This window comes from Ruegeria sp. Ofav3-42 (assembly GCF_022347725.1).
Lineage (GTDB): Bacteria > Pseudomonadota > Alphaproteobacteria > Rhodobacterales > Rhodobacteraceae > Ruegeria.
On the sequence record NZ_JAKRGB010000022.1, the window covers coordinates 1 to 56,587 of the forward strand.

Genomic DNA, 56,587 nt, shown 5'->3' on the forward strand with positions numbered 1-56,587 from the left:
TGGTGTAGGTGAAGCTGTCGCTGCCCGAGAACCCGCTATTGGGGGTATAGGTAAAGGTGCCGTCGCCATTGTCGGCAACCGTGCCGTTGGCGGGTTGGGTAAAGGCGGTCAGGCTCAGCGCATCGCCGTCCGGATCGCTGTCATTGACCAGCAGATCGCTGGCCACGTTGATGGTCAGCGCCACGTCTTCATCTGTCGCCAGGGTGTCATCCGCCGCAACAGGAGGATCGTTCACCGGCGTGATGGTCCCATCCTCATCGACAATCGGGTCGCTTGCGATTTCGAAGTAATCCACCTGAGCGGTGTAGCCGGTCGCCGGACCGGTATTGCCGGCGAAGACACCAGCCTGGCTGACAGTCATCGAATGGGTAAAGCTGCCGGCGGTGGTCCAGTTCTCTCCGTCCTGGGAATAGTCCAGAACCCACAGATCGCCGGTCCGGGTCAGCCGCAGGTATGGGGCACTGCCTTCTGGGATGACCACATTGAATTTCATCGAAGTGTTGCCGTCGATGGTGATCGCCGCAAAGGCACGCAGATTAGTGCCATCGGAATAGGTGTCGAACCGCAGCCAGTTGTTCGCGTCCTGCTCAACCAGCAGGCCCTGCATCTGATAGCGCTCGGACGGCGTGGTCAGAAACCGGGCCTCGAGGGTGAAATCCTCGTTCGCCTGACTCTGCATCGCCCGCGCACTGTTGTTGGTGCCCCAGACATTATGATCGCCATCCGGTGTGACAAGCTCCAGATAAGCATCTGAACCAGTCACTCCTAGCCCCGCAGAAGTCCCCTGCGGACCCGCTATATTCCAGGCGGAACCAATTGAACCGGAAGAAAAATCGTCAGAAATGCTCAAAACACTTACCCCTTACCGAGCAGCCCCGGCTATTACTCATCACCACGCTTCAACACAAAATGCCCAGATAAAAATGAATTGAAGTTCTAAGGGATCACAAAAATACACAGGAACAAGCCCTGTGTATCATTCATTCTGCAACGGGATTTCAACGCAGCCCCCAAAGAAAAAAACACCAACCACCAAGCACAAAGAGCGGGAATCTTCGACGCATTACTCTTTGCGAAAAACATCATTATTTCTCGCGAAAATTCTATCATACTATCCAGGGAGGGTCATCAAAATTGTCGAGAAATACACCCCAAAGTGATTATTGTCATCTATATGGAAACAAAGGTGAGGGTTTGGGACATTAATCTGGAAAGTCGCAGTAATCCGGAAACTGTATTTCGGAGTTCAGAATCCACTGATTTCCATCGTGCGTTATCTTCTTAAATCGCAACGGCTTACGATGATGTGACGCGTCCGGGGGGCATTCTCTGCACAAGGGGTTTTATGACTGCTGAATACAGCAAAGCGACAAGGTGCCTGTGCCCGGATCATGGTAAAGAGAAGGCCGCGATGCCTGGCGCCAGTTCCCTCAAAACTCACCGCTTTGCGGCTGGCACGGGCAGGGACATCAAGCTGTATGCCGGGTTCGATAGCCGGAACCGTCCGCCAGCCAGTTCTTCGCCTCCATACAGGTCATCGGCTAAATCGACGCGTCCCATTGCCGTGGCTGGCATTCATCGCTGCACCAAATCTCGACCGGACTAAACCGTGGCCGGTCAAATTACGAAGACGCTGAGATATCGAAGCAGAGAATTAACATTTGCGCCGTCACGATTTAAGATCTCGCCATTAATTTCTTCAAATCCGCACGTTCGCCTTTGTTCAGGCAAAAACCAAGTAAAACCGCAACGTAAACCAATGCACCGGAAACGGAATAGGCTATCAGCATATTCCAGCTTTCCGGCTGCTTGTTTAGATCCAGAGAAATCCAGACAATACCGGCGGCTATTGCCGGAGAATAACCGGGAACCAGAACGCGACGGAACAAATCGGAAAATGATCTGTCAATAATCTTCAGGCAAAGAATCCAAAAGAATAAAATCTGGGCCAGAATGGTGATGATTGTCAGCGACAAAGTCGCTCCGATAGCGCCCAGTTCGGTAAAGCTCAGGAAAGCAACCATCAGGATCAGTCCGAAAAACTGAAAAATGAATGCGGCCGAAAAGAAAGCCTTTACCTGTTTTGTTGCTATCGCCGTCAGGGGCAGCAGGGCCATTGGCGACGTAAAGGGGTAGATTATCATAAACAGGATGATAACCATGGAGGCCTGCGAATACTCTTCACCCAGATAAAGGTGAACGAAGCTGTCTGAGTAAATCACCAGAGGTGTCGCAACCAAAAGCGTTATCCATGAAGCATATCGCCCGCCGCGAAGTACAGTTTCAGCCAGTCTTCGCTTGTCATCCAAAGCATACATCGCCGTCAGGGCCGGCTGCAGCGTTTGAGCGGCAAGGCCTACCGTACTGTCGATTTGCCGATAGAACGTCGCTCCAATGTGGTAGCAGGTCACATCTACAGCCGTGCCATAAATATTCAGCAATATGGTCGCTGCGTTCGTGTACATTATGCCGCCCAAGCGGCCAATTGTGGTCCAAAGACCAAAACTCGTCAGCTCTTTGGCCTGATGCCAGCGAAACTTACCGCGCTGAAGGCGCAGTTCCGGAACCAGAAATCTTGCGCGGACAATTAAAGTAATGGAATAAATCGTATCAGAAATTACAGTGGCTATTACCACCCAGATAACCTGAGGTCCAAAGTACAGAAGGAAAAACAGAAGAAGCCCCATACGCATTAAATCACGGGCAATGCCGAAAAGGTTTAATTCAATAAACCGCTGGCGAACATGAAAACCGGAAAGGAATGGCAAAGCCAGCATTTGCAACGTGAAACTTGCCACCAGTAAAAGCAACATTGACTGCGCAGAACTCACCATTTCAGGTGCAATGTTCAGAAATTTTTCAATATTCAGGGCAAAAGCCGCCCCACCCACCAGAAAAATGGTGCCGACGGCGACAAGCGGAGGGAAGATTGAGCTAATCAGGATGGGTATGCGCGCAAAGTCCCCCTTTGCGTATGCTTCGACCACATAGCGGCTGATGCCCCCGGTAAAAAACGAAAAGAAGAGTGGAGCGAACACCATCAGAGATGTAACGATCGGAAGGACCACAAATTCTTCTGCTGTTATGCGGTGCAGAAGATACTGATACATCCAGAGAAGGACGGTGACATTGAGGGCCTTGGCAAGGACCGAACTTGCCGAGTTGATGGCGACCAGCTTTTTCGAAATAATGATGTTCTTGTGTTCAGTCACACAGAATGCTCGATCTGGTTACTACTGCAAAGTCTGACTTCAAATCCATGTCATTTACCTGATCCACAATCTCAGCTTTGTAAAGTGCGTTTGATGAAGCGGGCACCCCTCTTGGGGCCAGGCTACACAGCGCGTGGTGACTGACCCGACCCCTTCCGTACAGGCGCATTACAGCTACACCCTTTACAAATCAAAAAGGTGATTACATGTTTTGAACACTCTGGTTTCGATTAAATCGGGGTCTCATATATTGCATGGAATATTACTGTGACCGGAATACGGCCAAATCCAAGATTGAGTATTGGTGTCCCTGTTTACAATGGCGAAAAATATTTACGGGTTGCTCTGGACAGCTTGCTTGCGCAGACATTCGAAGACTTTGAAATCATAATTTCCGATAATGCCTCGACGGACAAAACACAGGAAATTTGCGAAGAATACGCCGCCAAAGACAACAGAATTCGCTATGAGCGTCAGGCGATCAATCAGGGCGCGGCGGCCAACTACAACCGAACATTCGAACTGGCCCGGGGCGAGCTGTTCAAATGGGCAGCACATGATGATGCCTGCCTGCCGACTTTCCTTGAAAAATGTGTTGATGCCCTCGACAAAGCCGGGAAAGATACTGTTCTTGCCTACACGATCGCAACCACCATCGACGCAGATGGGGAAGCCATTATTCCTGACCCATACGCCAACGGTGACACGCTGCGGCCAAGCAGTAAATTCGCGGCCGCACGCGTCGTACACACGTTGCGATACATTAGCCTGGCGAATGCTACTTTTGGGGTGATCCGAAGTGAACATCTGAAACGGACCCGTCTCATTGGTCCTTTTGTGGCGTCCGACTACGTCCTGATGATTGAGCTTGCCATGCTGGGTCGTTTCAGCAGGCTGGATGAAAGGCTATTGCTGCGACGCAAACATTCCGGGGGGTCGAGGCATGAGTCCAATCCGACTCTGGCTGATGTCGAAAAATGGTTCCGCGGAAGTAGCGGCGGCAAAACCGTTCTTTCGCCACGGCTTAAACTTTTGCTGGAATATTATCGTTCCGTCTTTGTCGCGGATGTTTCCACAATCACCAAGCTGGCCTGCGCCAGCGTCATCATCCCGGCAATGACCGAAAGGAAACTTCGGGTAGCGACAGGAAAATGGCGGCGTCAAATAATGCGGCCTGCATCGCCAACATGATTTTATTGTTCCAAAGCAGCCAGAAACGCCTCTACATCTCTCAGCTTGTCCGCATTCCGCTTTAACCATTCGAGGTCACGATCCCACCATCGTGAAGCGAGCAGAGCATCAATAGTTGGCTCATCGAACCGGTATCTCAGCACCCGGGCCGGGACACCCGCCACGACTGCATATGGCGGAACATCGCGCGTAACAACCGAACCGGCCCCGATAATCGCGCCATGTCCGATGTTCACGCCTCCCTTCACAATAACGCCGTGCCCGATCCACACATCATGTCCAAGCGTTGTTTTGGTGATGTCCTGATGGGCGTCCTCGGTCACCAGATCGTAGCCAATATGAGGCAGGGAGCGGTAGAAATACGGATGTGTCGAGACAAAATGATCAGGGTGATCAGCCAGACCTATTGTTGAAAAAGGTCCAATTGAGCAAAAGCGCCCGATATCCGTCAGGCTGACCCGGCACCCAACCTCGACATAACTAAAGGCCCCGAAACTGGAGCCGGAAACATATGCCGGACCACCAAGTCGGCAGCCGGTCTCGAACGTGTTGTTGTCAGCAATCCAATAATCGAATTCCGGACCTAATGAGCGCAGGCCATGCCGCTTTCTGAGGCGCTGGCGCAACAGAGCACGCCGGACACCGTGAGGCATTAAGTTTTCGAATACGCGGGCCAGTCGGCTACTCATCGGCCAGCCAACTTACGGATTCCAGCCACCAGAGCGGTATGTACAGTACCGGATTTTTTCTCTGAGCTTCGGTATGCAGCTTCTGCAAGCTTCAACCCCTTTCTGATTGCGGGTCCACTGATCGCAAGCGAACCTTCATACCAATGTTGCCACCCCAGGTTCGGGAATTTTCCCGCAATCATTTCATTGCAAATTGACCGCATCGTGTAACGATGCACCAGGGATTTGGACGTTCCGCCAGAAGCCTGTGCACCCTCAAATGGGAAGCTGCCCCAGGCCGCCGCCTCATTCCGGTCCGGCTGTGTCCAGAGTTCCGTGATCAGGTCGCATGTCACGTCCCGCACATCCGCGTATGGGTCAACCAGGTCACAATCCAGCACCAGATGCTCGGCAAACGCAGACAAGGTTGTGTTGTAAAGGTTCAGCCCCCAGTCAATCATAGGCTTGTTGATGCGGCCGGCGAGGTCGGGCACCACAGTATCACCTTCGCGATGGTAGCTGGTTACAGTACCGTGGTCGGCGGCGCAGAACATCTGGACGCAGGTTCCAAACCCCCGGGATCGCCTGATGCCCTGGTTTCGGCGATGATCATAAAGGTAACATTCCGTATCGGCGACCCAATCGGGCTCGTGATCCGGTACAGGCAGGCCTGCGTCTTTCGGATTATCCAGCCCAATCAGAAAAATACGTGGCGCCCGGCCACCGGCATTTTTAACCAGGGAATGTATGGCGCGAACCTGGCTGCCCACCCCGCCGAAATCGACTATCCCCTGAGAAACATCGTCCAGAAGGCCTTCCTGTCTGAAGTAGTCGGCTACAATTTCGCGCCGTCTGGATGCATGCTCCAAAATCAACCCGGATAAAGGCCCATCCGTCAGCTGGGCGTGAAAGGATTCTGAGATCTGCAAGGCTGGGTGCGTTGCATCCACACCTTCGGGCACATCCAGAAACTGCACGACGTCATCCCACTGAAGGTCAAATCCGGCCAGGAATTTAGCTATAGATAAGCTTGGGACATCCCGGAAAATCCAGCCCGTTTCCTCCTCGTCGGCACTGAACGTCGCCGCCAGATTGGTGGATTTCCGGCTGACATACAAATAGCTGATTTCAATTGGCAGCTGTAACCGTGATACCAGCGTGCGGGCCAGTTCTGCTAATATCTGGCCGTCTCTAGCAAGAAACACGAGGCGTTCCAGCGACAGTTCCTGGGCTCTTTTCAGGATCCAGAGCACGTATCCCAGCAGGGTCGGGGCAGCAACACCAGCCGCTACATCGCGGATTGCGGCCTCTCTGTCATCTGTGGCCGTCGTTGCCAAACGGGTCATCCGGCTTGCGCCGGCCAAAGAAGATGCAAAGCCTGCGGTGGTCGTGGCGGCATCGGCGAGTATTTTCTCATACTTGTTCAAACGCCCACTGACGCACCAGCGCGCACCAATCCCCTTTCGCAGCGGAACGGCGACATCAGAGTGGGGGTGATCGCCCATATGCAGAATTTGGCCCGGTGAAGCGTTGTCAGACGTCAGACGATCAAAAAGCCGGCCGGACGCTTTTGCCTCAGCGTGTTCGGATGACACCAGACAACGGCTGTCGGAAAACCAGAGCCCGGCTGAATTTAGTCTTTCTTCAATAAAGGTGGCAGGAAAGTACGTGTCCGATGTGTACACCACAGGAAGTCCCTGTTCCTGACAACGCACAAGCAATCGCCGGGCCGCGGGGACGGCGCGCAACATCTCGGCTTCCAGCGAAAGTTCGGCCTCTGCCAATTGCGGCACCAGTTGTTCATCCAGATGAAGCCGACGTGCGACTTCGACATAAAAATCCCCGAGCCCGGCCTTGGAATCCAAACCGCCTTCGCGCCGCCATACGGCCTGCTCGGCGTTCGCACGAACCTGCGCGAACAGCTCAGGAGAACAGTTGATCATTCCTTTGGTCGCCAGGCGGCGACCCAGCCAGATGAACAAATCATGTGGGCGACCGCACGCCCGGGTCAAAACTGTATCGAAAACATCTAGCGAAAGTAGCGAGGGCGCCTTGGGCCGAGACGCGCCAATATCACCAAGATCATCAAGTGATCCCATAAGGTACGGTCTTGCGCTGCGGCGTGCTTTGGATGTGTCCACTCTTTATGTCCTAATACTAATAAAATGAATTCTTACCGTAGTCTGGCTTTATTGCACAAATCTAATGAAGACTGCAGTGCCGCTTTCCCCGGCAGAGTTATTCTATGGTCCCCGTGATGGGTATGCCAAGATCAGTATGGCGGTTTGGTCCGGCGACACGGACACGAATTTCCACGTCCTGAGTCTGTGTCCGGATGCCTCGGTGCGCTTACGGCTTTGCGACGGGCAAAGCCCTTGTGTTCGGGCTTCCGGGGCATGGCATTCCTGCGAGTTGGCGTGATGGCGCCGGTAAGAAATTCACAGCCGGAGCCTGCGCCGGTGTATGTGGGGCGACCGGGAAGGATGCAGCCAGTCCCGGCCCGCCACCCATATACATATAGGGAACGATTCGGCTGTCGGCTTGCCAGTCGGATTGTTTTATAAATTGGCATCTATTTCTGGATAACGACGTTATTTGACGCTTATTTGGAAACATGATTCCGGCCATGCTTATCCGCTGATAACCCTGACATCCGACGGATTTGTGGCGCGACCACACCCACACCGAAAAGCCGCCCGGAAACCAGATCGGGAAACCGGATGCCTTAGGGAAGACACGCCTGACACTCTGCGGATGGATCCTGAACGGCAGGTCGGCGCGATGCTTCTATCTTGACGGAGCTTTGGTGGCCTAGATACTGGGCACAATTTGCAAACTCGGGATTTATTAAAGTGACCAGGTATATTGCCAGATCGAAAACCCGCCTTTTTCGTATGCCCGGGAACGTTCAGGCATGGGGAGGAGGGTAGTGAAGACTATCCTGCATATCACCGCCGACTATCCCGATCTGTATAATGAGAGAAAAACCCTGGCGATCAGAAATCTTCTGCAGAACACCAGTGGCTTTCGCCATCTCGTTTACTCGATCAACCGCACCTCCGGTCTTGGCGGCGTGCAACTGATTGGTCGCCAGAACGATGTCACTACAATTTGTTATAAGGCGCCGCCCCTGGGTGTATTTCTGGAGACATTTTTGTCCGGGGTGGCGGATTGGATCGTCAATGATCTTCAAGACGCGAATGAAAAGGTTCATCTGGTGCATGCGCACAAGCTTTCGATTGAAGGTCTGGTGGCGCAACGCGTCTCAAAAACATTGGGACAACTTCCTTACATCTGCACCATTCGCGGGAACACGGATCAAAAATACCTCCGCCTGAAACTGGAAAAGCGCGCAGCGTATCGACAACTGGTCGGGGGGGCCGAGCTGTTGCTTCCTGTGACGCCTTGGATCGAACGCTATGTGGACCAGACCCTTGGAACGGACCGGGCACCCAAGCAGCTTTTGCCTACCATCAGCCAGCGTACCGAATTGCTTTCGCCACAACCGGGGAACGGTCGGCTGGTTACCGTGTTTCACCTGGCCGGGTGGCGGCTCAAAGGTATCCCCAATCTCCTCTCCGCGATATCGGGACTGAGAGCTGCCGGAACTCTGGTGCAGCTCGATATCATCGGTGGGGGTGACGAGCATCATAGCCAGGCCATTCAGAAGCAGATCGAAAAACACGATCTGGACGATCAGGTGCGGCTGATTGGTGCCGTGCCACACACTGAAATTCAGGCGCGGCTGAACGAGTATTCGGGGTTTGTGCTGCCCACATTGCGCGAAACTTTCGGCATGGTTTACATCGAAGCGCTGACGGCGGGATTGCCAATTATCTACTCCGAAAAGCGGGGCGTCGACGGGTTCTTTGACGATATGAACCTCGGGGTTCGTTGCGACCCCAAATCAGTTCAGAGCATTGAAGCGGCTCTGCTGCGGCTGACCGGGAATGAACCGCATATGAAAGCCGAACTGGCAAGATTCCAGGCCGAAGGCTTCTTTCGCCGTTTCAATGCCAGAAACGTTTCTGAATCATATGCGGCAGCGCTGCAGAGGATTCTTGATAGAGATCGGGTTACAGGTTCAGGTGAGGTACGCTGATACGCACGGATGCCGGTATGACAGACAATAACGAAAAATCCGTGCGTGGTATGAATGATATGGCAGGTGAGGGTATGAGTGAATCGGTGAAGGTTTCGATCCTGGTCGTCAGTTTCAACACCAGGGATGAAACACTGGAGGCGCTTCGTTCGGTCGTGAAAGAGGCCCGGGACGTCCCGTATGAGTTAATCGTGGTCGATAATGCGTCCAAAGACGGCTCGGCTGCCGCGATCCGCGCCGAATTCCCGGATATAAGACTGATCGCTTCCGAGCAGAATCTCGGTTTTGGAAAAGCAAACAATCTGGCGGCAACTGAGGCAAAAGGTGATTTCCTGCTGCTTCTGAACCCCGACACGGTCACATTGCGCGGGGCCGTTGACCGGCTGGTCGATTTTGCAATGGCATATCCCGATAACGGGATTTGGGGCGGGCGTCAGTACTACCCCGACCTCAGCCTGAACGCGACATCGTGCTGGCGCCAGATGACAATCTGGGGACAGCTTATGTGGGCCCTGGGTCTGCTGAAGATGTTTCCCGACAACGGGCTGTTCAATTATGACGGCTACGGTGGATGGGACAGGTCCGACATTCGCGAGGTTGAAACGGTTTCCGGCAGCTTTCTGTTGATCCGCAGGGACCTGTGGGAAAAGCTGGATGGCTTTGACACGACTTTTATCATGTATGGCGAAGACGCGGATCTTTGTTGCCGTGCCCGTCAGGCGGGGGCCAGACCCATTGTGACCCCGAACGCCGAAATCATTCACTATGGGGGGCGATCCGAAAAGGTCCGCGCTGACAAGATGGAGCGCCTTTTACGCGCGAAAGTCGCCTTTTCCGACACTCATTCGAATTCGTTCCATGCCTTTGTTTTCCGGCTGGTTTTCAGGACTCTGGTCATCGTGCGGCTTCTGGGGTTCAGCCTCAGGAAAGCCATCCGGCGGGATCAGAGGTCCGCGGATTCTTTCAATGCCTGGCGCGATGTCTGGGCACGGCGTCGTACTTGGCTACAGGGATATTGATCAAATGCGGGATTTTGCGGCTAACACTTCATCCAAGCCCATCAGGCTTTGCCTTTTTGGTGCCTCTCCGGATACGGCAAACCTTGGTGTTTCAGCCCTGTTTCTTTCGGTGATGCACGGGATTGCAACCCGCCATCCAAACGCTCAGGTGACGGTTTTCGATTATGGGGCCGGACCGCGTTCCGCGACCCTTCATTTTGACGGAAAGCCGTTCAGTTTCACCCGCATTGGCGCCAATCTGTCACGCCGCTATTACCGTCGGGACAGCCTGTTCAACATGCGCATGAGCGCGGCACTTGGCGGGTTGGGAAATCCGGGCGTACAGGCAATCGCGCAGGCCGACGCCGTTCTCGATATCAGCGGCGGCGACAGTTTCGCGGATATCTACGGCCAAAAAAGATTCGACGCCATAACGCAGACCAAACAACTCGCCCTGCACCAGAACACGCCGCTGATCCTTCTGCCTCAGACCTACGGCCCGTTCAGCGCGCGCCCGGCGCGGCGCATCGCCAGTGACATCGTACGCACATGTGGCATGGCCTGGGCGCGTGACGAGCGGAGCTTTGAAACGCTGAAGGACCTGCTGGGTTCCGATTTCGATCCCGCGCGGCATGATACCGGGGTCGACGTTGCCTTTGCCCTGCCACGCAGTAGACCCGAAACCATGCCAGACAGGCTGGTGGAGTGGATGAAGCCGGAAAGACCGCGCCCGCTTATCGGCATCAATGTCAGCGGCCTGATCCACAACCGGGGGGAGGAAGGCTCCCGGCAGTTCGGCTTCATAAGCGACTATCGCGATATCATTCACCAGACCCTGTCCCGGTATCTTGCGCAGACCGAGGCGAATATTGTGCTGATCCCGCATGTCCTGGCCGCAAAGAACAACCACGATACCGATCCCGAGGCCTGCTGGAATGCCGCCCGGGCGCTGAACAACGAGGAACGGCTGTTTGTTCTGGATGAGCGTTACGATGCCATGGAGATGAAATGGGTAATCTCTCAGCTTGATTTCTTCTGTGGCACCCGCATGCATTCGACAATCGCAGGGCTGTCATCCGGAGTGCCGACAGCCGCTATCGCATACAGCAAGAAGACTTTGGGTGTCTTTGAAACCTGTGGGCAGGGTCAGCATGTGGTCGACCCGCGCAGTGAAACGCTTGAGCAATGCGTCGACGGTCTCTGGGAGGCATGGGAGCACAGGGCCAGTGCCGCAAAGACCCTGGCCGAGCATCTTCCGGACGTCAAAAACCGGGCGAAGGGCCAGATGGATCGGATTTTCGGCTATATCGAAAACGTGAAAAACACGTCCCGCTAGCGTACCGTGGCGGCCGGTGATCCTTAGCGGCTCCAGTCGCCTTCGGCATGCATGGAGCGAGGCGTGAAGGCCATCTGCAACATTCTGCGCGCACGATAGAGCCTGATCCTGACCAGGCACACCAAAGCCAGCACCCGTTCCCGGGCTCCCTGCACGCGGTTGGACAACAGTACCGTTCCGAATTCGCCCACTGGCGAGCCAGCAACGGCGATGGCCCGGGCCAGCCAGCGCAGCCTGCCGAAAGGTTTCGTGTAATAGTCCGAATAATCATGGGTGATGTGCCTGTCCCATTTTCGGGTCAGTTCCACAAAGGATTTGTGAGCGGGGTGGTGGACCACCATGTCTGCGGCATAGACCGTAGTATAACCAAGTGATTTTGCACGCAGGCCCCATTCCCGATCTTCCGCAACCCCCAGCCCGACGAAGGGGCCAACCTTTTCGAAAACCTCCGCGCGCATGGCAAGATTGCCGGTGCCCGAATACCCTTCTGCAATGTATTTCTGGTTGCGATACCCATACAGCCGCTCGTACGGCTCCAGAAAGGTGGGGTGCCCGGGGGTGGCGTATTGTACCTGGACATCGCCGCCGATTACCTGTGTGCCGGGCTTCCGGAACGCCGTCTCGATCACCAAAAGCCAGTCCTCACTGGCATGGCAATCTGCGTCGATGAACGCCAGAATGTCACCACGCGCCTGCTCTGCGCCAAGGTTGCGACCGGGTCCGGGGCCGGGTGTCCCCTGAAACAAAAGCCGGACTCCGGGATGGCCGCTGCAGATATCCTGCGGGCTTTGCGCCGACCCGTTGTCCACGACAAGGAATTCCACATCCGAACCATGGTTCTTTTGCCGATGGAGCGCATCCAGACAGGTGCGCAGGTGTTCGGGCTGATTGTAATGCGGAATGATGACGGAAATCAGCATCGGGAGGCCCCGGAAAGAAATTGATGAAAACGTATTCTGCACCGGACAATCCAGAAAGGTATGAAGTGATCTGCCCCGGCCCTAAGATACATCGGTAATTTGCCGTTTCCCCGCGAATAAGAAATCAGAATCTCAGTTTGTCCGTGGTAAAGTGAAATGGCTTATACAGAAAGAGTCCAGTCAGAGAGCCTGCGGAATAGCTGCAATGGGGGCGGCAGGACCTGATCTGTTGGGTGTTGCGGATGCGGCGACAACGATTCGACCACCCCAGCTGTTCTAAAAATAGATACAGTTCCTGACAATGAATCATCTTTGATGTCCATTTTAAAACAACCGTTCTTGTCAGAAAGTCTGGAAAACGGTGGGTCGAACCCTGAAATTGATCAAAGAGCTGAGCGGTTAATGTGACGGCCGTCGCAAGAGATTCATCCCAAGGGGTAGGCGGGGAGAATTGTGGCCGTTACAATCGTGATATGATTGAATCGTATTGTGAGTTCGGCTGCGTCGTTTGATAGCCGCTTCCGGGCTTGCGTTGTTGTGTCGAGTGTTGATGTTTTTTGAAAGTAGTCGTTCGCATGAGCTCCAATGATCTCTATGTCGGGCATTTCGGGCTGACCGAGCGGCCGTTCACGCTGCTGCCGGATCCGGGTTTTTTATTCTGGTCGAAAGTTCACAAGCGCGCCTTCATGGTGCTGGAATTCGGCATCCTGTCGCGGGCGCCGATCACCCTGATCACCGGCGAGATCGGGTCGGGTAAGACAACCCTGATTCAAAAGCTGCTGAGCCAGATGGATGAGGATATCACCACCGGCCTGATCTCGAATGCGCATCGCGGGCGTGGCGAAATGTTGCAATGGGTTCTGAATGCGCTGGATGTCCCGGTCAATCCGCGGGTGCCTTATGTGCAACTTTTCCAGACGTTGCTGGATTTCCTGGTTGCGGAATACGCCGCCGGTCGACGGGTGGCGCTGATTTTCGACGAGGCACAGAACCTGTCGCGCGAAGGCCTCGAAGAACTGCGAATGCTGACCAATATCAATTCCAACAAGGACGAACTGGTGCAGCTGATCCTGGTTGGACAGCCCGAGTTGCGGGACATGGTTCTGGCTTCGAACATGCGCCAGCTGGCCCAGAGGGTGGCAGCCAGCTTCCACCTGCCCGGCATGGATCAAAAAACAGTCACCGCCTATATCGCGCACCGTTTGCAGGTCGCTGGCGGCACCGGTGAGGAATTCACCCCCGGGGCCTGTGCCATGGTATACGGGGCGACCGCAGGCATTCCGCGCCTGGTCAATCAGCTTTGCGAATTTGCCATGCTATATGCCTGGAGCGACGATAGCATGACCGTGTCAGAGAGAATCGTGCAAAACGTGCTGGACGATGACGTGTTCTTCGGAGCGCTGTCCACGCCGGCTGATGAAGGGAAAAAAAAACTTCAGGTTCTGACACTAAAACAGGAAGAGCGCGTCCTGCCAAAGGAAAAGGCGGGGTGACAGTGCTGGATTACAATCGGGCTCAGTTCGACGGAAAACAGGATAGCTGAACGTGGATTTACGGTTTTACTGGTCGATCTTTTCGCGGCGGCTGCCGTATTTCATGCTTGTCGCAACCGTGATCAGCGCGGTGTCGATCATCATCGCGTTCTCTCTGCCGCCAGCCTATGTGTCAGAGATGAAACTGATCGTCGAAGCGCCCCGGATTCCCGACGATCTGGCCGCATCAACGGTGCGCACCCCGGCGCAGCAGCAGCTGGAGCTTCTTGAACAAAGGCTGCTGACCCGTGCCAATCTGATCGATATCGCCAACCGGCAGAGGGTATTCCCGGATATCTCGGAAATGTCACCGGACAGGATCGTCTCGGCGATGCGGGCCCGCACAACGGTGCGCGAAAGCAGCCACCGGGCTCCGGTGCCGCTGATGCAAATCAGCTTCGAGGCACGATCCGGCGCGGTCGCGGCGGGGGTGCTCAATGAGTATCTGAACCTGATCCAGCAGGAAGACGTCCGGTCCCGCACCGCGCGCGCGGCGCAGACACTGGAGTTTTTCGAGCAGGAAGTGGCGCGCCTGAGCGAAGAACTTGCCAAACGCAATGCCCGCCTGCTTGCCTTTAAGACCGAAAACTCCGATGCGCTGCCCGAAAGCCTTGACTACAAGCTCAGCCAGCAAACGCTTCTGCAAGAGCGCCAGGCGATGCTCGAACGCGAAATCGCGGGCCTTGAGGATCAGCGCCAGAACCTGATCCTGATCTTCGAGTCCACCGGACGGGTGAACGGCTACGATGGGGCGCAGCAGTCTCCGGAAAGCCGGGAACTTGAAGATCTCCGTCGCCAGCTCAGCGAGGCACTGATCGTCTATTCCGAACAGAACCCGCGCGTAAAGGTGCTCAAGGCACGCATCGCCGAGATGGAAAAGACGGTTCAGCCCCGTGCGGAAGACGAGGGGGACACCACGGGCAACGCCCTGCTTGACGTACAACTGGCCGAGATCGCAACCCGTATCGACGTGCTCAGGGGGCAGCAGTCCGCGACCCAGGCGCGGCTGGAAAAAGTGACTGACACGATCAACCGGACGCCTGCCACATCAATCCGGATCGAGGAACTGACCCAGGCCCGGGACAACCTGCAACAACAGTACAATCTGGCCGTTGACCGGCTGTCCCGGGCCAGTACCGGCGAACGGATCGAGGTGACGGCGCAGGGACAGCGCGTGTCCGTAATCGAACCACCGGTTGTGCCGAACCGGCCATCCAAGCCCAACCGGGCCGTGATCGCCGCCGGTGGCTGCTTTATGGGGATTCTCGCCGGGCTTGGTCTGGTTGTGCTGCTGGAACTGCTGAACCGATCTGTCCGGCGGCCGGAAGACCTGATCGCGCGCCTGGATATCACGCCTCTGGCGACCATTCCCTACATCCCGACACCGGGGGAAATCTGGCGGCGGCGGGGGTTCAAGCTGATGCGGATCACGATCATATTCATTACCGTGTCGGCAGGAGTATATGCGATACATACCTATTATCAGCCGCTGGATCTGGTGGCCGAGAGGGTTATGGAAAAAATCGGAACGCGTTGGTGATCCACCGCGTGAACAGCTTTGATCGGGAAGGGTAACGGTCGATGGAAAAACTGCAGGTTGCCATAGAAAAGGCGCGGTCGCAGCGGCAGAAAGCCGGTGAATCCCGTCCTGCCGCCGCACCGGTGGCAAAACCTGTCAAACCGACAGACGAAAGCCTGCGCACGTGCTGGAAAGATCTGGCCCCGATCGAAGTACCCGAGTCCGTCATCACCCAGAACCGGCTTGTTGCCAGCGCCGACGGTCCTGCTGCGGCCCCGTTTGACATGCTGCGCACCCGTATTCTGCAACAAGCCAAAAGCCGGGACTGGAAGCGGGTCGCGCTGGTTTCACCGCACAGCGCCTGCGGCAAGAGCACCACGGCGGCCAATCTCGCATTCAGCTTCGGGCGCCAGTCCGACCTGCGCACGATTGTTCTGGACCTCGACCTGCGCCGCAGTGGATTGCGCAGAATTCTCGGCCAGCACTGCCAGCACACAATGGCCGATGTGCTACGAGGAGAAGTGCCGTTTTCCAAGCATGCTCAGCGGCTTGGCGACAACGTGGCGCTGGGGTTTAATGGCAGCACCGTCCGGAGTGCCGCCGAGGTCCTGCAAAGCGGGAAAGCCAGCGAGGTTCTGAATTCGATACAAGCCGGGTTCGAACCGGATCTCATGCTGTTCGACATGCCCCCGCTGATGGAGGTCGATGACAATTTCGGTTTTCTCGGAAATGTGGATTGCGCCCTGTTGCTGATCGAAGCCGAACGCACCACCGTCGACCAGATAGATGTAGCCGAGCGCCAGCTGTCGGAACTGACGAATGTGATGGGTGTCGTTTTGAACAAAGCCCATTATACAGAGGGCGCGTATGGATATGGATATGGGTATGGGTATTAAGCCCACATCCCGCTGAATTTCTGTTGGCGCTGCGCCCCCGGCTCAAGATAAACGGTTTCATCGCCTCTTCTCTCGGCCGGGAAACCATAGGGCGCTTACGGGTGACGGCAGAATAGTACGGCAATGTAATCCGCCGCAGATTAAGAGCTACAGAGTCACGCTCTGATCTTCCAAAATCTTGCCCCACGTAAAAATTTCGTACTGCCTATACTGAACCCCATCCCGGTATAGGCAGGGTCGTATCATAAGGAGTGACGGCTTTGATTTTTCCACCTGTATTCGCCGGTAAGGAGAATGTGGGCCATCCCAGTGGCGAGATATGCGCGAAAAGATGATCTGGACAGTCCAGACCGGCGTGCTTTCGCGCGGTGATCGCTTCTCCGAGATTTTCAGTTTTCCAGTAGATGATGATGGCTGCAAGGAGATTTAGCCCAGCCATTCGATAGTGCTGGCCCTTGGCAAGGCTACGCCGACTTCAACAGCGGGTTTGACCGCCACTTGGGCCCGCCACAGCGAACCTGCGATTTCAAATTGCGAACAGGCTAGCGGCGTTTTGCTGGAGATCGGATTTCCGCCCGCCAGGTCCTGCGCCAGCGCTTGTGCGTCATCGTCACCCAGCGGATCCTCAAGCGGGCGCATGGCAGGTTCGCCGCTGCGCTCGACCCAGATCCGTCCATCAGGGTTCAGGACGATTTCAGACAGGTGCGGACCGGAGAGCAATTGCTCTCCGAACACTCGTTTCAACGTGCTTTCAAGATGGCGGCTCACCGGCTGATGCCCCGATCTCCCTTGGCGCGATCCGCGCGTTCCCGGCGCAAGCGCTCCTGCACCTCCAGGTCCCGGTCAACCTGACGATCAATGTTCTTCACATCCCAGGCCTTCCGGGTGACATTGACCCGCTCCATCTCGTCCGTCTCGGTATTCCTGCGCGCGCGGGTGACTTCTTCCTTGCCCGTTTCGACAAAGGTGACCATGTCGCCGATCGAGATGTTGTTCCGCGCCATCTGGTCTTGCAGAGCTGTGCCCCAAATCCGGTACAGCGCGTCTTTGCCGTCGACCGTCATATCCACATAGAACGATATGCTGCTCGGATCGTCGGGACGCACCAGGCTTTCTTTCGCGTCGATGATGACACCGGTGACGCCTGAGATCGCGCCGACCGTGACAGATCTGACTAAGCAGGGGCATGGCGAACCTGCCGCGAAGTCTACGCCAAGGCTCTGCCAGAGGTGGTCTGCCACGTCCATTTTCGATCACGCTATCATCGGCCCTGTCCCTCTCACGTCTATGCAGACGCCAACCGTTCCATAGCGCTTATGAGAGGCATTGCCCTGACCCCTCCCTGCCCCGGAACCTCCCTGTCGTCTGCATAGACAAGGATACGTTCTGAGACGTCCAGTTCTTCAGTCGCGATGTGAAACCCTCGCGTTATTTTCGCTGATGTCGTTCGCTTGATCTCAATGGCCCATAGGGCGCCACGAGGAAGCCTCAACATCAAATCCACCTCAGCCCCTGCAGAAGAACGATAGAAGCTTGCTTCTGTTCCGCGTGGCGCCGCAGCGATCAGGTTTTCAATACAGAATCCTTCCCAACTGCCGCCGACAACCGGATGCCCCAGCAGGTCTTCCTGTGTTTCGATCCCAAGAAGCGCATGGGCTAGACCAGAATCGCGAATATAAACTTTGGGAGACTTGACCAGACGTTTCCCGGCATTGGAATGCCAGGGCGGTAGGCGACGCACCAGCATCAGGTCAACCAGCAAGTCAAGATAACGCGCAACGCTCTGGCCGGAGACACCCAGGTTTCCAGCGAGTTTTGCCGCGTTGAGTAACCCGCCTTGCTCATGGGCGAGCATTGTCCAGAACCGGCGCAATGTCTCCGCCGGAATGCGCAACCCGAAAGCCGGAACATCGCGTTCCAGATAGGTGCGGATGAAATCCTCACGCCATGCCAGGCTGGTTCGGTCGTTTTTCGCCAGGAAGCTGTCTGGAAACCCACCCCGCAACCAGAGTGCGGAGAGCGCATCCGCTCCGGTTTCCGACAAGGTGAAAGGCGTCAGCTCGTGGTAACTGACCCGTCCCGCCAGGGATTCTGCGCTTTGGTGCAGAAGCGTGTTCGAGGCCGACCCGAGCAGCAGGAATTGCCCAGTTCGATGCCCTTGCTTTCGCCGTCGGTCAATTTGACCGCGTAAGGCCTTGAACAGGCCTGGCATAAGTTGAACCTCATCGATCACCACCAGGCGTCCAACTTGTTCGTCGAGATAAAGGTCGGGCTCTTCGAGCACCTGGCGATCGGCAGATCTCTCCATATCAAGATAGACAGCGTCACGGCTTTCAGCGATATCCTGTGCGAGTGTTGTCTTCCCAACTTGCCGCGGCCCAAGCAGGACTACGCCCGCCTGGTTCTCCAGAGAATCTTCAACTGATTTTCTGTCACTGCGTTCGATCATAACTTGCATTTATTCCATTCAATGGAAGATTTACAAGGATAAGCTTCGAGGGGAGTTTCTCTTTCAGCTTTCAAATCGGCGCAATCATCCATCGTCTGCATCCCTTGCCCAAACTAGTAATCCAATGGTGTGCAGCCCATTACTCGTGCCTTTTTGTGCCACATCATGGATTGCTCGTTTTGCCGGCCAACATAGCTATGGGTGCGATGTCACCCCTGTCAATCTTGGCTGCCAGTGAAATCAGATATGCTTTGTGGGACCGTATCGTCTCCGCCCGTTGGGTAATGTATCCTAGGATCATGAAACGTAAGGCTGGGCCATGAGTGGTCTTCATAGCGTACCAGGTCTCGCCAAGTTGTAGTTGGCCTGCAATGGAGTCCATAATTCGATCACAATGCGCCTGATCTTTCGCAAAGCGTAGTTCCGAGCACAACCTGGGAAAACTGCGCTCCATTTGATCTGGGGAAACTTGAATCTGAGAAAGCTTTTCTTTCTTAACTTCCGGATTCAAAGAGTCCTCTTTGTGCCCCTCAAATTCAATGTCACTGTCCCTCAGATTTTCTGTATCTGCCTGTGCTATCTCAGAGATTTCCGCCAACAGTCCGCTAAGTACGTTTGCATCCGGTTTACGACGCAAAGCATTGCGTACGGTGAGCATCAAATCTGAGATCGCAGTGTCGTCTGCCAAGAGCTCCCTGAGGCGCGCCAGAGCTGCAGAAACCTTGTCGCGGAGAACAGTAAACTCGAGAACTTGATCAGCATGTCTCTGAGCTTCCTGGATGAACTCAGCATGCCTTTCAGACAACGGTAGTAAGGACAACCCAGTTGCGGTGACCACCCTACCCTGTCGATTCCGGCGTGCCCAACGTTTACCATTCGCGCTCATAACGCGTCGAATAAGCCCTAGCTCAACCAGCGCTGAGATGTGGCGCTCAACAGTTTGAACGCTGACATGAGTTCGTTTGGCGATCGCTGCGTTGGAAGCGAAGCAAATGTGGTGATCATCCTGGTCTACAGAAATCTGATCTCCGTTCATGAAGGAAATCATCGCCCTCAGGACATTGAGAGATGTAGATTTTAACCCAAGAGGCTCTCTGGCCTCTTCAACGGCCCGAAGAAGTCTCCATTTTTTTGGCGTACTAGACCCCTTCCCTGCCGGTTCCGACAAGGTTGCTCCGTTTGGAGCTAATGCAGTTAGTGTTTTCATGAGATTTTGTCAGCAGACAAAGAAAACCTGTTCACCCAGAGGCGTTTTTTGTTGTCTCGTGATTCGCGGGCTGTTAGGGTTTAGGTGTCTAATCTATAACCACTAGTTGGTTGTTAGCCCTCGGAGCCTTAGGTTTCGGGGGTTTCTTTTTGTCTTCCTCCTCTTTGCTCGTTGCCTCATGCAGAGTTAACAGTTGTTAACTCGCTTACTCCTCGGCGATTTCTTTGAAACGCTCGTAGGATTCCTGAACAATTTGACCAAGGTTTTCCTCTAGCCAACGTGTATAAGCCCTATTGTCCCCTGCTCTTTTGATCGTCATGTTCACCGCAGAATTGCTGGTCTTGATGACAACGTCTGGTGCTGGTCGGATTTCTGGTGCTTCTTTCCTGGGGGTCAAGCTACCGAGAAGCCTGTTCAACCGATCGTCCGAATTCGCTGCATTGAGCGTCTCCAAGAGCTTTTTGGCCTTGTCTGCTGTTATCGTCTTTTTTCGCAACGCATCGGCGAGCGCTGTCCATTTAGGGCGCCCGGATTTTGGTGCCGGGCCAATCATATCCCCGAGATCATCGGGAATATCGTTTGTGACCCGCTCTAATTGCGACAGCGTGTTCTTGGAAATTGCAAGCGCAGTTATCGCCTCCGATCGGTCATATCCCTGGTCAAGAATTTCACGCGCGAACCGAGCTCTTTCATAGTAGCTGAGATCAACACGGGAGGAGTTCTCCAGGCCTTTTGCCTGAAGTGCTTCCTTGTCATCAAGCGCTCGTACTAACGCGCGGACAGGTTGCTCCAGATGCTGACAGGCCAGGATACGACGGCGCCCGTAAATGACCTCGAAGTGACCATCAACTTCCTCTGAAGGTCGCAGTAGGACCGGAACTTGCTGGCCGCCTGCATCCTTGATGCTTTCAGCCAGTTCAAGAACAGCTGAGTCGACGTTCGGCGCGCCTTCTGAGTTAACAGGTGTTAACTCAACGCCAAGCCTGTCCTTCGGACCCCAGGGTAAAATGAGCGAGGTATCGATGTCCTGAATACCGCCGGCCCCAACACGGACCGACGCTATGGTGCCACGAGGAAGCGCGGCGTTAGCACGTTCCGTCTTTGCAGGTGGAATTGGCGGATTTCCAGCTGCAGCTGCAATTGCGGCTGCCATGCTGGTTTTGTTTTGTTTAAGTGCCATTTCAGCGGCCCCACGCTGTTTGAATCATATTTGAAACTTCATGTCCGACAGCATCCATGCTTGAACGGGCGCGGTCATAGGTAGAACGCGTCATTTCCGAACGGACAACTTCGTACATCGTCATTTTCAGCATCGCGGCATCGGCAATTGCGGTGCTTCGTAGTGCTGTCGCACCAATTACACGATCCTGAAACAGCGCCCGCATCAGGCTTACAATTTGCTGAGACGGTGTATCTGAAGGATCGTCCCGGGTAATGAGGAATCGGAAGTTGTCGTGGACAATCGGAATCCCCGAGTTTTCAAACTCTTCCAGATACGCCGATGTCATTTCAAGAAATTGCTGCGTGGAAGCAACGTCCAACATGCTCGGGGTCAGCGGCACGATCACGGACGTTGCTGCGAACAATCCGGCCAGCGTTAAGAAGCCTAGAGATGGTGGGCTATCGATAATGATGACATCGTAGTCTGCTTCAACTGACTCGATCGCGTTAGCAAGTCGATTATAGAACGGAACGCCCTTTCGGGCGTATACAGCAGTTTCTGTTTCAAACTCTGACAGGATCAATTGGGCGGGAGAGAGATCCAGACCGGGGAAGTAAGTGGCTCGAATGCAATCAGACATCGGCACTGGATCTTCGTAGCGCAAAGCGTCGTAGATTGAGTTGCCCTCAAACTCGATCTCGGGCTGAATGCCACAAAATCCGGTCAAGCTGCCTTGTGGGTCAAGGTCGATCGCCAGAACACGGTACCCTTGAAGCGCAAGGTAGTGACACAGGTGAATCGCCGAGGTGGACTTTGCGCTGCCACCTTTGAAGTTCATAAGTTGAATAACTTGAAGCCGGTCGCCTTCGCGGCGGCCGGGCAGGTACTTGCCCGGCTTTCTGGAACTGCCTTCAAGGATTCGGCGCATCGCGTTGATCTCGGCTCCGGAGTAAAAACGCCGGCCGTTTTTGTTAACTTCCGGCTCTGGCAGAGAACCCTCGGCATGGCCTTTTCGAAGGAACTGTCCGGTTGTCCCAAACAGCTCGGCGACCTCTGTCGCGCTGACGAGGCGGAGCGTCTTTGACAACCCAGGAGAGTACGCCTGAGTTAAGTGAGTCGTCAGTGCAACTTGTAGACGATCGGAGATTTCACGTGTAACGTGAGACTGCGTCGCCCCAGCAATGGGTGTGGTCTGTAGCATAGTTGCAGTTTTCCTGCTCATTTTTGTATGGTTGCGCAACTTTCGTACATTTAGGCACTCGCATTTCGTTTCATGTCAAGAGAAAAATCAATAACTTGTGGATCGCTACGAGGCCTGCACAAGCGTTCTGAAGTTAACAGCTGTTAACTCACACCAACAATTGGCGCTTCAGTAGTGCCTGATGGTTGCATGGGACTGGTATTAATTCGGTCTGAGAGCTCGCATTTTAGCAGTTGCCTGACCTCAGCCACTTTGTCTTTTTGGAACCGCGCGACGCCCTGTCTTAAATACTGCAATACACTCACTTCTTACTCAGGTTGCAGATGATTAAACCAATTGAGCGTTATGCCTCACGCCGCTTTCAGACTAAAGGGGTGGATTGTTTTGGCAAGTGTCGACAGATAAGTCGACGAGCTAAGGCAGTACGGGTTCGTATTAGTGTCAGGTTCTCTGTACCAGCAAATTGCTGTTGTAGTGGCTTCTTTTCCAATGCTGGTCTTCGGTGAAAATTACACTGGGAACCAACAAATGATGATGTTGCGAATGAATTGGGTCGATGTTGTTTTCACCCCAACAGGTCTGCCGCCGGGTTTTCGGCGATATCGACGTCGTCGTAGTATTTCTGCGCTTGCGCAAGAGAGCGGTGCAGCGACAGGCGCATGGCGGCCTGGATCGGGGCGCCATCGAGGGCGGCCTGGGTCAGAAAGCCCGAGCGCAGCCCGTGCGGCGAGGCGAAGCCTTCGGGCAGCCCGGCCAGTTTCAGGCGGTGTTTGACGATCTGGTAGATCGCGTCCGGGCTGAGGCGGCGTTTCAAAACCCGGTCGGCCTTGGAGATCGGCCGGAACAGCGAGCCATCGCGGATTTCCCCAACCTCGATCCAATGCACCAGCGCCTGCGCCGCGCGGCCCTTCAGCACCAGCCGGGGCGTCTCGCCCTTGCTCGTAGTCTTGGTCTCCAGCAGCGAGAGCCAGACCAGCCCCTCCTTTTCGAACTCTTTCAGGCTGACATCTTCGCGCCCCAGCCCGGTGATCTCCGACCGCCTGCGTCCACCGCTGGCCCAACCCAGCATCAGCAGCGCCCGGTCGCGGCAATCCCGGCGCGATCCCCGGCAGGTGGCCAGCAGCTGTTCCAGCACATCGCGGGTGATCGGGTGTTGCGACTTTGGGGCCGGGGGGCGTGCGGCGGCGCGGCGGGCTTTCGACCGAGCCTGTTTGACTTGCGGTGTGCCAAACGGGTTGTTGAGGTTCTTCATCCGGTGGAAGGCCAGCCAGGAGGCGATGCGCCGGTCCAGCGTCGACGGGGCAGGGCAGGTGAGGCTGCAGCGCCGCCCTTGCGCGATCAGCATCTCCGCCGTCTGACGCGCGATGTCCTCCTCGGGCGCGTCGTCTAGATCGCGGGCGTGATCGAGAATGAAGGCCAGCGCAATGGCCTCGGATTCCGGCCAGTCCAGCGCCTTGCCAAACCGGGCCGTTTTCCACGCCGTGACATAGAGCAAATCCCTCTCATAAGCCCGCAGCGTGTTGGCGGGTGTGCCGCGGATATAGAGGTCGGTCAGCGCCTCCTGATCCGCCTGGGACAGGGCCGGGGAGGGGGCGGGAAGGTACGGGGCAGGGGACTTCATAAGGGGTATTCTGCGCCGATTTCCCGGCAAAATCAATTATACATGATAAGCGATACTTATCGGGTATAATAGCGATTTTACCGATCCCGCATATAATGTGCAAAAACTGGTAATAATAAGAGCTCCAGGCCCAAATCGCTTGTAATCAATGCCAAAACCGAAATGCGCACGGACGGTCTCATCCCCGCATCAGGGGACTGTTTGTCCATCCGGTCACAAGCGCTTCGATCATGCGCGGGGTGAGCGAACCTGGTCTGGATGTTCCGGTGTGCACCCTCATCCTCCGGCCCGCTTGCGCACCCAGCCGAGGAAAGCCGCGTCCGGCTTTCTCAACCGCGGCGCCCCTGAACGCGCCCAGACGCCACGCCAATTCGCCTCAAGCGCATAGACATCGGCCCCCGGCATCAAACGCCGTGCCTCTTCCAGTGTCTCCGGGGTCAGAACCGGAGGAGGGCGGTCCGGTTCGATCAGGCCGCTGCGCGGGGTGAACCGGATCAGATCCCCAGGCTCTTCCCGAATTTCGTAATCGGGCAAATGATCGGCTTCGATCATGTCACGCAACATCTTGCGGAACACCCGGCGCGGCGATGCGGAACCGGACTTCTTGAGCAGGGTCTCAACCGACACCGTCCAGCCGGGCTGACGCCCGCAGTGCTTGCGCGCCAGTTCATAGATGCGTCGCTCCAGCGGCTTACGCAGCCGGAAATAATCACGGGAAAGCGTGAGCACGCTCTTGGACAGCACCGCGCGGTAAAGCCAGTCGGACAGAGTCACCGCAACGCTGATCATGCGTCCCCCGCGTGTCTTGCGCACAATCTCCCAGCTTTCGATCAGACCAAACCCGGTGGTGGTCTCTTCTTCGCCGGTGACGATATTGGTGGTAATCCGGGTGCCCGCAAGCCGTTCAAAGGCTTCGCGCAACCGCCGGTAGGCATCACCGCTGGTTTCCCGGTTGGTCGCCGCCAGCAGATCATGCGCCTTGAGCTGCAATGTGCGGCTGACCTGTCTGCCCGCATTGATTGCCGCCATCAGCTGGCTGATGCAAAAGATCAGGATGTCCTTGTCATGGATCGTCGCCAACCCTTTTACCGACGGCGTCACCGTGATCTGCACCCCGTTATGTTCATAATTCAGGATGCGGCGGTCCGGGCGGGTCGCCAGCGAAAACAGCGGATGCTCCATACTGGCAAGGTCGTCCTTTGGGATCGCATCAAAAACGTCGCAGACGAAAAAATCGCCCTGCTGTCTGCGGTCCGGAAGAAGCCCCCCCGACGTATCTGTAATTGACCTGCCCATGTCCTTGTCTTCCTGTCGCCCTCTTTTTCGGGGCCTTGCTGACAACTTATACCTGACTCGTTTTTTCGTGGTTTCAGTGACACCCACCCTAGAGTTATCCACAGCCCTGCACAACGGGGGTTCAGAGTCACCCAAGCGGGGTTTCAGACTCGTTTCATCGTGGTTTCAGAGTCGGTCAGGTCCAGGAAAGCAGCAGCAACTCTTTTTAATAAAAGAAAAAATTTTAAATGGTGGCTTCCTATAACAATAAATAACACGAATCTAACAGATCAAAAAATCCGCAGGACTTCAGAAATTGCGCCATTTCCGCATCATGACCCCCTCATTTTGCTAAGAAAAATTGAATTTGTAATCATATTTATTCCATGTATCGCCTTTTTGGGTATCATGGGAAAAACACAGCACATCGAGCGGTTTTCATCATGGCAAAGGTCGGCACTCCTCTTCCTCCTTATTTCAACATAGATCCCGATGCGGCGCTGACGGATCTGGACTTACCCACAGGATCGCAGGGTTTTGCGGATATTGCCGAGGCCTGCACTCGCGGTCGCGCAGATCTGGCCAGCCGGGGTCTGAATGAAACCGGAAACAAGTCACTGCGCCTGTTTTCCACCTGGGAGATCACCCGCTATCTGATCCCTGTAGCCCAGGCTCATTTTCGCCGCGTGTTGAAACAAAATCCCGATCTGCCGCAAGGTCAGTCCGAGACGGAAGGCGGTGCTAAATGGTTCACCCTGGACGAGGTACTCCGGCTGCGCGCCTTTTTCGGAGCTCAGGGGTCGAAAGCAAAAAACTACCTGCCCTACCGTCCTGCCGGACAGCCTGCCAAGATGGTAGCTGTGGCCAATTTCAAAGGTGGCGTTGGCAAGACTTCAACGGCAGCGCATCTGGCGATGTCTGCTGCTCTTGATGGCTACAAAGTGCTGGTGATCGATCTCGACAGTCAGGGGTCGATGACGTCGATCTTTGGCGGTCAGGTTGAGGATGAATGGCAAACCGCCTTTCCCCTGCTGGCACGTCACTACGGAGAATATCTGCGGATCGAGAACCAGCGCCGCCTGGATCGGGGCGACCCACCGCAACCGCTGGACGATGCGTTGGGTGCAGCCATGGAAATGACCGCGCGGAATGTCATACAGAGCACCCACTGGTCAAACATCGACCTGATTGGGGCACAGTTGAACCTGTACTGGGCCGAGTTTCAGATCCCTGTCTGGCGGATGCAGGCACGGGGCTGGAAGCTGTGGGATGCGCTGACCGATCGGCTTGAGGCTGACGGCGTGCTAAATGACTATGATCTGGTCTTCATCGACACGCCGCCCGCACTTGGATACCTGACTATCAACGGGCTGGCGGCCTCTGACATCCTGCTGGTGCCGCTTGGCGCTTCGTTTCTGGAGTTTGACTCGACGGGCCGGTTCTTTGACATGCTGCATTCCACCTTCGCCAGTATCGAAGAGGGTGAAAATGTCGCTGCCCGCGCCCTGGGGCGACCCGAAATGGCATTCGAATGGGATGCTGTGCGCGCGGTGATCACCCGTTACGACGGGGTGCAGCAGGGCGAGTTGGCAGCATTGATGCAGGCTTATCTGGGCAAGACGCTGTCACCGCACCGGCAGGATTTCACCGCGCTGATCGATCAGGCAGGCGAACAGGTGAATGGTATCTATGAAGCCGACTACCGCGATTTCAACCGTGAAGCCTATGCCCGTGGTCGAGAAACCTTTGATGCCACCTATGCAGCTTTCAAGCGGTTGTTGCTGGGTGTGTGGCGGCGCGACGAGTTGGCCGCACAACGGGCAGCGGAATAGCGTCCGATGGTGCGAACCTGCCGCGACGTATTCGAGGAGAAGCAGAGATGGCAAAACGCAAGCGACTGCCCCCGGCCGCGTTGCAGGAACTTTTGGCAATGCGACACGGTCGAAACGCTCCAAGATCGGCTCCTTTATTGCGTTGGTTGAAGAATTCGATGCGGTGCTGTGGTTTCCCTCAGCCATCAGCGAAAAGCTGGGTCTGGCGCTGATCCGTGAAATGGGACGGGATCCGAGATTTGCAGAGGCGCTGAAGGAACAACTGAGTAAAGCTCCCCGTGACAGCGCCAAAGCCGAGATGCAGATTCTGTCCCTGGCACTGGAGGGACGTATCGAACCGGTCGGCGATGCGATCTCGGACCGTCTTGCCCAGGCTCTTCAGGACTGGCTGCGGTCTTTGTAAAGGCCCGCACAAACCGATTTCCGGAGAGTTCCACGCATTCTGAGGGGTAACGAAACGTTTCGCGTGCGAAACACCTGTCACATCGGAATGTGCAGCGCTGTCAGGCCTTGGTCACCAGGTCCATCGGCAGGCCGCGCGATGAAATGGCGTTGCGGGTGTCGACGATCGGAAGTCCCAGGCGGATCAGTTCTTCATAGTCGATCGCATCGTGATCCGTCGAAATCAGCACGGCATCATAGTCACCGGGCCTGATATCGCCAAGTTGAACAGACTCGCGATCCAGCAGGTGCGGAAATTCCCGCATACGGGGGATGCTGTCGATATGGGGATCGAGAAAGTCGACCTCTGCCCCATTTTTTAACAACATGTCCATCAGAACCACTGAAGGGCTTTCCCGCATGTCCGGAACGTTCTTCTTGTAGCTGATGCCGACCAACAGAACCCGTGATTTTGACAGGCCCTTCCCACACTGGCGATCCAGGGCTTCGCGCAGTTTCGCCACAACGTAGTGTGGCATGTTCACGTTGATTTCGCCCGCCAGTTCGATGAACCGCGTGGCATGCCCGTATTCACGGGCCTTCCATGTCAGATAAAACGGGTCGATCGGGATGCAGTGGCCGCCAAGGCCGGGGCCCGGATAGAAGGGCATGAAGCCGAACGGCTTGGTGGCCGCCCCGTCGATCACCTCCCAGACATCGATCCCCATTGCGTCGTAGATCATCTTCAGCTCGTTCACGAGCGCGATGTTGACAGCCCGGAAAATGTTCTCGGTGATTTTGACCGCCTCGGCTGTGCCAGCCGAAGAAACAGGGACCACCTTGTCGACGACCTTACTGTAGAAAGTCACCGCCAGGGTCCGGGCCATGTCGGAGTCGCCGCCCACGATCTTCGGGATGGAATGCGTGCGATATGTCTTGTTACCGGGATCTTCACGCTCGGGGCTGAAGGCAACCCAGAAATCCTTGTTGGGTTCCAGCCCGCCCAAGGCCAAAATCGGCGTCAGAATATCTTTTGTCGTCCCTGGAAATGTCGTTGATTCAAGAACAATCAGCGTTCCATCCCGCATATTTTCCGCAATGATCTTGCCGGTTTCTTTGACGAAGGACAAATCCGGTTCACGGTGGCGGGTAAGAGGGGTCGGCACGCAAATGACGATCACATCACAATCGGACAATTTCGAAAAGTCCGTTGTCCACGAAACGGCGCTGTCATCTACGGCTTCCTGCAGCATCTCGTGCGTTACCGCGGCAACATAGCTATTGCCCGCATCCAGAGCGCGGATCTTGTTTTGGTCAATGTCGAAACCGGTTACTGCAAAGCCTCGCAAAGCCGCCGTTACGGCCAGAGGCAGGCCAACATACCCGAGGCCGACGACGCCAATCCTGGCGGTCTGGTTGTTCAGGGCTGCCAAAAGTCTGGCGTCAGTCGCGTTTTCCATATCCATCTTAAATACCGTCCCAATCAATCGCCTTGGCTTTTTCTGCCTCCGGCGTGGATGAAATCTTTAACTACATCAATGAGCTGCACATCAGCAAAGGCAGGAACTTCTTCCCCGCCTGATACATCTCCTTTAGAAACTCGATCCAGCAACTCCGTCAACTCTGTTTCTTCCTGTGCAGCAAACACCCCGGCCCGGCTACCGAAGCGCTTTACGGTGGCGAACTGATGGTCATTGCGGGTTTCCCGCAGATGCCCACGCCGCGGCAGAAGAACGATTGGCTTCTTCATACTTTGCGCCATGATGATGGACCCCATACCGGCATGAGAGATGACGAATTCGGCCATTCGGAAGCGTTCGCTGTAATCGTCTGGTTCCAGAGTGGAGACGGCCTCGAAGTTGCGAGGATTGTATTGTGCGTTCTTCGTGATCTGCCCAAAGACGCGGGTTCCGACGCCACGGGCACCGCACCAGTCGTCAACGCAGCGTACCAGCCTGTCAAAAGGCTCATGGGTTCCAACCGTCAGAAAAATCAAATGACCGATCCTTCATAGCGTGGGCCTTCCGAGGTTGCCAAATGCTCCCACTGTGTCAGCCAGAGATCACAATGCTTTCCGGCCTTCTGTCCGGCAAGGGACAGTTCCTCAGCATTGGCAATGCTGTCGATCCATACGGTACGAGCCCCCATCATGGATGCGAGCCGTAATGCAAAATAACCCGGAGCCGCGCCCGTCGTCACGACCACATCCGGGCGGACCCTGATGAGAATTGCTGCGACCTGAAAGAGTGAGCGGATCAGCCTCAGCTTTTGCCACCGGTTGGCCTCAATCATGACCCGGTAACCGGGTTTCGGCTGGCCCCTTTCAGCTGCCAGAGCTTCTACTCTGGCCCTGAAGCCGGGCTCTGTCGTAACATATGTCACATTACATCCGTCCCATGCGGGCATCAGCCGGCAAAGCTGCACCCAATGCCCACCACCTGATGCAACCGCCAGAACTCGGGGGGGGCTTTTACTCATGGGTGATCTCCGGGGAACAGGTCTTTTAATCGCATCAAACAAATCCGCAGGTTTTGGCATATTCTATTAACTGCATTGTCAGGTTTATGACAAAGTCGGCACGGGGCCTACCATTTTCCGAATCCGGGGAGGAGATGGTGAGCCGGATTACGTCCGGGGCGGCGACTGTCGCAGCAGCCGAGTGTGGCGTGAAACCTGTGCCTGGCGGCACATCGGGCACCATCGCACTTTTCTGAGTGATAGCGCAGGGGCATTGGAACTCAGGGGTGGGCAATCCCGGACAGAACCCGGATTTGGTTCCCGGATGAAAACAGCGCGCCCAAAGAATCTCTGACATTGCCGTTCAAAATAAGGCATTTTGTGGGCGCTGCCGGTTTCGAACGGCCGGACACCCCGGAATTGTCTTTGAAATGTTATGGGAATCAGCTAAAAACTTGCCTGTATTTGAGCAGAGTCCCAATAATAATCTGGGCAAAAATGTGACGGACCTCACAGTCTGTGTTGTTAGGTTCATGTAATGAGGGTGGGCAGGCCGCAGTTTTCGTGGCGTTGTTTTGTGCCGGAGTAAAATTAATTATGACGAGTTACGTTAAAAGTGTGAGTGCAGTTGATACAGTCGCACCGGTTCAGTCTCAATGGGAACCGGTATCTGTATACTCCCGGGGGGGAAAACGCGCATTTGACATTCTCTTTGTCCTGCTAACCGCACCGATCTCGCTTTGCCTGATCGCAATCATGGCCCTTCTGGTCATGCGGGACGGTGGCAGTCCGTTTTATACTCAGGAACGGATAGGACGAGAGGGCAGAACCTTTCGTCTGTTCAAGATCCGCACCATGGTGACGGATGCCGACGAACGGCTGGCGGCCTATCTGGCCAAAAACCCCAGCGCCCGCGCGGAATGGGAAAGCGATCAGAAACTCAAGAATGATCCGCGCATCACGCGGATTGGCTGGTGGTTGCGCCGCACGTCGCTGGATGAGCTGCCTCAGCTTCTGAATGTTCTGTTGGGCGGTATGTCCATCGTCGGGCCGCGCCCGATGATGACCGAGCAGAGAAAGCTCTATCCGGGCACTGCTTATTACGCGTTGCGTCCGGGCATTACCGGCCCCTGGCAGGTTTCCGACCGCAATCAGACCAGCTTTGCCGCCCGCGCAGACTATGACGCGCAATATCTGGCGGAGCTTTCGCCGGGGACGGATTTGGCCATACTTGCCCGCACCATGTGGGTCGTTCTGCGCTGCACGGGCTGCTAAGCGCGGCAGGTTTTTCTTGAACAGATTGCGGACACATCGCATTTTTAAATACGCAACCTGCTATGACGGTTAAGATGCTTCAAAAAGCTTTCAGGGGCGTTGCCTTGGGTGCCGCCCTTATTCTTCTGGTCGCATGCGACTCTGCCGAGGAACGGGCCGAGAAGCATTTTCAGGCCGCTCTGGAATATCTGGAAAATGGTGATTTCGCCCGGGCGACCATCGAATTCCGCAATGTTTTCAAGCTGAACGGCAAACACAAAGAAGCCCGGTTGGCCTATGCCAAAATGCGCCGCGATGCCGGTAACGTGTCCGAGGCATACGGACAATATCTGCGTCTGGTAGAACAATATCCGGATAACCTCGAGGGCCGCCGCGCGCTGGCGCAGATGGCGGCGTTGTCCGGGGACTGGGAAGAGGCCGAACGCCATGTTGTGGTGGCCGCCGAACAGGCCCCCGAGGATCCGGTGGTGCGGGCGGTTCTGGCCAGCCTTGCCTACCGCGATGGGCTGGAGGCAGAGGATGAAGCCGCCATGGGGCAGGCCGTCGAACAGGCGAACGCCCTGATTGTCGAAGCGCCCGAACTGGTGATCCCGCATTTCATCGTGGTGAATGACTGGGGCCGTCAGCAACGCTGGCCCGAGGCGCTTGAGGCGCTGGCAGCCGCGCTTTCAGTTTCGCCTGAGACGCGGCGCTTTCACGATATCAGACTCGCAGTTTTGGGCCGGCTTGGTCGGGAAGACGAAATCGGAGCGGCGCTGGAAGAGATGGTGGAACGTTTTCCCGACGATTCCGGGATTCAGAGCAATCTAATCGCCTGGTACATGGCACGCAATGATCTGGAGGCGACCGAAGCCTTTCTGCGTCGCCGCATCGACCCGGATGAGGACGATCCGCAAAACCGGATGGCACTGCTGCAGTTTCTTGCAGGCACCGGCGGACCGGACGCCGCCATCGCCGAGATTGACAGAATGCTGGCCGGAGAACTGGCGCACCGGCCTCTGTTTCAGGCGTTGCGCGCCGGACAGCGTTTTGAAGCCGGTGCAACCGATGCTGCCATCGCCGAACTTCAGGCCGCTATTGCGGCCTCAGAGCCTTCTGCCGATCTAAACGATGCCAGAGTGGTGCTGGCGCATATGCTGCTGGCAACCAATAACGAAACCGGCGCGCGCGCGCTTGTCGATGAGGTGCTGGATGCGGATACCGGCCATGTGGGCGCGGTCAAGCTCAGGGCGGGCTGGCTGATCGGGGATGACCGCACCGGTGATGCGATCGTCCTGTTGCGCGCGGCGCTTGGAGACAGCCCCCGGGACGCCGAACTGATGACACTGCTCGCGAATGCCCATCAGCGGGAGGGCAATCGCGATCTGATGGCAGAAATGCTGTCTCTGGCTGTCGAAGCGTCAGGAAGCGCACCGGAGGAATCTTTACGCTATGCCGAATATCTGCTGCGAGAAGGCAACGGAAATCTGGCTGCGGGGGTTCTGACTGACGCGCTTGGCCGCCAGCCCGGCAATGTGCAACTGCTGACGCGCCTGGGGCAGATTCATATACTTGAGCGGGACTGGAGAAGCGCACAGAAATCTATCGACCGGTTGCAGGCGCAGGGGGATGACACCTCTGCCCAGGTCCAGGCGCTGACCGCCGGCCTGCTTGCGGCGCAGGGCTATGAAGAAACCCTGATGACTTACCTCGAAGACCTGTCGGGGGAGGGGGGCAATGTCGGTGACATGGCCGAGATCGGAATTGTGCGCGCCCATGTGCGCAATAACGATCTGGAGGCGGCGCGGGCTTATCTCGACCAGGCGCTGGAAGCCTCGCCCGGGGATGTCGTGCTGCGGTTTCTTCAGGCCTCGGTCCTTGCGGGGATGGGGAAACAGGATCAGGCCGTCGCTGTCTATGAGGCGCTGCTTGAAGAACGGCCGGAGAGCGAGCGCACCTGGATCGCGCTTTATGTTTTGCTGTCCGGAACCGAGACCGCACAGGCGGCCGAAGTCCTGGATCAGGCTCTTTCCGCTTTGCCGGACAGTGCCAACCTGAAATGGATACAGGCTGGCGCGCTTGAAGCGCGGGGCGATCTCGAGGGCGCAATTGATGTTTATGAGGCCCTGTACAAAGCCGATAGCCGTTCGGTTGTCGTTGCCAACAATCTTGCCAGTTTGCTGGTTGCAGCCCGGGATGACGCGGAAAGCCTTGATCGGGCCTATCGCATTGCCCGCCGCCTGCGGAACAGTCAGGTGCCGCATTTCAGCGATACCTATGGCTGGATAGCCTATCGGAGAGGGGATTACGACGCGGCGTTGAAACACCTGGAGTTCGCAGCCCGGCAACTGCCCGGGGAACCCACGGTGCTGTATCATCTGGGGGTCACCTATGCCGCGCTCAACCGCAATACAGAGGCGCGCGCCACATTGGAAAAGGCCACTGAACTGGAACTGCCTGAAGATCTGGCGCAACAAATACAGGCTGCAATCGCCGGCCTGTCCAACCCAGCCGAAAATGGTAACTGATTCTGATTGCGGCACAATTTCACCACAGCATGAACGCATCGCTCCACAGGTGGCTTACATGGACTCATCTTCCACGCTAGGCTCAACAAGAAATTCAATTTTTCGAGGGCTTAAAAGATGCTAAGAACATTAATCGGTCTTCTCGGCCTGATCCTTTCGGTGACCGTTGTTCAGGCGCAGAGCGGGTATCGGGTCTCGCCCGGTGACACGCTTCAGGTTGAAGTTCTGGAAGACCCGAGCCTCAACAGAAGAGTGCTGGTTCTACCCGATGGTACATTCAGCTTTCCATTTGCTGGAACGATTCAGGCGGGCGGTCGGACGGTGGGCTCGATCCGCGATGCGCTGACCTCGGGGCTTTCGCCACAATTTGCGGCCGAGCCCAATGTCTATGTTGCTGTTGCCGCGACCGCATTGCCCGAGCTTGTGGGAACAGAAGTCGATCCTGATACGGATGCCATCTATGTCATGGGTGAGGTTAACGCGCCCGGATTACTTGACGCAAAGCCGGGTACGACGCTGCTGCAGGCTTTGGCGCAGGCGGGCGGTCTGACCAGATTTGCCGCTGGTAAACGCATCGAATTGCGTCGGCGTGAGCAGGTTCTTTACTATGACTACCTCCGTACCGGGAAAAAACCCAGCGTTGGCGGCAGCACTGTTCTGGTTCCCGGGGACGTCATCGTTGTCCCGCAACGGCGCCTGTTCGAATAAATCCGGTATGCAAACTGGCGCAGGGGTTTTCTTCTGCGCGTTTTACGACGGCAGGGCCGGATCGCCTGGCAGCCCCTGCCGTTTTTCTGAATCGTATGATCCCGGTCGAAAGGCCTAAAATGGCAGTCGTTTCCTCAGAGCCCTGGGAACTCGTGCTGTTACGAACGCCAGTGTTTTCGCGGGGTGTATACGCAGCGCTTTGCGTATGAGCCTTTTGGCCGCCCGTTTCCGCCCCAGCGTCATGAGGGCCTGTGCAAGGTATAACAGGATACGGGTATGGGCGTCCGGATATGCGGCAAGCACATGCTGGTTTTTCTTCAGAACCCGGATTGTGCCAATTGCCTGCCTACGGGTGTTGCGGGAAATACTGTCTGTGGAGATAAAGCTCAGAACGACCGGATCGAGAGCCTCGTAAACTTTCGTGTGCTGCACCAGGCGAACCGTGAAGTCCCAATCCTCATTTGCCCGCGCACAAGGATCGAACCATTCTATTTCCGGAAAGCAATCACGCCGGAAGACTGCATTTTGCAGGCTGATGCGGTTGCCGAAAAAAAATCTCCGAACCTGATCATCATCCAATTTGATCTGCCGGTCTGGGGGCGGAGCGCAGGTGACCTTGCCGGGGCCATAATTGTGAAATTCGTCGCGCCCGTACAGAATCTTTGATCCGGTTACAACACCCACGTCATCGGGCAGGGACTCCAGCTTTTCTATCTGCCGGGACAGTTTGTCAGGCAGCCACATGTCGTCACTGTCCTGAAAGGCGATAAAACGGCCCTGCGCCAATTTGAGACCAGTGTTGCGCGCTTTGGCGGGTCCTCCATTGACCTCGTGCCGGACATAGCGCACCCGGTCATCTTCGAGCGCTTCGACAACCGGGAGCAGAGCGATCTCGGATGCATCGTCGATCACGATCAGTTCCAGATCCCGGTAGCTTTGCGACAGGACGCTCTCACAGGCCACTTTCAGACTGTCGGGGCGGCCGTATGAGGGAAGAATGACGGAAACGGAAACGGTCATGATCTGTTTTCTGGAAAAAATGACATAGTGAACTCTGAAAATACCGTGCTGTCAGCGCCGTAACAGCCAGTTCTCTTCTAGCATCCCGCCCTGTTTGAAGGAACATTTACCTCCTGTATCGCATCGGTTCCCTGGAAATGCTGCGGTCATTGTGGCTTTGGCGTTACGTCTGGCAAGACTGGCGCGTGCGAAAGCGCTTCTTGAATGATTTCCGGACACAACAGCGGTAGTGAGTAGATAAGAAAAGCAGGCGGAAAATCGAAATGAAGGCAAGCAGCAGAGTAATTGGCTTCTTCGCGGCAGCTTTTACAGTTCATGCGGCCCCGCGTTTGGCCACACCGCAAGAGGCCGAGGTCACCGGGCTGACGCAGAGCTTTGGGATTTCCTCGTCAGTGCGGGTGAATGACAATTTCGGACTGGACGAACCATCGCTGGGAACCACCACACTGTGGGACAACACCGTCACTTACGACCTGTTGAAAGAAACCCCTCTGGACCGGTTGTCGTTGGGGCTAAGCGGTATTTTTCGATTTTCTGATGTCCCTCAACAATCCAGTGAATTTGAATTCGATTCTCCTTCGGCAGAGTTCAGCTATGGCCGTTTCGGGGCCAATAGCCTGCTTGATCTGAATCTGGGTTACCGCGAGATTGACCTGAATTTTGAAGACCCGCTGCGCCGCATCGACGAAGATTTCGATGGTACTGATGATGAGCTTATTCTGGACGACGGGACTCGTAAAACGGCCAGTGCGGGATTGCAGTTCGAAACCGGGGTAAGTGATCCATTCGGTGTCGGCCTGTCTTCAAATTATTTACACGTTGATTACGACGACACCACTGACCCCTCTCTTTTTGAACGTGAGACATTATCCAATGAGATATTCGGGCGTTTCAGATTTTCGTCGGTGCTGGAAGGCCGGTTGAGCCTGGCGCGGACAGATTATCAGGCGGAAGATGTCGAAGGGACAGATCGCACCAGCAAATTCACGAACTTCTCACTGACCTATGACATCGACCCGGTGACCCTGCTTGAAGCCACGATCGGTTATACTGATATCGATGAAACTCAGGAGATCGGGGAGGATACTAGAGAACGCGGAGTGGTCGGAAACCTGGGGTTGGTTCGCGAGATGCCCAATGGAAGCGCCGGGTTTGAGCTGGGCTCGGACCTGAGCATCAACGGGCGTCGCGACACCATTCTGTTCGAGCGCGCCCTTGAATTGCCGCTGGGTGGGTTAGAGGCAGGTTTGGGACTTACGCGCGGCCCGCTGGGTGAGACCAATCCGATTGGAAACGTGCTGTATACTCACGAACGTCCGCGTACCAGGCTGACAGTCGGATTTGATCGCAGCTACCGGACCAATGATCGCAGCGAAGAAACCCGCCGTACCCGCGCGTTCCTAGGATATGAGGTCACGATCAATCCGATTTCATTCATGACCTTCAATCTCGATTACGCCAGCGTATCGTCGATTGGTGACGGCACTGCAGAAGACAACAAGGTCGGGACGTTCCGCACCGCATATGTGCGCGACCTGACAGCAGATTGGGATTTTTCGGTCGGCTACGAGTACATAAACTACGAATCCGAAACCGATCCGCGTACACATTCCAACGAGGTATTCTTTACGCTTTCGCGCAGCTTCACGACCCGTTGATTAACTGAAGGTGCTGAATTCCTGTTAGCGTAACTTTATGATACGCTCCGAAAAGTCCGAAGCGTTCCCGTTTCCCAGTGCCCTTTTGTTAGTTTGAGAACGGTAAGATTTTATGGCTGATACACGCGCCTTTTCTGCGATTTTTCGCGATTTTCCGACCATAAACCCTGCGGGGCTGGCGTGGTTTTTACTTCTTTTGGCCGGATCTGTTCCGATATTCTGGATCGGCCTTGTGTCGCTGGGGCAGGCCTGGACGACGCCGGAATACAGCCATGGTCCTCTGATCCCGGTCATCTCGTTATACCTTTTTCTGCGCGAGATGCGCGGAATGCCACCGCCCGACCCGAATGTGACTGACCGCTGGCCCGGAATTATTGTCGTCTGTCTGGCATTGATGCTGGCGGTTTTCGGGAACCTGACCCGTATTCCTGATATCGTCACCTATGCGATGATCGTTTGGGTGGGCGGCGTGGTTCTGGCCATCTTTGGCTGGAAACGAGGCCGGTATCATCAGTTGCCGGTCATACATCTGGTGTTCATGCTGCCTCTGCCGCAATTCCTGTATTGGAAGCTGACGATATTTCTGCAGTGGGTCTCTTCGGCGATTGGTGTCTGGCTGGTCGATCTGGCGGGAGTGACCGTCTTTCTTGAAGGCAATGTGATTGATCTGGGCGTTTATAAGCTACAGGTGGCCGAAGCCTGTTCCGGGCTGCGCTACCTGTTCCCGATCCTCAGCTTTTCCTATCTCTTCGCTCTGCTCTATCGCGGACCGATCTGGCACAAACTGGTGCTGCTGCTGGCTGCCGTGCCCCTGACAATACTGATGAACTCGGTGCGGATCGGAGTTATCGGCATTCTTGTGGACAGCTACGGGATCGAGGCGGCTGAAGGGTTTCTGCACTTCTTTGAGGGCTGGGTGATCTTTCTTTGCTGCATCGCGATCCTGTTCGCCATGGCTGTCGCGCTGCAGCGTCTGGGACCGGATCCGAAACCACTTTCTGAAGCTATCGACCTTGATACACATGGGTTTGGCCGGATTGCGGTGCAGGTTCTGGCGATCCGCCCTTCCTTTGCCATGGCCTCGGCGGCATTGCTGACGTTGGTCGTATCGGCCGCCTGGGCCTTGCAGCCTGAGCCTGACGCCAGGCCGATCGACCGCGACCCGTTCTCTCTGTATCCGCGTCAGCTGGGCGACTGGTCCGGGTCATCCGCGCAGCTGGACCCCAATGTGGAGCGCGTGCTGGGGGCCACCGACTATCTCAACGCGACCTATGCCCGACCCGGAGGGGCCGGCTATATCAATATGTTTGTGGCCTTCTATGACAAACAAACCGAAGGCTCGGGCATCCATTCCCCCGAAGTGTGTCTGCCAGTGGGGGGGTGGGAAATCTTCAGTCTGAACCCCTATGAGGTCACACCCGGCGTGGCGGAATACGGGACCTTCACGGTGAACCGCGCGGTGATCCAGAAAGGTCTTTCCCAGCAATTGGTCTATTACTGGTTCGAACAGCGCGGCAAACGTCAGACCAATGACTTCCAGGCCAAGATGGGGGTTGTGATTGATAGTGTCACGATGGGCCGCACGGATGGCGCGCTGGTGCGTTACGCCACACCGATCGCTCCGGACGAGACCGAGGCCGATGCGGATGCTCGGTTGATCGAATTCATGGGCCACAGCATGGGCAGGCTGCCGCGCTTTGTCCCGATTTAAGGCATATTTCGGCGTATAGCCATTGTATGGCATCTGTTGATTGTCCCTAAATCGGGGGCAATGGGGTCGGTAAAGTTGTAATCCGAACAAAGAAGAATCGCTGGATTTCAGGAAAGCCAAAAGGGCAGGCAGGCTTTCTTTTTGGTTGAATCCGGTAAGTTTCATGCGTCTTAGAGGGCGACATTCGGCGCGTATCTATGCCGAAACAAACGAATTTTGTCAAAATATTGGCAAAATCATCAAAAACCTTCCAAGGCACTGAAAAAAAAGGTATATTATATATTGAAGACCTTTTTAGACCTGTGTGGCTGTATTCCAGCCGTTAACAATTGTTCTGGTGTGTGAGACGTTCGAGATGAAACTTAGGAAACTTATAGCAGTTGCAGCTGTTGCCACCTTTACTCTGAGTAGTGCGGCATCTGCCTTGACTGTTAAAATGAAAGGACCGGCCGCGGGCTCCTATGAATATCTGGGGGTCCATGCGGATGGGGTCGCCACTTATCGCAGCGTCGGTGCCGGCGCGTTTGCCCTTAAAGACAGAACGCCTGCGCCAAACAATGTGTTTGGGAACTTCGTTGCGTTTTGTCTGGACCTGGCGGCTGATGCTCCCAGTGGACGGAACAATTACTACAGTGTGACCAGTATCCCGTTTACAAATCTCAACCTGATTGCAAGCGGTGCGATCCATCGGATTCAGTCTCTGTTTGATGCCGTGTATACCGCCGGGCTTGCTACAGACGATACAAAAACGTCGGCAGCATTTCAGGTCGCACTTTGGAACGCCGTTTATGACAACGACAACAGTGTCAATAGCGGCTCCTTCGTCGCATGGGGCAACTCCGGGGTACTAAATCTGGCAAACCAGTATCTGGCGGCTGCAAGCGCATATGTCGGCGACAAGAAATGGAACCTCAGCTATCTGGAGAACGAGAATTATTATCGTCGCCAGAATTTGGTTACGGCGTCGCCGGTTCCAATTCCTGCAGCGGGCCTAATGCTGTTGGGGGCATTGGGGGGGCTGACTCTTCTGCGCCGCCGTCGCAGGGTCGCCGCCTGATATCAGCGGTTTACGAGCGAAAAAGAAAAGGGCTGCCTGTCTGCGGCCCTTTTTTTATTTGTCGGCGCGGATATGACCGGGCCGCGCTTTTGGTCATAAATCCGCTCAGCGACACGTGGTAACGCTTTTTTAATAGACGCCTGTCAGATAAATTCTACTTTAAGGTGTGTAGATTCGATCTGAAGCTAAGGAGTGTTGTCATGGGAGTTCTCGTGCTAGCCGTTATGACGGGTAGTATCGCTGCTTTTGTGGCATTGGTGACCGGGTATGGATGGTTGGCCGCGTGGGCCATTTTTGTCCTTGCCGGTCTGGCCAGTATTCCACTTATTGTCTTGCCCATTCTGGGGCTGTGTGCCTTGCGCAAGCGCTGGATGCGGCGCGATCAGGAAAAAATCTATAGCTGATTGATGAGGCCGCTTCCGGCCCGGGCTGTGCCCGCTTTATCGCAAAACGACCCGTCGCAGAGTGCCCAGAAAATTACGCGCTGTCAGCCACAGCCCTGCATCCCATGTGTTTCGCAGCAAATGAAATCCATCATATCTGGGTGCCGGCTTTCCGGCCAGTTTCAGTGCAAGCAATCTGGGTAGGGTAAAGCGCCGCTTTCCCTTTTGCCCTGGTTGCATTGCCAGAATACCCTCTGCATCAAATGGCTCGGCCTCAATCGCGCCGCCAGCCATGGCGTCCCGCACAATTTGCTCTCCGTTCTCTGTCCGGCTGACGATCAGCGACAAACCTTCGCGCTCTTCAAACAGGGGATAGCCATCCTCATCTGTTTCCCACGCGTCGGCGCAGACGATATCGGCAAAACCGCCGGTGCCATCCGGGCAGATACGACAGCGAAACTGAACATGTCCCGAAAGAATACCGCCCCAGCTGTCGGCGTAACTCATCTTCCGGACGGATCCGTCCGCCATCGTTGCCTTGGCAAATCCCGGCCATCCGTCTCCGCGGTAGCGGAACGCCACGACCTGATCGGGATCGCCGCCCATCTTTTCGACGACCTTCCTGGCGCCGTTGATGCTCGGCACTCCGGCGCAAAAAAATGACAACATCATCGGAAACCGTTCCCGCACACGCGGATCAATTCGCGCCAGTGACCGTAGCGCTGCGACATCACAGGGTTTTCCGACAAATGCGGTGCGGGCATCCCCTGCCAGCCAGCGTTCCAGCCCGTCCAGGGGCGCCGAGGGCGCATACCGGGAACCGGCTGCATGGAAAACCTGCTCGGCATTGATGCTTGTTACCGTGCGGTTACCAAATGGCAGGTCGGGGGCCGCTCCGGTCTGTAGTACATGATCGACCGTTCCGGTTTCCAGAAGGTGGGCGAGGATGGCCGACAGCGCACCGCCCGACGATCCGTTCCGGCGTAACTCCGGATCGGTGGCATATCCCGTCCGCAAACCGGTCATTGGCCCCCAGAGAGGGTGATCCCGTCGCCCGTCAGGGTCCTGCGCCAATCCAAGCCCCGGACAGATTGCGGCAACTTTGTCCTCAGCTTCTTCTGTTAATCCGGCTTTTTGCACCGGTCTCAGAAACCCGTCCTGCGAGTATTCCATGTCGATACTGTCCGGGGCCACTGCCGCGCACCCGCCGCATCCGGCGCACAGCTGGCCGCGCGCAATCTTTTGCAATGTCGGAGAAGGTTGAAGCATTATACCTATGGTTCCGCTATTGCAGCGGGCAGGGCGCAGCATGCGCGCCATTCCGTCCCGGCGTTCTTTTCCAATTCACCCGCATCCCACTCGTCTCCAAAACAAACTCACCTGAAAAGAACTACCCAAGGTGCAAAAAAAATCGGGATCAGACTGGCACCACTATCCCTTTCGATAAAGTCCTTTTCCCGGAAGTTCCCGGCAATTCCATGACTTTTTCGTAAATATCACCAAAAAAACACATACCTTCCAGATAGGTGTATGCACGCACCCGATTGGTATACTATCCATGCGTTGACGAGGAAATATGTGAACGATGACGCTAGCAACGAGCAGTTCCTTCTCTAAATCGGCAGAGCCTGCCGATGCTGCCCGCGTGCATCGTATGCCCTGGCTGCTTCGCCTGTTCATTCTGTCTCTGGTGGTCCCGTTCTTCTTTCAGCTTGGCCCGATTCAGATGAGTGCCTCGCGTTTCCTGCTTACGCTTTGGGTCGTGCCGGGTCTGATCTTGTGGATGCAGGGCAAGGCGGGTCGTGTCCGAGTCGCCGATCTGGCCTTGCTGGGGCTGTGCCTGTGGACGGCGATAAGCTACTTTGCCCTGCATGGACCTTCGCTTGCGATCGAACCGTCCGGCATCTACTTCATCGAAACCATGGGCGCGTATTTCATGGCGCGCTGCTTCATCCGGAATGCGGATGATTTTTATGCGGTCGTCCGGATGATTTTCTGGATCATAATGTTGCTGATGCCGTTTGCCCTTTATGAAACGCTGACGACGCATAACATTCTGCTGGAACTGGCAAACAAGATCACGTTCTCGGGCTGGAATGTGTGGAAAGAACCGCGTTGGGGCCTGGACCGGGTGCAGAGCGTTTTTCAGCACCCGATCCACTTTGGGATATTCTGCGGTGGGCTGATCGCGCTGACCTATTATGTTCTGGGCTACGGAAAATCTTTCGTGCGGCGCTGGGTTCAGACCATTCTGGTTACCGGAACAGCATTTCTGGCCCTGTCTTCCGGCCCTCTGACTGCGGTTGTCGCACAGCTTGCACTGATCGTCTGGGATCGGGTGCTGCGCAAGGTTCGGCAGCGCTGGATCATCCTCAGCAGCAGTGTTCTGTCAATGGTCGTTGCGATCGAGATCGCGGCCAACCGGTCGACGCCAGAAATTTTCATTTCGCTTTTCGCCTTCAATACGTCAACCGCCTACTCCCGCATCCTGATCTGGCACTTCGGCACCATTTCTGTCCAAATGCATCCGCTTTTTGGTGTTGGCTTGGGAGAATGGTTCCGACCTGAGTGGAAGAGCAGCAGTCTGGACATGTTCTGGCTGCACCCCGCTGTCACCAGCGGTCTGCCTGCCGCCATTTTCATGCAACTGGCGTTTTTTGGGCTTTTTCTTCCAATTGTTTTCAAGTCCGGACTGAGTGACCGGTCTTCCCGCTTCAGGACCGGGTATCTGGTCTGCATGATGGGTTTTTTCCTGGGGGGCTGGACCGTCCATTACTGGAAGGTCGTTTATATCTTCTTCATTTTCCTGTTGGGCGCCGGTGCCTGGATTCTCGACGATGACAACCGGGATGAACAGAAGGTGGCGAACCCGGAAGGAAGCAAATCCGGTCGCAGAGGCCGGAATTACAGGCGTACCGGCGCAGTACCGCGATACACCCGCTATGACGCTAAGCATTCGCGCAGGACGGACGCGTGATGGTTCGTTCCCTCATAGCGTTGCTTCTGGCGGGTGGCCTCTGTTCCCCGATCATCCCGCCCGCACCCGCTTTTGCTGATGGCGGCAAACTCCTGAAGGCGTTGGGTGAAGCCCGAGGAGGAGACACGATCCGGTTGCCTGCTGGTGATTACGGGGATGTCGTGTTGTCGAACCTCGATTTTTCGGAACCCGTGCAGATCAGGTCAGCCGATCCCGAACGCGCAGCGCGCTTCCGGTCTCTGCGTATCGACAATGTGCGCGGATTGAAGATTGACGGCATCACGGTTGCCCATCCAGGGAACGGGGCGGCGGCATCCAAGATCGTCTCGATTGAAAACAGCCGTCAGGTGGCCCTTCTGAATTCCGAAGTCCACGGTCTGGAAGACAAGGACTACTTCGGTCATTACGGAATTCACGCTGACGGCAACACCGATATCAGAATCAGCGGCAACTATGTCCATGATGTCAAAAACGGCTTTGTCATCTATCCCAACCAGGGGATCGAGATTTCCGGGAACTACGTCGATTACATCGGAAGCGACGGGTTCAAGTTCATCGGGATTACTGACTTCCTGATCGAGAACAACACACAGGGTGGCCACGTTTACCCGCTTGCCGGCGCTGGCTGGCATCTGGACTTCATGCAGTTTCAGGGTGCGGGATCATCGGATGGGATTGTTCGCGGCAACGTGTTCCTTGCCAAAACCGATGCTGCTGTGCAGGGCATCTTCATGAAAGGTGCGGCTTTCAACGATATCCTGATCGAGCAGAACATCATTGCCACCGGCATGTTCAACGGGATTGTGGTAAATGGTGACCCGGGCACTTCGGGGATGAATGTCCGCGACAACACCCTGATCAATATTCCGGACATCGTCCACAAGGCGACGATCGTCCGTGTTGGGGAAGGATCGGTTGTTTCGGTCACCGGCAACTTAATGGGCCATGAAAAGGGCCAGCTTATAGACGGAAACTTGTTGTTGCAGGTCAAACACCGTGGTCAGCCCTATCATTACAATACGGTTTTCGCGAAGGGGCTGCCCCGTCTTGGTATGGTGATCGGTGACTTAATACCAGTCAAAGGCGGCCCCGCCGAGGGGTTTGGAGCCTACGCGCGCCTAAGGGAACTATTGAGCCCGTAAGTGCTCTGAAGCCGAAATCCCGGCCAGTTGTGAACAGAATTTTTCGCAGCGAATCCCCAGCTGAGAGAAGGGGGAGGGCAATGAAGGTATCAGGATTTGCAGGCGCGCAGACAGCGGTCTGCTTCATCGCGTGGGCTATTGTTTCAGGTCGTTATATATTTATTCTGAAGAAAACAAACTGCAATAGAATCAATCGCATAAGTGATTAATGAATTGCAGAGGAATTGACCTGAATCCAACCCGAAAATGGGTGCAATCCTGTTGTCAGAGTTGGTTTGAAAGGGCCGTTTACCAGGGATTGGAGGGTTTTCAATCAGGCGTAGCGGCAATGAATTGAGTTTCTCGTCAGATTTATTCTTGGGTCTTTCCTAAAAATTTTTACTCGAGGATGGCAATTTTTTGCCAACTGGCACCTTACCTAGGGTAAGCTTTCGATATTTAGTGCGTAACTTCATGGAAAATAATAATATTTTGTATTTTGTATTTCTTCTAAAAAAGGCCTTTGCGGCCGCCTCAGCCTAAATCATACAGGATATTCAAAAGCGTCATGCGGGAATAATGCCGACATTATTTGTGCCGCTTGATAGCGAAAGTTCTACAAAGTAGTAGATTATTCGACGTCAATAAATAACCACAAAAATAACACACTCACGAGGCCGGTTAATCTCGAAAAGACCACATAAATAACACACTTGCAGGTCAGCGTGACCGACAAGTCAAGTGTGAGTATCTGCATTTTGGCGTCTGAACATAGCGTCAAATGCCTGTCCTGTGCCGTGGGACTAAAGGGATGATCCGCGGCGCGCTGATTAAAGAGTTTCCAACCGCAACCACTCACGGCGGCATCATTGTTTGCCGCATGAAGCCAAAATGAGGCACTATCATAATGGCAACCATCAACGTATCAAACGCGTCACAGCTTTTGTCGGCCCTTTCTTCTGCTCAGGGCGGAGACACGATCGTTCTTGCATCCGGAAACTATGGTTCCGTTGATCTCAAGAACCTCAGCTACAACAGCATGGTCACTGTCAAATCGGCAAACCCGGATAAACCGGCGTTTTTCTCGAACCTTGACGTCGACAACGTCAGCCACTTGCGGATTGACAGCATCGAGGTCGGAGACAGCGGGAATGGCAGTCAGGCATCCAGGGTTGTTTCGATCACGAACAGTGACAACGTGGAATTTCTGAATTCCGAAGTCCATGGCCTGGAAGACAATGATTACTTCGGCCACTACGGGATTTATGCCAACGGCAACACCGACATCAAGATCAGCGGCAACTATGTCCATGATGTCAAAAACGGCCTTGTCATCTATCCCAACCAGGGGATCGAGATTTCCGACAACTACGTCGATTATATCGGAAGCGACGCGTTCAAGTTCATCGGGATTACCGACTTCCTGATCGAGAACAACACAGGCGGTGGCCACGTTTACCCGCTTGAGGGTGCTGGCTGGCACCTGGACTTCATGCAGTTCCAGGGTACCGGATCGTCGGACGGGGTTGTTCGTGGCAACGTGTTTCTTGCCCAAACCGATGCGGCTGCAGGGTCGCAAGGGATTTTTATGAAGGGCGGAACCTTCAACAACATCCTGATCGAACAGAACATCATCGCCACTGGCATGTTTAACGGCATCAAGGTGGACAGCACCGGTGGATCGTCTGGTATCGTCATGCGTGACAATACTCTGGTCAACATTCCCGACACCATTCACAAGGCGACAACCGTCATCGGTGCGAATTCCAGTTCGGGGAACTTAGTCACTTCGTACACCCAGGCAGTTGGGTCGGATTTTCAGGCTGATACGGACAATTACAGCCAGATTTTTCAAGGCGACATCCGTCTTGGTCTGACGCTGGAGGACCTGCGCCCCGTCGACGGCGGCGCTGCTGAACAATTTGGTGCAACTGAACGGCTTGCAGAACTGCTTGACGGCACCTCCTATGTCCCCGAGCCAGCTCCGGTTGAACCTGAACCGGTAGACCCGGCACCGGTAGACCCGGTAGACCCGGCGCCGGAAGAACCTGCACCGGTTGATCCCGAGCCGACCGTTCCGGATACCGGCGGAAACGTGCCCGACAAGCTTGAGGGCACCGCCTTCAGCATGCTGGGCACGCAGGAATTCAGCGGCTCCAAGAGCGATGTGGTCGAGATTGCCCACACCAACGATCTGGCGCTGGATACCGGGACTATCTCGCTCAGCTTCAATGCCGATACTGTTTCGGGCCGGTATGGTCTGCTGACCAAGGACGCCAGCTATTATGCGGGCGGTGGCAATCACCTAGCTGTCTATATCGACAAGGGCTCGCTGGTCGTGCGCTTCCAGGACGGCTCCGGCGACGAAATCGTTCGTATCCCCGGGATTAATGCGAACCAGGACTACGACCTGCAACTCACTTTCGGTGACAACGAGGTCGGAGTTTGGCTGAATGGCCAGCAGGTACATACTGCTGAATTCTCGATGACCCTGGCTGACAACGTCGAACATCTGCAGATTGGCGGGCTTGGCTGGGGCAGCGCCTCGGGCAGTGCGGGCTTTAGCAATGCGTTTGATGGCACAATTTCCGACGTTGTAATCGTCGAAGGGAAATGGTCGCCTGAGCAAATGCAGGAACTCATCTACGGTTCTCAGCCGCTTCCTGAGGCCCCGGTTACTGAACCGGAAGCGCCTGTTACCGAGCCGGAAACACCCGTGACCGAGCCGGAAGCACCTGTTACCGAGCCAGAAGCACCTTCGGACGGCACAGCCAAAACTGTCTTCGAAGAAGGCGAGGCTGAGTTCAACGGCAAGACAGGAAGCATCATCAACCATGACCACGATCAGGCGCTGGAACTGGAGGAAGGCTCAATCGCCTTCACCTTCAACGCAGATGATCTGAACGGTCGCCAGGGCTTGCTGTCCAAGGATGCCAAGAACTACGACGGTGGGGATCACCTGTCTGTTATGCTGGAGGGTGACGACCTGGTTCTGCGCTTCCAGGATGCCGAGACAAAAAGCGATGCGTATATGCGGGTCGAAGGCATCAAGGCCAATCAGGACTATGATGTTCAGGTTTGGTTCGATGGTGAAGAGATCGGTCTGTCGCTGAATGGCGAACTGGTGGAAACGCAGGAATTTGATTTTGACCTGACCGCGAACCAGCAGACTCTGCAGATTGGTGGTCTGGGTTGGAGCAGTTCCAACGGTGGCGACTCTGTCAGAAATGCCTTCAATGGCACGGTGTCCGATGTTCAGATCGTGGACGAAGCGCTACATGTCGAAACCTTCGATCTGCTAGCCTGATACCGCACACATACGTGCTTTAAAACATACAAGCCGCCAGAGGTTTTCTGGCGGCTTGTTTTGGTCAGGCGGGCAGACAATTTCCGGAATTCGCCCCGGACATCTCAGGCTGCCCCAAATAGGGTCGTGTTCCGGAATTTTCGGGGCATACTGGTTGTTCTGTGTCTTTTTATCCCAGCCGCAGCTTTCGGGCATAGAAAGCTTCGGCCAGCGCGTCCGGCGCATTGCATTCCAGACCACGCAGCCGCATCAGGCCGCGAAAAGTCAGGTCATCAAACCAGTGCTTGCCCGCCTGCGATGCGAAACACTCCATCAGCAATGCGATCTTGGCGTCGGTATCTGCGGTAGAGGCGGGGACGAAGACGTTGGGTGCGCCCATGCCGCCATCCCATTTCGGGATCTCGTATTCCAGGATCAAATGATCGCGAAACGTGTTCCAGGTCAGTTCCGACAGGATGCGATGATCCTGATGCAGATCCTGCTTGTACTGGGTCAGGATCAGGTCGGGATCGTGGGCTTTCAGCGTTTCCAGAAACGCCTTCACCTCGGCCCACTGATGCGGAAAATGGCCGTCGCGAAAATCCTTCAGAATGATCTCGGATGAACCCGCGCCGTCCAGAAAGCGTTCGGCGCTGGTCCGGGCCTCTTCGCCGCGAACACCTGAGGCGGCACAGACCACCCAGACAATATGAGCGCCCGGATTGTCACGGATAAGCCGTAAGACGGTCGCGCCGGCACCGATTTCGATATCGTCGCTATGGGCGCCGAGGCACAGCACCGTGCCGAGTTTCCCAAGACCTAATCCACGCATTGTCTCAGTCGTCCTTCCAGACCTGCCAAGGCGTATTCCCAGCGGCTACACGATCATCCAGCGCCTGCTTTTCCTTGAACGTGTCCATGCAGGTCCAGAAGCTTTCATGCTGATGCGCATAAAGCCGCTTTTTCTGAACCAGACGTTCGAACCCCTCGATCACCAGTTCCTCGCCTTCATGCAGATTGTCGAAAATCTCAGGTCGCAGGGCAAAATAACCGCCGTTCATCCACATGCCTGAATCTTTGATATCCGAGATCTGCGCCACTCGGCTGTCCCCACCGAAAGACACCAGGTGGAAGGAATAAGGAGGCTTTACACAGCAGAAGCCTGCGACCGCATCAGTGGCGGAAAAGCCCTGGATCATCGCATCGAGATCAAGATCGGTCAGCGTATCGGCATAGTTGGCCAGAAACATCTCCTCGCCTTCCAGATGTTCGCGCACACGCAGAAGACGGCCGCCGATATTGGTGTTCTGACCGGTGTCGACAAAGGTAATGCGCCAGTCCTGAATGTCGCTTTGCAGCACGTCGATCTTGGCACCGCCATTTTCGAAGACGAAGTCGTTATTCACCCGCTCGTCATAGTCCAGGAAGAACTGTTTGATCGTTTCGCCTTTGTAGCCAAGGCAGATGATGAAATCCTTGTGCCCGTAAGACGCATAATACTTCATGATGTGCCACAGGATCGGACGCCCGCCCACCGGCACCAGCGGTTTGGGGATCTGATCGGAATAATCCCGCAGCCGGGTTCCCTGACCCCCACAGAACAAAACGACTTTCATGGCTGATCCTTTTCCTTTTGTTCAGGCCCGCGCCCGAGCTTCCTGTGGTGCCAGCACCGTGGCTTCGGGGACAAAAACCACCAGTTCTGCACCCCATTCGGCGGTATAGGCCAGCTGTTCAGCGATCTCGTCACGGAAGTTCCAGGGCAGGATGACAATCACATCTGGTTTTGTCTCGGCGATCCGATCCGGGTGGTGAATTGGAATCCGGGAACCGGGCAGATAGCGGCCCTGTTTGTAAGGATTGCGATCCACCGTATAGCTGATGAGATCGGTCTTGATCCCGCAATAGTTCAGGAAAGTGTTGCCTTTGCCGGGCGCACCATAGGCGGCGATCTGTTTCCCCGCGCGCGCCGCAGCGATCAGGTATTCCAGCGCCTTGCGTTTGGTCTCACGAACCTGTTCGTCGAAAGAGGCATAGGTCTCCATCCGGTCCAGCCCTGCGGCCAGTTCCCGGTTGCGGAAAGCCACCAGACGATCCGTCACCGGTTTGGTGTCGTCTTCCTCGTGGCGACCGATGATGCGCAGTGACCCGCCATGGGTGGATACCTCTTCGATATCGAACAGCCGGATGCCGTGATGGGCAAAGACCCGCTCTGCCGCAATCAGCGAGAAATAGCAGTAATGCTCGTGATAGACCTGATCGAACTGGTTGCCTTCCATGGTGGCCAGAAGATGCGGGAATTCGATCGTCATCACCGCACCGGGCTTCATCATGATCTTCAGTCCGGCCACGAAATCGTTCAGATCGGGTACCTGCGCCAATACGTTCTTGCCCAGGATCAGATCCGCCTGCCGCCCCTGCGCAACCAGCTTTTGGGCCGTCTCGGCGCCAAAGAACGCGACCTCGGTCGGAACGCCCTTGTCGATGGCGACCTGAGCCACGTTTTCCGCAGGTTCCACCCCATAGCAGGGGATGTCGAGCGCTACGAAATGCTGCAGCAGATAGCCGTCATTGCTGGCCACCTCGACCACCTGACTGTCAGAGCCCAGTTCGAAGCGATCCTTCATGTCGTGACAATAGCGGCGCGCATGTTCCACCCAGCTGTCCGCATAGGATGAGAAATAGGCGTATTCGGTAAAGATTTCCTCGGCCGGGACGAACTCGTCCAGCTGGGCCAGATGGCATTCGTGGCAGACGAAGGCATGAAGCGGATAGAAAGGCTCCATCTTTGAATAGTTCTCTTCGGCGACATAGCTTTCGCACAATGGCGACATGCCGAGATCGACCAGCGTATGTCTGAGGTCTGTGCCGCAAAACCGACAGGGGAAGGATCCGGTAGGAGCTGACATGCGGGGCCTTTCTTGTTGCTTCAATGCGTTTCGTATCAGGAATTGATCAATTCAGGCGTAAGCCCAAGCTCTGCCAATTGTGCCGCTATCTCGTTACGGTAAATAGGATTCATCAACACGACAACATCGGGTGGATCTTCCGTCAGTGCCTGTGGCGAAATGATCTGCTGGCCGGTTCCGGCCAGATGTTTGCCCTGTTTGTGTGGGTTGATGTCGACCACGCGGGTGATTGTGTCGCGATCCCCCAGCATATTGAGGAAGCCAACCGCCTTGGCGCCGGCCCCCCAGGCGACGGCCCGGCAGCCCTCGGCGCGCCATTGTGTTAGCCGGTCACGCCAGTCGGACATCTTGGTGTTCTGCGTTTCACCAAATGCCGCAACATCTGCCGCCAGCTGTCCGAGATTGCCGGTGTCGTTGCCCGGGTTGCCGGTATCTGTTCCCGCAACCCGTGCTTCGATTGTCAGAAATTGCTTTTCAAAGGTCTCTTCCACGCGCAGCACATCAAAGCCGCAGGCCGCAAAGGACCGGGTCAGGGATTCGACACTAAAATAGGAACAATGCTCATAAATCACGTCCCAGACCGAGCCTTGCCGGATGATCAGATCAGTATCCGGCACTTCGAAATAAATCACTGTACGGTCCGGATCGGTAATTGAGCGCCGGATCATTCGCAGGAAATCATTCGGGGACGGGATGTGTTCATAGACAAAGCGCGAAGCCAGAAGATCGGCCTGCAGGCGGGCATGTTCTTCGCCATAATAGTCATTCGACCAGGTGATGCGGTCAGCGGCCGATGTGCTGACCCGCTCACCCTCGTAGGACGGGTCGAAGCCGTACCCGGTATTACCCCCGGCCTCGCAGAGCATGGCCAGAAAGTCGCCTTTGCCACAGCCGATATCGACCACCGTGCGCTGATGCAGCCCATAGGTGTCTACCAGACGATCGACCAGTTTTTGCGAATAGTTCTGGAAGGTTGGCGAGAAATGCAGCGAGTTGTCATATTGCTGATCGTATTCAATCCGGTCCGGATCGAAGGACACATTCCAGATAAATCCGCAATCGGGGCAGAAGGCCAGATCGATATCTCCCCGACGGCAAGCGCGGGCGCTGTCCGCATCCGGCCACAGCACGCCGATCAGCACGGGCTGGTCGGTCAACGAAAAGAACAGCGTGGCATGGGTCCCACCACAAACCGGACAGGCAGGCACAGAAGGTGTGGCGGTCATTGCGTTGGCTCCATTTCCGGGGTGGTATCAGTTGTCAGGATTTCAGGGGACAGTTGCATGCTGGCGATCTGCGCAGCGATTTCGTCGCGATAGATACTGTTCATCACGATCACGATGTCCGGGCGCAGGATCGTCAGAGTCTCGGGTGCCGCGATGGGGGCGGCGCAGCCGGGCATGTAATGCCCCTGCCGTGACGGGTTGATATCGACGACGCACGAGACGATCCCCGGATCGCCGATGGTGGTCAGAAAGCCCACTGCCTTCGAGCCGGAGCCCCAAAGTGCCACACGCTTTCCCGCGTCGTGCCAGGCGGCAAAACGCTGCCGCCATCCGTCGATGCGCGACCGCGCGGTATCGCGGAACTCTGCAACCAGTTTTGTGGTCTCAGCCAGATCGTCGGCCAGTTCAGGCAGCGGTGACGGGCGATCCGATACTGCCGCTTCGATGATCAGGTATTGCTCACCATAAACCCGGCGCAGGTCGAGCACTTCGAACCCCGCCAGCCGGAAGGCCCGCGCCAGAGATCCGGCGGTGAAATAGCTGGCATGCTCGTAATAGATGTCCCAGAACGCACCTTCGATCAGGATACGCCGCAGATCCGGCACCTCAATACCATAGCGCAGACGGGTGCCATCCCCGGCGGCCTGCCGCATCAGGGCCAGAAATCCGGCCACGTCGCCAATATGTTCCAGCGTGTGCCGACAGATCAGGAAATCCGCGTCTACCGGCACGTGGGATTTGGTGAAGTTCTCGGCGTGAAAGGTCAGCCCGTCCGGTTCCGAACTGCGGCCCGGTACGTAGGCCGGGTCATAGCCGGTGCCGCTGCAATCGCCTTGGGCGCAGATCAGGCGCAGGAAATCACCCTTGCCGCATCCAACCTCGATCAGATGCCCGCCGCCAAGGCTGAACCGCTCGATCCAGCCCTGGGCCAGATCCGAGACAAACGCATTGAACGTGGGCGAACCGCCCTGTGCGTCCTCGTACCCGGTGCCGTAATCGACCCGTGCCAGATCAAACCGCGCGTTGAAGGCCAGCCCGCAATTGGGGCACCAGCACAGCGCCATGTCTCCGGTCGGAAACCCAAGCGCAGTGGCACGGTCCGGCAAAAGCAACGTGCTTTGAACCGGAATGCCTGCCAGATCATAGAGAGACAGCACATTCCCGGACTGGCCGCAGGACGGGCAGGCTGTGCCCGGCGCTTCACCAACCGTGGTGATATCCGCAGGTGTCACAGATCACCCCGCAGCAGCGCGGCGTTCTGTCCAGAATAGCTCCCCATCAAGCGCGCCGCTCTCCATATGGTCCTGAAGTGTCTTCAGGCGAATGAAGCGCGAGCCCTCGAAGTCTGCTAGCTCCAGCCCGTTATCCACATAGGCCTTGTGCAGTTCTTCGATGCCCATCGGGACCGTCCATTGCGGGTCATAACCCGGCAGCCCGGTTTCGATCTTCGAGAAATCCACCCGGTAGCAGCGTTTGTCGGGCCCGCCGCCCGGCTCGTAAGCGATGCGGCTGCCCGGAACCAGCTGCTCGACATGCTCTGCCACGGTGCGCACCTGATAGTTCTCGCTGGACCGGCCAACATTCCAGGCGGTGTTGTGGATCAGGTCCCGCGGGGCTTCCAGCGTGGCAAGGAAGGCCCGGCTGATATCTTCGATATGAACCAATGGCCGCCAGGGTGTGCCGTCGCTTTTGATCAGAACCTCGCCCTGCAGGAATGCGTATCCGACCAGGCTGTTAACCATCAGATCCGCCCGCAGCTTGGGGGAGGCACCATAGGCCGTGGCATTGCGCAGGAAGACGGGCGAGAAACTGTCATCCGCCAGATCGGACAGGATCGCCTCGCTGCGGACCTTGGATTCACCGTAAGGGGTAACCGGATTGAACTCGGCGCTTTCGTCCAGCACATCCTCGGGACTGGCAGCCCCGTAAATCGAGCAGGACGACGAGAAGGCGAACCGCCCCACGCCTGCGGCTTTGGCCGCACGGCCAAGGGTCAGCGTTGCATCCGCGTTGATGTCATAGGTGCATTGCGGATTGAGGTTACCCATCGGGTCGTTCGACAAACCGGCAAGATGGATCACCGCATCGAAACCTTCCATGTCGGCAGGTCCCACATCGCGGATATCCTTGCGGATCACGGCGTCCGCCTCAGGCATTCCGGACATGTCGCAATGTTCGAAATAGTAACTGTCGAGCCCGGTCACATGATGCCCGCGTTCCTGCAGAAAGGGGATCAAAACCCCGCCGATGTATCCGTTATGCCCGGTAACCAGAATGCGCAACTCGCCAACCTCCTAAAATAACCCCTGACCCAAACCACAACACATTCCCGGTGCCGTCGAACTCAGCGGCTTTCATCAAAATACATTCACCCCGGCAAAGGTCATCGCTTTGTGATTTTCCGGGTTTCCGGAGTGTAACTGAAAGCAACAGCGAGGGCGAAATCTAATCAAAATCGTACAATCTGAATACAAGGGCGCAACCAGAATTCAACCTTTTAATTAAAAGCATTCAAACCGTGATCTCCACGCTTCAGGCGACCAGATCACCCTGGAAGAGGAAGTCGTCACTGGTCAACAACAGCCCGTAGACGTCTTTGATAACACCTATTAATTCGTTTTCGTCACCACCGGACCCCAAGAGCCAGATTGCAGTCCCCTCAGGCAAACCAGCTGCGTCTTCCGTCAGCACGTAATCCGCCGAAATCCCGGCCAGTTGGATTTGATCTGTTCCGGAAACAAAGTCCCAGGCATAGCCGAAATCGTTGACACCATCGGTGCTGCCGTCGCCGTCATCGTAGTAGTTTCCACTCAGATCACCGAAGACAAAGATATCCGCGCCTTCATTGCCGACCAGCACATCGCGCTCCCCTAAACCGGGCAGCGCCGCATTGGTATCCACAGCTGCCAGGAGGTCCGCGCCATCTGTTCCCTGGATGATATCGTCACCCTTGATTTCGGCAAAGTCGAGATCATGGAAAGTGACATCCCAATGGTGTGCGATCAGCGCGAAAGAGCCATTCAGAGGATCCGTCATCACATCGGTTCCTTCCAGCAGCCACTCTACAGGTTCGCTGCTGCCTTCCTCCCAAATCTTGAAGCGATAAATCCTGTTGATCAGGTCGGTCTGCTCCACCCGGATTGTGACGTTGTATGTTGCGCCTTCGGTGAAGGTGAAAGGCGCTGTGTCGAGCAGGAAATTCCAGTTTGGATGTTCATGGAGTTCAAACCGGCTGTCATTCATATCATAGAAAGGCGCAACAATCGGGTTGTAGCCGGAAAGTGGCTGCCACCCCGAAATAGGATCATCTGTATGGCCGCCCCAGAGCATTCCGAATCCAAGGCCCGCGCCATCTCTGGGGGTGCCGTCGTTGATGTCATTGACCGTCAGAGACAGATTGACCTCGTAGTTGTCCCAGGACTGATCTCCGAAAGTCAGAATACGGTCGTAACCGGGTTCTGCGGTTCGAACGCCATCCGGGGTAATCGTCCATTCCCCGTCGACCACCTGAGCTACGTCCTGAATGTTCGTGACACCTGACCAGTCGACCACGTAGTCAGGGGCCCAGTTCGTGCCGTCCTCATATCTGATCGTGACATCCTGGGTGTGGACGTCCCCGTTTGAATATGTTGCCGTTATGGTCACAACGTCATCAGCGGCGGATCCGTCCAGCGCAGCAAAGTCGAGGTCGATATTGAAATCCCCGTCTTCTTCAAGTCGACGGGTATCGGGCCCGATGGAAAGGGTTTGTTCCGGGCCGCCATTCAGCGAATAGGTCAGAGAAACCAAATCCGTGGTATGAGCATTGCCCAGGATGTTTACCCATTGCTGCGACGCGCCCGGTGAACCAAAGGTCTGTACATCCCCGTACCAGACATCAATCGGATCGCGCACTTCAAGGCTTACGGTTGCGGTGTCGGTGAGTTGCCCGTCGGTGATGGTATAGGTGAAGCTGTCGCTGCCTTCATACCCGGTATTGGGGGTATAGGTCAGGGTGCCATCGCCATTGTCGGCAATCGTGCCGTTGGCGGGCTGGGTGAAACTGTCCAGGCTCAGCGGGTCACTATTAGGATCGTTGTCATTGACCAGCAGATCGCTGGCGACATTGATACTCAGCACTGCATCGGGCAGGGCCGCCAGCGCGTCGTCGCTTGCCTCAGGCGGCTGCGGCAGCGTTACGAATCCTGCATCCTCATCGACAATCGGGTCGCTTGCGAATTCGAAGTAATCCACCTGCGCGGTGTAGCCTGCGCTGGTCTGGGTGCTGCCGGCCAGCGGTCCGACCGCAGTGACGGTCAGCGCATGGGTAAAGCTGCCCGCAGTGGTCCAGGTCACGCCGTCGGTGGAATAGCGGAAGGTCCAGGTGTCTCCGGACCGGGTCAGATCGAGGAATTCGGCATTGCCGCCAGGGATGGAGACATTGAACCTCGGGCTGCTGCTGCCATTGACGGTGACGGCGGCAAAGGCCCGCAGGGTGTTGCCATCGGAATAGGTGTCGAACCGCAGCCAGTTGTCTGCGTCCTGTTCAACCAGGAAGCCCTGCAACTGATAGCGCTCGGACGGCGTGGTCAGGAACCGGGCCTCGACCTGGAAGTCGTCATCGGCCACATCCTGCAGCACCCGCGCGCCCCGGTTCTCGCCGTAGACATCAAAATTGCCCGCTGGCGTGGACAGGGTCAGAAAGGCGTCGCCGGCCGTGGTGCCCAGACCCGAAGCGGTGCCCGCAGGCCCGGCAAAGGTCCAGGCCGGGTCGAGCGTCCCACCCGAGAAGTCGTCGGAGCTGGAGGTGC

At 55.8% G+C, this 56,587-nt stretch carries 45 protein-coding genes and 1 pseudogene; 19 read left to right on the forward strand and 27 right to left on the reverse strand.

The genetic code is table 11. The features are described from left to right. The 3 genes from MHN28_RS22270 to MHN28_RS22280 all read right to left on the reverse strand — a co-directional run. Positions 1 to 850, reverse strand: an 850-nt coding sequence (locus MHN28_RS22270) for an Ig-like domain-containing protein (protein ID WP_239344958.1), incomplete at its 3' end; no start/stop codon positions are given. 587 nt (positions 851 to 1,437) lie between these two features. Beyond that, on the reverse strand, positions 1,438 to 1,575 hold the full coding sequence (locus MHN28_RS22275) for a hypothetical protein (RefSeq protein WP_239344959.1): 138 nt from the start codon (positions 1,573 to 1,575) through the stop codon (positions 1,438 to 1,440). 101 nt (positions 1,576 to 1,676) lie between these two features. Next, positions 1,677 to 3,212: an oligosaccharide flippase family protein gene (locus MHN28_RS22280; RefSeq protein ID WP_239344961.1), complete on the reverse strand. Its 1,536-nt coding sequence runs from the start codon at positions 3,210 to 3,212 to the stop codon at positions 1,677 to 1,679. A gap of 267 nt (positions 3,213 to 3,479) precedes the next feature. On the opposite strand from MHN28_RS22280, the gene MHN28_RS22285 reads away from it, so the two are divergent. Continuing rightward, the gene (locus MHN28_RS22285) at positions 3,480 to 4,403 is read left to right on the forward strand and encodes a glycosyltransferase family 2 protein (RefSeq protein WP_239344963.1); all 924 of its coding nucleotides are present in this window, start codon (positions 3,480 to 3,482) and stop codon (positions 4,401 to 4,403) included. A gap of 2 nt (positions 4,404 to 4,405) precedes the next feature. On the opposite strand, the gene MHN28_RS24885 is transcribed toward MHN28_RS22285, so the two are convergent. Further along, on the reverse strand, positions 4,406 to 5,056 hold the full coding sequence (locus tag MHN28_RS24885; RefSeq protein WP_255733571.1) for a CatB-related O-acetyltransferase: 651 nt from the start codon (positions 5,054 to 5,056) through the stop codon (positions 4,406 to 4,408). Between the two features lie 32 nt (positions 5,057 to 5,088). After that, positions 5,089 to 7,212, reverse strand: a complete 2,124-nt coding sequence (locus MHN28_RS22295; RefSeq protein WP_239344965.1) for a hypothetical protein — start codon at positions 7,210 to 7,212, stop codon at positions 5,089 to 5,091. Between the two features lie 788 nt (positions 7,213 to 8,000). Here MHN28_RS22295 and MHN28_RS22300 point away from each other — a divergent pair. Genes MHN28_RS22300 through MHN28_RS22310 form a run of 3 tightly spaced genes read left to right on the forward strand, consistent with a single transcriptional unit; the run spans position 8,001 to position 11,507 of the window. Then, positions 8,001 to 9,173, forward strand: coding sequence for a glycosyltransferase (locus tag MHN28_RS22300; protein ID WP_239344967.1), 1,173 nt, complete (start codon positions 8,001 to 8,003; stop codon positions 9,171 to 9,173). 17 nt (positions 9,174 to 9,190) lie between these two features. Next, positions 9,191 to 10,192 carry a glycosyltransferase family 2 protein gene (locus MHN28_RS22305; RefSeq protein ID WP_239344969.1) on the forward strand — a complete coding sequence of 334 codons (1,002 nt, stop codon included), beginning with the start codon at positions 9,191 to 9,193 and terminating at the stop codon, positions 10,190 to 10,192. A 4-nt stretch (positions 10,193 to 10,196) separates the two neighbouring features. Continuing rightward, positions 10,197 to 11,507, forward strand: coding sequence for a polysaccharide pyruvyl transferase family protein (locus tag MHN28_RS22310; protein WP_239344970.1), 1,311 nt, complete (start codon positions 10,197 to 10,199; stop codon positions 11,505 to 11,507). A 23-nt stretch (positions 11,508 to 11,530) separates the two neighbouring features. On the opposite strand, the gene MHN28_RS22315 is transcribed toward MHN28_RS22310, so the two are convergent. Continuing rightward, positions 11,531 to 12,427: a glycosyltransferase family 2 protein gene (locus MHN28_RS22315; RefSeq protein ID WP_239344972.1), complete on the reverse strand. Its 897-nt coding sequence runs from the start codon at positions 12,425 to 12,427 to the stop codon at positions 11,531 to 11,533. Positions 12,428 to 13,002: 575 nt separating this feature from the next. On the opposite strand from MHN28_RS22315, the gene MHN28_RS22320 reads away from it, so the two are divergent. From MHN28_RS22320 to MHN28_RS22330, 3 genes are read left to right on the forward strand one after another with little or no spacing between them, the layout of a single operon-like run. Further along, entirely contained in the window at positions 13,003 to 13,920 is a 918-nt protein-coding gene (locus tag MHN28_RS22320; RefSeq protein WP_239344974.1) for an ExeA family protein, read from the forward strand. A gap of 52 nt (positions 13,921 to 13,972) precedes the next feature. After that, the gene (locus tag MHN28_RS22325) at positions 13,973 to 15,499 is read left to right on the forward strand and encodes a lipopolysaccharide biosynthesis (protein WP_239344976.1); all 1,527 of its coding nucleotides are present in this window, start codon (positions 13,973 to 13,975) and stop codon (positions 15,497 to 15,499) included. Between the two features lie 41 nt (positions 15,500 to 15,540). After that, positions 15,541 to 16,374 carry a CpsD/CapB family tyrosine-protein kinase gene (locus tag MHN28_RS22330; RefSeq protein ID WP_239344978.1) on the forward strand — a complete coding sequence of 278 codons (834 nt, stop codon included), beginning with the start codon at positions 15,541 to 15,543 and terminating at the stop codon, positions 16,372 to 16,374. 242 nt (positions 16,375 to 16,616) lie between these two features. Here the strand turns inward: MHN28_RS22330 and MHN28_RS22335 are convergent. From MHN28_RS22335 to MHN28_RS22375, 9 genes and pseudogenes are all read right to left on the reverse strand, one after another. Continuing rightward, positions 16,617 to 16,846, reverse strand: a pseudogene (locus MHN28_RS22335) (Tn3 family transposase); the annotation flags it as partial. After that, positions 16,801 to 17,142, reverse strand: a complete 342-nt coding sequence (locus MHN28_RS22340) for a hypothetical protein (RefSeq protein WP_239344979.1) — start codon at positions 17,140 to 17,142, stop codon at positions 16,801 to 16,803. The pseudogene MHN28_RS22335 and the gene MHN28_RS22340, both read right to left, overlap by 46 nt. Next, positions 17,139 to 17,621, reverse strand: coding sequence for a hypothetical protein (locus MHN28_RS22345; protein WP_239344981.1), 483 nt, complete (start codon positions 17,619 to 17,621; stop codon positions 17,139 to 17,141). The genes MHN28_RS22340 and MHN28_RS22345 overlap by 4 nt, the downstream gene beginning before the upstream one ends. Before the next feature lie 38 nt (positions 17,622 to 17,659). Further along, positions 17,660 to 18,832, reverse strand: a complete 1,173-nt coding sequence (locus tag MHN28_RS22350) for an ATP-binding protein (protein ID WP_239344983.1) — start codon at positions 18,830 to 18,832, stop codon at positions 17,660 to 17,662. A gap of 154 nt (positions 18,833 to 18,986) precedes the next feature. Beyond that, positions 18,987 to 20,030 (reverse strand): helix-turn-helix domain-containing protein, encoded by a 1,044-nt coding sequence (locus MHN28_RS22355; RefSeq protein ID WP_239344984.1) that lies wholly within the window; start codon positions 20,028 to 20,030, stop codon positions 18,987 to 18,989. Positions 20,031 to 20,235: 205 nt separating this feature from the next. Further along, positions 20,236 to 21,210, reverse strand: a complete 975-nt coding sequence (gene repB, locus MHN28_RS22360) for a plasmid partitioning protein RepB (RefSeq protein ID WP_239344986.1) — start codon at positions 21,208 to 21,210, stop codon at positions 20,236 to 20,238. 1 nt (position 21,211) lies between these two features. Next, entirely contained in the window at positions 21,212 to 22,393 is a 1,182-nt protein-coding gene (repA, locus tag MHN28_RS22365; protein WP_239344988.1) for a plasmid partitioning protein RepA, read from the reverse strand. 565 nt (positions 22,394 to 22,958) lie between these two features. Continuing rightward, positions 22,959 to 24,014, reverse strand: coding sequence for a tyrosine-type recombinase/integrase (locus MHN28_RS22370; RefSeq protein WP_239344990.1), 1,056 nt, complete (start codon positions 24,012 to 24,014; stop codon positions 22,959 to 22,961). A gap of 276 nt (positions 24,015 to 24,290) precedes the next feature. Beyond that, positions 24,291 to 25,310: a replication initiator protein A gene (locus MHN28_RS22375; RefSeq protein WP_239344992.1), complete on the reverse strand. Its 1,020-nt coding sequence runs from the start codon at positions 25,308 to 25,310 to the stop codon at positions 24,291 to 24,293. 422 nt (positions 25,311 to 25,732) lie between these two features. Between MHN28_RS22375 and MHN28_RS22380 the strand changes: the two genes are divergently transcribed. Beyond that, on the forward strand, positions 25,733 to 27,121 hold the full coding sequence (locus MHN28_RS22380; RefSeq protein WP_239344994.1) for an AAA family ATPase: 1,389 nt from the start codon (positions 25,733 to 25,735) through the stop codon (positions 27,119 to 27,121). A 163-nt stretch (positions 27,122 to 27,284) separates the two neighbouring features. Continuing rightward, positions 27,285 to 27,524: a hypothetical protein gene (locus MHN28_RS22385; protein ID WP_239344996.1), complete on the forward strand. Its 240-nt coding sequence runs from the start codon at positions 27,285 to 27,287 to the stop codon at positions 27,522 to 27,524. Positions 27,525 to 27,624: 100 nt separating this feature from the next. Here the strand turns inward: MHN28_RS22385 and MHN28_RS22390 are convergent, their stop codons facing one another. The 3 genes from MHN28_RS22390 to MHN28_RS22400 are packed head-to-tail and all read right to left on the reverse strand — an operon-like array spanning position 27,625 to position 29,980. Continuing rightward, positions 27,625 to 28,968, reverse strand: coding sequence for a nucleotide sugar dehydrogenase (locus tag MHN28_RS22390; RefSeq protein WP_239344997.1), 1,344 nt, complete (start codon positions 28,966 to 28,968; stop codon positions 27,625 to 27,627). A 17-nt stretch (positions 28,969 to 28,985) separates the two neighbouring features. After that, complete coding sequence (locus MHN28_RS22395; RefSeq protein ID WP_239344999.1) at positions 28,986 to 29,498, reverse strand: glycosyltransferase; 513 nt, start codon at positions 29,496 to 29,498, stop codon at positions 28,986 to 28,988. Then, positions 29,495 to 29,980, reverse strand: coding sequence for a UDP-N-acetylglucosamine--LPS N-acetylglucosamine transferase (locus MHN28_RS22400; protein WP_239345001.1), 486 nt, complete (start codon positions 29,978 to 29,980; stop codon positions 29,495 to 29,497). Before MHN28_RS22400 ends, MHN28_RS22395 begins: the two co-directional genes overlap by 4 nt. 576 nt (positions 29,981 to 30,556) lie before the next feature. Here MHN28_RS22400 and MHN28_RS22405 point away from each other — a divergent pair. The 3 genes from MHN28_RS22405 (at position 30,557) to MHN28_RS22415 (ending at position 34,449) form a co-directional block, all read left to right on the forward strand. Beyond that, on the forward strand, positions 30,557 to 31,234 hold the full coding sequence (locus MHN28_RS22405) for a sugar transferase (RefSeq protein WP_239345003.1): 678 nt from the start codon (positions 30,557 to 30,559) through the stop codon (positions 31,232 to 31,234). A 74-nt stretch (positions 31,235 to 31,308) separates the two neighbouring features. Next, the gene (locus MHN28_RS22410; protein ID WP_239345005.1) at positions 31,309 to 33,741 is read left to right on the forward strand and encodes a tetratricopeptide repeat protein; all 2,433 of its coding nucleotides are present in this window, start codon (positions 31,309 to 31,311) and stop codon (positions 33,739 to 33,741) included. A 117-nt stretch (positions 33,742 to 33,858) separates the two neighbouring features. Then, positions 33,859 to 34,449 (forward strand): polysaccharide biosynthesis/export family protein, encoded by a 591-nt coding sequence (locus MHN28_RS22415; RefSeq protein ID WP_239345007.1) that lies wholly within the window; start codon positions 33,859 to 33,861, stop codon positions 34,447 to 34,449. A gap of 114 nt (positions 34,450 to 34,563) precedes the next feature. On the opposite strand, the gene MHN28_RS22420 is transcribed toward MHN28_RS22415, so the two are convergent. After that, positions 34,564 to 35,469 carry a glycosyltransferase family 2 protein gene (locus tag MHN28_RS22420; protein ID WP_239345008.1) on the reverse strand — a complete coding sequence of 302 codons (906 nt, stop codon included), beginning with the start codon at positions 35,467 to 35,469 and terminating at the stop codon, positions 34,564 to 34,566. 263 nt (positions 35,470 to 35,732) lie between these two features. Between MHN28_RS22420 and MHN28_RS22425 the strand changes: the two genes are divergently transcribed. The 4 genes from MHN28_RS22425 to MHN28_RS22440 all read left to right on the forward strand — a co-directional run bounded on the left by MHN28_RS22425 (position 35,733) and on the right by MHN28_RS22440 (position 40,299). Next, entirely contained in the window at positions 35,733 to 37,127 is a 1,395-nt protein-coding gene (locus tag MHN28_RS22425; RefSeq protein ID WP_239345010.1) for a hypothetical protein, read from the forward strand. Between the two features lie 112 nt (positions 37,128 to 37,239). Continuing rightward, positions 37,240 to 38,838, forward strand: coding sequence for a VPLPA-CTERM-specific exosortase XrtD (gene xrtD, locus MHN28_RS22430; RefSeq protein WP_239345012.1), 1,599 nt, complete (start codon positions 37,240 to 37,242; stop codon positions 38,836 to 38,838). 355 nt (positions 38,839 to 39,193) lie between these two features. Continuing rightward, on the forward strand, positions 39,194 to 39,895 hold the full coding sequence (locus MHN28_RS22435) for a VPLPA-CTERM sorting domain-containing protein (protein WP_239345014.1): 702 nt from the start codon (positions 39,194 to 39,196) through the stop codon (positions 39,893 to 39,895). Between the two features lie 200 nt (positions 39,896 to 40,095). Next, complete coding sequence (locus tag MHN28_RS22440; protein WP_239345016.1) at positions 40,096 to 40,299, forward strand: hypothetical protein; 204 nt, start codon at positions 40,096 to 40,098, stop codon at positions 40,297 to 40,299. Between the two features lie 36 nt (positions 40,300 to 40,335). Here the strand turns inward: MHN28_RS22440 and MHN28_RS22445 are convergent, their stop codons facing one another. Beyond that, positions 40,336 to 41,547, reverse strand: coding sequence for a Coenzyme F420 hydrogenase/dehydrogenase, beta subunit C-terminal domain (locus tag MHN28_RS22445; protein ID WP_239345018.1), 1,212 nt, complete (start codon positions 41,545 to 41,547; stop codon positions 40,336 to 40,338). A 316-nt stretch (positions 41,548 to 41,863) separates the two neighbouring features. Here MHN28_RS22445 and MHN28_RS22450 point away from each other — a divergent pair, with 316 nt between their 5' ends. The 3 genes from MHN28_RS22450 (at position 41,864) to MHN28_RS22460 (ending at position 47,683) form a co-directional block, all read left to right on the forward strand. Beyond that, positions 41,864 to 43,255, forward strand: a complete 1,392-nt coding sequence (locus tag MHN28_RS22450; protein WP_239345019.1) for an O-antigen ligase — start codon at positions 41,864 to 41,866, stop codon at positions 43,253 to 43,255. After that, positions 43,255 to 44,397: a right-handed parallel beta-helix repeat-containing protein gene (locus tag MHN28_RS22455; RefSeq protein ID WP_239345021.1), complete on the forward strand. Its 1,143-nt coding sequence runs from the start codon at positions 43,255 to 43,257 to the stop codon at positions 44,395 to 44,397. Before MHN28_RS22450 ends, MHN28_RS22455 begins: the two co-directional genes overlap by 1 nt. Before the next feature lie 886 nt (positions 44,398 to 45,283). Beyond that, on the forward strand, positions 45,284 to 47,683 hold the full coding sequence (locus tag MHN28_RS22460) for a LamG domain-containing protein (protein WP_239345023.1): 2,400 nt from the start codon (positions 45,284 to 45,286) through the stop codon (positions 47,681 to 47,683). A gap of 169 nt (positions 47,684 to 47,852) precedes the next feature. Here the strand turns inward: MHN28_RS22460 and MHN28_RS22465 are convergent, their stop codons facing one another. The 7 genes from MHN28_RS22465 to MHN28_RS22495 form a co-directional block, all read right to left on the reverse strand. Continuing rightward, entirely contained in the window at positions 47,853 to 48,494 is a 642-nt protein-coding gene (locus tag MHN28_RS22465) for a PIG-L deacetylase family protein (RefSeq protein ID WP_239345024.1), read from the reverse strand. A gap of 4 nt (positions 48,495 to 48,498) precedes the next feature. Further along, the gene (locus MHN28_RS22470) at positions 48,499 to 49,278 is read right to left on the reverse strand and encodes a sugar phosphate nucleotidyltransferase (RefSeq protein ID WP_109314028.1); all 780 of its coding nucleotides are present in this window, start codon (positions 49,276 to 49,278) and stop codon (positions 48,499 to 48,501) included. 21 nt (positions 49,279 to 49,299) lie between these two features. Further along, complete coding sequence (locus tag MHN28_RS22475; RefSeq protein ID WP_239345026.1) at positions 49,300 to 50,571, reverse strand: class I SAM-dependent methyltransferase; 1,272 nt, start codon at positions 50,569 to 50,571, stop codon at positions 49,300 to 49,302. A gap of 35 nt (positions 50,572 to 50,606) precedes the next feature. Continuing rightward, positions 50,607 to 51,797, reverse strand: coding sequence for a class I SAM-dependent methyltransferase (locus tag MHN28_RS22480; protein WP_239345028.1), 1,191 nt, complete (start codon positions 51,795 to 51,797; stop codon positions 50,607 to 50,609). After that, entirely contained in the window at positions 51,794 to 53,029 is a 1,236-nt protein-coding gene (locus tag MHN28_RS22485; protein ID WP_239345029.1) for a class I SAM-dependent methyltransferase, read from the reverse strand. Before MHN28_RS22485 ends, MHN28_RS22480 begins: the two co-directional genes overlap by 4 nt. A gap of 3 nt (positions 53,030 to 53,032) precedes the next feature. Continuing rightward, positions 53,033 to 54,079: an NAD(P)-dependent oxidoreductase gene (locus tag MHN28_RS22490; RefSeq protein WP_239345031.1), complete on the reverse strand. Its 1,047-nt coding sequence runs from the start codon at positions 54,077 to 54,079 to the stop codon at positions 53,033 to 53,035. Between the two features lie 250 nt (positions 54,080 to 54,329). Beyond that, a partial coding sequence (locus tag MHN28_RS22495) for a cadherin-like domain-containing protein (protein WP_239345033.1) occupies positions 54,330 to 56,587 on the reverse strand: 2,258 nt, incomplete at its 5' end.

What these genes read in the sequence shown, in the direction of transcription:
- MHN28_RS22275 (WP_239344959.1), bottom strand. Translation starts at nt 1,575, where the DNA reads ATGCCAGCCACGGCAATGGGACGCGTCGATTTAGCCGATGACCTGTAT.
- MHN28_RS24885 (WP_255733571.1), bottom strand. Translation starts at nt 5,056, where the DNA reads ATGCCTCACGGTGTCCGGCGTGCTCTGTTGCGCCAGCGCCTCAGAAAG.
- MHN28_RS22305 (WP_239344969.1), top strand. Translation starts at nt 9,191, where the DNA reads ATGACAGACAATAACGAAAAATCCGTGCGTGGTATGAATGATATGGCA.
- MHN28_RS22310 (WP_239344970.1), top strand. Translation starts at nt 10,197, where the DNA reads ATGCGGGATTTTGCGGCTAACACTTCATCCAAGCCCATCAGGCTTTGC.
- MHN28_RS22315 (WP_239344972.1), bottom strand. Translation starts at nt 12,427, where the DNA reads ATGCTGATTTCCGTCATCATTCCGCATTACAATCAGCCCGAACACCTG.
- MHN28_RS22320 (WP_239344974.1), top strand. Translation starts at nt 13,003, where the DNA reads ATGAGCTCCAATGATCTCTATGTCGGGCATTTCGGGCTGACCGAGCGG.
- MHN28_RS22330 (WP_239344978.1), top strand. Translation starts at nt 15,541, where the DNA reads ATGGAAAAACTGCAGGTTGCCATAGAAAAGGCGCGGTCGCAGCGGCAG.
- MHN28_RS22345 (WP_239344981.1), bottom strand. Translation starts at nt 17,621, where the DNA reads ATGGACGTGGCAGACCACCTCTGGCAGAGCCTTGGCGTAGACTTCGCG.
- MHN28_RS22350 (WP_239344983.1), bottom strand. Translation starts at nt 18,832, where the DNA reads ATGCAAGTTATGATCGAACGCAGTGACAGAAAATCAGTTGAAGATTCT.
- MHN28_RS22355 (WP_239344984.1), bottom strand. Translation starts at nt 20,030, where the DNA reads ATGAAAACACTAACTGCATTAGCTCCAAACGGAGCAACCTTGTCGGAA.
- repB (WP_239344986.1), bottom strand. Translation starts at nt 21,210, where the DNA reads ATGGCACTTAAACAAAACAAAACCAGCATGGCAGCCGCAATTGCAGCT.
- repA (WP_239344988.1), bottom strand. Translation starts at nt 22,393, where the DNA reads ATGCTACAGACCACACCCATTGCTGGGGCGACGCAGTCTCACGTTACA.
- MHN28_RS22370 (WP_239344990.1), bottom strand. Translation starts at nt 24,014, where the DNA reads ATGAAGTCCCCTGCCCCGTACCTTCCCGCCCCCTCCCCGGCCCTGTCC.
- MHN28_RS22375 (WP_239344992.1), bottom strand. Translation starts at nt 25,310, where the DNA reads ATGGGCAGGTCAATTACAGATACGTCGGGGGGGCTTCTTCCGGACCGC.
- MHN28_RS22380 (WP_239344994.1), top strand. Translation starts at nt 25,733, where the DNA reads ATGGCAAAGGTCGGCACTCCTCTTCCTCCTTATTTCAACATAGATCCC.
- MHN28_RS22390 (WP_239344997.1), bottom strand. Translation starts at nt 28,968, where the DNA reads ATGGATATGGAAAACGCGACTGACGCCAGACTTTTGGCAGCCCTGAAC.
- MHN28_RS22400 (WP_239345001.1), bottom strand. Translation starts at nt 29,980, where the DNA reads ATGAGTAAAAGCCCCCCCCGAGTTCTGGCGGTTGCATCAGGTGGTGGG.
- MHN28_RS22405 (WP_239345003.1), top strand. Translation starts at nt 30,557, where the DNA reads ATGACGAGTTACGTTAAAAGTGTGAGTGCAGTTGATACAGTCGCACCG.
- MHN28_RS22410 (WP_239345005.1), top strand. Translation starts at nt 31,309, where the DNA reads ATGCTTCAAAAAGCTTTCAGGGGCGTTGCCTTGGGTGCCGCCCTTATT.
- MHN28_RS22415 (WP_239345007.1), top strand. Translation starts at nt 33,859, where the DNA reads ATGCTAAGAACATTAATCGGTCTTCTCGGCCTGATCCTTTCGGTGACC.
- MHN28_RS22420 (WP_239345008.1), bottom strand. Translation starts at nt 35,469, where the DNA reads ATGACCGTTTCCGTTTCCGTCATTCTTCCCTCATACGGCCGCCCCGAC.
- MHN28_RS22425 (WP_239345010.1), top strand. Translation starts at nt 35,733, where the DNA reads ATGAAGGCAAGCAGCAGAGTAATTGGCTTCTTCGCGGCAGCTTTTACA.
- xrtD (WP_239345012.1), top strand. Translation starts at nt 37,240, where the DNA reads ATGGCTGATACACGCGCCTTTTCTGCGATTTTTCGCGATTTTCCGACC.
- MHN28_RS22435 (WP_239345014.1), top strand. Translation starts at nt 39,194, where the DNA reads ATGAAACTTAGGAAACTTATAGCAGTTGCAGCTGTTGCCACCTTTACT.
- MHN28_RS22440 (WP_239345016.1), top strand. Translation starts at nt 40,096, where the DNA reads ATGGGAGTTCTCGTGCTAGCCGTTATGACGGGTAGTATCGCTGCTTTT.
- MHN28_RS22445 (WP_239345018.1), bottom strand. Translation starts at nt 41,547, where the DNA reads ATGCTTCAACCTTCTCCGACATTGCAAAAGATTGCGCGCGGCCAGCTG.
- MHN28_RS22450 (WP_239345019.1), top strand. Translation starts at nt 41,864, where the DNA reads ATGACGCTAGCAACGAGCAGTTCCTTCTCTAAATCGGCAGAGCCTGCC.
- MHN28_RS22455 (WP_239345021.1), top strand. Translation starts at nt 43,255, where the DNA reads ATGGTTCGTTCCCTCATAGCGTTGCTTCTGGCGGGTGGCCTCTGTTCC.
- MHN28_RS22460 (WP_239345023.1), top strand. Translation starts at nt 45,284, where the DNA reads ATGGCAACCATCAACGTATCAAACGCGTCACAGCTTTTGTCGGCCCTT.
- MHN28_RS22465 (WP_239345024.1), bottom strand. Translation starts at nt 48,494, where the DNA reads ATGCGTGGATTAGGTCTTGGGAAACTCGGCACGGTGCTGTGCCTCGGC.
- MHN28_RS22470 (WP_109314028.1), bottom strand. Translation starts at nt 49,278, where the DNA reads ATGAAAGTCGTTTTGTTCTGTGGGGGTCAGGGAACCCGGCTGCGGGAT.
- MHN28_RS22475 (WP_239345026.1), bottom strand. Translation starts at nt 50,571, where the DNA reads ATGTCAGCTCCTACCGGATCCTTCCCCTGTCGGTTTTGCGGCACAGAC.
- MHN28_RS22480 (WP_239345028.1), bottom strand. Translation starts at nt 51,797, where the DNA reads ATGACCGCCACACCTTCTGTGCCTGCCTGTCCGGTTTGTGGTGGGACC.